We start from the raw sequence: 57671 nt of genomic DNA, 5'->3' as shown, positions 1-57671 counted from the left end.
AGACTGGGATGGCTTGATCGACGATTATGATCGCATCCGTGACAAGATCGAGGTGGTTTTTCCCGATTTCTCGGACTTCAATACGCGGGTTCGCAACCCGGGCGGTTTCCGACTTGACGTTGCCGCCTCGTTCCGTCGCTGGAATACAGCGAACGGCAAAGCAAACTTCCTGACCGCCCCTGGCCTTCGAGAAGATCAGGCGCTCGCCGGAATACAAGCGCTTGTCCTGACGACGATCCGTAGCCACGATCAATACAACACGACGGTCTACGGCCTCGACGACCGCTACCGTGGGGTTTTCGGTCGCCGCGACGTGGTCTTCATGAATGCCGAAGACCTGGCCCGCCGGGGCCTCGCCGATGGTGATCAGATTGAAGTCCAAGGCCTTATTGGCGATCAGCAATCCCACACGATCAGCGGCCTAACAGCCGTGGCATATGACATTCCGATAGGCTCGGTCGCGGGCTATTACCCTGAAATGAACACGGTGATGTCGCTTTCCCATTTCGATCGGCAATCAGGGACACCCTCATACAAGGGGGTGCCAGTGGTGGTGAAACGGACAACGCGGCTTCCTATATCAAGCCCCGAAATCCAATAGGGAAATTCGACTATGACATTGAATGGCAGTCTGCTCATCGCAGGATCGGAAAAACGCGGCACCAATGGCAATTTTCACGGAATTGCGGCTGCCACTGGAGAGCCTCTTCCTGTCTCGTTCGGCGGCGCAACCGCTGAAGACGTCGAGCACGCTGCAAGCCAGGCATGGGCGGCCTTCAGCGTTTATCGGGAGACCGAGCTCGATCGCCGGGCGGAATTTTTGGACACCGTCGCAGAAGAGGTTGAGCGCATTGGTGACGACCTTATCGTGAGAGCGATGGCTGAGACGGGCCTATCGCGCGCAAGGCTGGAAGGTGAACGCGCCCGAACCCTTGGACAACTTCGGCTGTTCGCAACGGAAGTCCGTGACGGGCGCTTCCAGGAACTGCGGTTCGATCGCGCGGACCCGACCCGCAAACCCTTGCCCAAGCCTGACCTCCGGTTGAGAAACGTTCCGCTCGGCCCGGTGGCGGTGTTCGGCGCCTCCAACTTTCCGCTCGCCTTCTCGGTCGCCGGCGGCGATACGGCCTCCGCTCTGGCGGCTGGCTGTCCGGTCGTCGTCAAGGCACATTCGGCACATCCCGGAACCTCGGAACTCGTCGGCCGAGCAGTCCAACGCGCAGTCGCGCGTGCTGGGCTGCATCCGGGAACCTTCTCCTTGCTTTTCGACACAGGGTTTGAGGTCGGTCAGAAATTGGTCGCCGATCCAAGGATTTGCGCGGTCGGCTTCACTGGCTCCCGACGAGGCGGAACGGCGCTGATGGAGATAGCTTCGAGGCGGAAGCAGCCAATCCCCGTCTATGCCGAGATGAGCAGCATCAATCCGGTAATCCTGTTTCCGGGAGCGCTTAAGAACCGTGCAGTCGATATCGCGTCAACCTTCGTGGACGCTCTTGTCCTCGGCGCCGGGCAGTTCTGCACCAATCCCGGTTTATTGCTAGCGATCGACGGTGAAGCATTGGACATTTTCGTCGATACCGCGGCGAAGTTGCTTCCGCAGATCGACGCGCAGGCGATGCTGACCCCGTCCATCGCAAAGGCATACTGCGATGGGGTTGCCAAGCTGAAAGCGCATGCGGAAGTGCGGGCAGTCGCCTCCGGAAAGGCAGGAAGCCGATTCGAAGGAACGGCTGCTCTGTTTGAGACGTCCGCAGATGCATTCCTCGCTCATCATGAACTTCAAGACGAGGTATTCGGAGCTGCGGGTCTTGTTGTCCGCTGCAAGGACTTTGAACAGCTTGAGCGGGTCCTTGATGCCCTGGAAGGGCAACTCACGATCGCGCTTCAGATCAGCGAAGAGGATGAGTCTTTGGCTCGTGGACTGGTGCCGAAGCTGGAGCTGCTTGCGGGGCGACTTCTGGTCAACGGGTTTGGTACGGGGGTCGAGGTTTCACCAGCGATGGTTCACGGAGGTCCGTATCCAGCAACGGCGGACGGAAGGTCAACCTCCGTCGGCACTCTGGCTATCTACCGCTTCCTCAGGCCCGTGTCGTACCAGGACTTCGCCGTGGCGCTTCTGCCTGCCGCTCTTCGCTAACCTGCCTGCACCGCGGCTGGCCGTCTCGATTTGCAGGCAGCCAGCCTAGCACCAGTTCTCGAAAAGCCGCCGCCTGAGTTCGTCCTCGTTACCTAAGCCACTCTGATAAAGGGTTACAAGGTACCGGGCGGCATCCTCGGCGATATCACCTTGTCTGTCGCATCGGCGCAGAGAGCAGTATTCGCGTAGAAGTCCGCGCATAATCGAGATTTCTTCTGTGCCGAGCGGCCGCCCACCTGCTGAAAACCTATCACACATTTGCGCCAACCGACCTGTGCTACGCTGGATCGATCGATCTGCATGTGGTTTCGCACTTCGGGACCGCTGCGTGGCTCGGGGTATGTGCGCCAGCAGAGACCCCGGGAACCCAAACCCGGGCGGCCTTCGTCGGCTCCTTCACGGCCACCAACGCAATGACCAGAGCAGCAATCGCCACCAGGATCACGAAACCGGGGAACAAGGAACCCGAGGGCCTGTAGTCATGCGACATCGTCATCTCCTAACCGTGCGTTGGCCACCGTTGAGGAATGAGTAAGTCCAATGCCGTCTCGTCCGGCATTGCACATAGGTATCGCCGATACCTTCGTATCCCCAACACCTTCGTTCAGTAGCGGCAAGCGGGCGATCCCTCCAATGTCCCAGATAGTGCGTAGACAGCCGCGATCGCACACACCTGCCTTCGCGATATCCTTGGAGAACACAACCATGAGCAACATCGAGATCGCCAACATGACACGCCGCTCCCTTAGCGGCGCGGCTCTAGGTCTTACCGCCGCCGGACTCTTTGGCGCCATCGCTGGAACTGTTCGCGCAGAGCAGGCCAGTGGCGGTCAAAAGAACTCCGTTCCCTTGACCGCAAGCGAAACCATCGAGGCCGGCGATCTCAAGGTCGCCTATTCAGCGATCGGCCCGCAGGACGGATCCCCCGTGATCCTCCTTCACGGGTGGCCGTACGACATCAACAGTTTCGCCGAAGTTGCGCCGATCCTGGCAGCACAGGGGCACCGCGTCATCACCCCGTTTCTTCGCGGATATGGCGGCACCACGTTTCTGTCCGAGAAGACGAAACGCAATGGGCAGCAGTCAGCGCTCGCCATCGACACCATCAAACTAATGGACGCCCTCAAAATCGATCGGGCCACCGTCGCAGGATTCGATTGGGGAGCTCGCACTGCTGACATCGTCGCTGCGCTCTGGCCCGAGCGGTGCAAGGCCCTGGTCTCCGTCAGCGGCTATCTGATCGGAAGCCAGGCAACCGGAAAGAATCCCCTTCCCCCATCCGCTGAACTGCAATGGTGGTACCAGTACTACTTCGCCACTGACAGAGGACGTCAAGGCTACGCGAAATACACGAACGATTTCGCGAAGCTGATCTGGAAGCTTGCCTCCCCGCGGTGGGACTTCGACGATGCCACATTCGATCAAAGCGCGGCCGCCTTCGTCAATCCGGATCACGTCGAGATCGTAACCCATAACTATCGATGGCGGCTGGGCCTGACCGACGGAGAGAAGCGGTTCGACAAGTACGAGACAAAGCTCGCCACGGCTCCGGAAATCCCCGTCCCGACGATCACGATGGAGGGTGACGCCAATGGCGCACCGCATCCGGACCCCAAGGCATATGCGGGGAAGTTCAAGGGAAGATACGAGCACCGCCAGATATCCGGTGGCATCGGTCACAACCTGCCTCAAGAGGCTCCGACAGCATTCGCGCAAGCGGTGCTCGACGCCGACACCTGGGCCTAGCCCGAGCGAAAGAGGACATTCCCGTGATCGATCTAAGCCGCGAGTATCCCCCACGTATCCTTGATAGCTTTTTCATAGGCGGGGCACTGGGTTCGGGCTTCCGGGACACAAGCAAAGAAGATCGTCGGTCCCGGAGACGGCAAGTTATTGACCGAGGTACCCCTCGCAACGACAGGTGAGATCGATCTGACGATTGCCTCTGCGGCAAACGCTTTCGAACGCGGACTTTGGCCCCGGGCCCAGCCGAGCGAGCGCGCAGCGGCGATGACCGCGCTTGCCGGAGCGCTTGAACGTCGGATGTCGCTGTTTGCCAAACTGTGGACCGCGCAGGTGGGTGCGCCCATTGCCCTCACCAATCGACTGTCGCCTTTGGCCATAGCGCGGTTGCTTTACTTCGCAGGACTCGCCCTGACCTACGAGTTCGAAAATGAACGCCAAACGAGGCCGGGAGGGCGGTCCCGAGGGTCTCGAAACGTTTCTTGAGACAAAGGCGGTCATCTTCCCGGATTCGTGACGGGCATTGGGTTGAAGATACAAGACCAGCCGCATGCTGCTTGGCAATAAACGCTGGCTACCCCTGCGCGGACGTGACCCGGAAGATACGCCACGGAACGGCCATGAGGAGCGGCGATCTGCACCACCGCGCCCGCGAGTTACCGGCCAAAGATCAACCGTTGATACTCTCGAAGCATATCCGCGTCCTCAACCGAACCATGATGGTGTAGCTGCCGCCAGGCGTCGTCTTGCCTGATGAACCACCGGGTGGTTCTAAACGCGATTTCCAGCTTGTCATCCGCGGTGATACAGGTCCCACGTTCCCTGCCGACAAAGAGGTGCCACTCGCTCCCTCCCTGGCTGCTGAAGTCATGGAAGGTGACATGGACCTTTGCGGGACCGCTGAAGAGTTTGGAATACCCCTCTGCGATCGTTCCCCAACCGCGACGAATGCCGCCGATGGGGTTGTCCATGCTTGGGGCTTCCCCTTCGACCCAGACGGATTCAAGCCCTTTGAGATCGCCCGCGTTGAAAGCCCGGTAGAACTCGATCAGGGCATCGAGGGGACTACCATCTCCGGCCCTAGGTTCGGTGCCACTTATCTCGACGAGATGTGTCTGCATTTTCGACCTCATGGGGATCAGACCAAAGCGAGCAGCGATTGCACTGCCGCCGTCGATGAAGCAGGATTCTGGCTCGTGATCAGGTGGCTATCAACGATTGTGAAACCCTCCTAGTCTCCTGTCTTCTTATTGTGGCCCCCAAGTGCCCTGAGATCATCTTCGGTCCGGTCCGTGTAACCAAGTTCATCATGCAAGTCAGAACCACCAAGATCTTGCTCATCGTTATCTCCCGTTGAAGACGTTCGGCGTCTTGTCCGGTCATTGGCGAGCAGAAGCGAACTCCATAGGCAGAGGCGGCACGCTCGATCGACCTTTTCAGCATGCTCACGAGATCGCCCGCATGCCATTGTACGATGGTGTCGTGGAGAGAGGGCGGGACCCAATGCCGATACCATCGTACAATGGATTTTCGGCCAGAAACTCTCATGCTCTGCGTCGAGAGGCGGCGGGATATTACCATCGGGCAGTATCGTCCGTAGCTACTCGTGATATAGTCTGCACTCAATGAGCTTTGCGCCCTCTTCAAGGAGGCAGCACATGTACCGGATGATCTCGGCGATGACTCACGCGACTAACTCGCCCTTGAACACCATCGGCGGGCCGACGGTGTTCGTGGTTGACGATGATATTTCAGTTCGAGAATCTTTGGAGCTTTTGATTGGTTCTGCGGGGTGGCGGCCAGTTCTTTTCGACTCTGCACAGGCATTCCTGGCTGGGACCCCGATTGCGGGACCAAGCTGCCTTGTCCTGGACGTGAACATGCCCGACCTCAACGGCTTGGATCTTCAATCCATGATCACTCAGAGTGGTAGCCGCACGCCAATCATATTCGTATCGGGCTTCGGCGACGTCCCCATGACCGTAAAGGCTCTGAAGGGCGGAGCTCTCGATTTTTTGACGAAGCCGATCGACGCCGAGGCGCTTCTCGAGGCTATACAGTCGGCCCTTGCGCGGAGCCAGGTGCTCATTCGCGATGAAGAAGAGTTGATGCGGCTTCAACGCAGCTACGACGCCCTCACCCCGCGAGAGCGCGAGGTCATGTCCCGCGTGGCGAAGGGTCTTTTGAACAAGCAGGTCGCTTTCGAACTCGATATTAGCGAAATCACGGTCAAGGCGCATCGTGGCCAGGTCATGCGCAAAATGAGCGCCCGGTCACTGCCGGATCTTGTGAACATGGCGGCGAAGCTTCGCATTGAGGACGGCAGAGAGGTCCACTAGCGTTCCTGCGACCGATGATGGACCTTGACAGGAAACATCACGATCATGGCCACGAGGATCACGGCTCCCACGACCAGGCTAACGCTTGCGATGCCCAGAGCAAGCGCGAAGGCGCTGTCAGCATTTGACTGGCGGGCAAAGATCATTCCCACGACGGGCGGGCCCATGATCTGCCCGATAGCGAACACAGCCGTCAGTAGCCCCATGTAGCGGGCGTGGTGGTTCGATCGAATTCGCCGTACCTCATTCATAGCGAAGTAGCTGATTGCCGTGAAGGGCACACCGACCAGAATGCTGCTGAGGCCGAGGCCGACTGCATTCTGCCAGATCACTGACACCGCCACGCCTGCGGCCTGAACGAGGTACGAGCCGACAAGATACAGGCGCGCATCCGCACTCGTTCTCGCACGCGATGCCAGAAGAGAGCCGACAACGGCGGCTATTCCGAACAGTGGCCAGAAGGCGGTCAGCAAGGGAGAGTTCGGTATCGCGTTCTTTGCGATCACCGGCAAGTACGTTGCGGTTACAATGTACCCAAAACCGGCAAGCCCGTAGGCCAAGGAAAACATAGGCATCTCGCTTCGCGGAACTCTCCCCGATGGCAATCCTGCATTACCAACATAGAAAGGCTCAACAGCTCTCGACGGCTTTCGAAAGACACGCCAGATGAGTGCGCTGATCGCAGCGGACAAGAAAGCAAATGTCACCCAGCCCCATTGCCCCGTAAAGCTCAATGCGGTCATGGCGCTGGCAGCCAGGCCGGACACAGCAATCCCAGCTCCGGGCCCAGTGAAGATCGCGCTGCCGATCGAGCTTGACGATCCGGAAAGCTTCGCCAAGCACCAGCCTGACGTGAAGACGAAACCGATCGCGGAAGCGACACCCGCCAGAAACCTTAGCGCCATCCATGTCGCAGGGAACGGAAGCGCCATCAGGGCGGTAAGCCCAACGGTTAGCACGAGAGCAGCCCTGATGACCATCGTCTGATGCCACAGCTTTGGCATCAGCATTGCCGCCAGAGCGCCGACCAAGTAGCCGACGTAGTTTGCGGTGGCGAGCCGACCTGCAAGAACGAGATCGACCGTTCCGTCGTGCAGCATCATCGGCAAGATCGGAGTGAAGGCAAAGCGTCCGACCCCCATGGCAATTGCAAGGGAAGCGGATCCTGCGAGAACGACTGTGAGTTGTTCGGTTACTCGCCGAGACATGCCAATTCCTCCGGCGCTAGACGGTTTCAATGATGAGGTGACGTAGTTGGGCCTGTCGGCTTGCTTCCCGAGCGGGCGGCAGGATGTCTGCCGCCCCGAAATAGTTACTCGTTCGCCTGCGTTGAACTGCCGACCTGCGGTGGGCTCTCCACCGCGTAACGCTACAGTCGATGCGCTGTCAAAGCTGCTTCCAGAACTGCCATAGCGTCCTGGAAAAGTTGCCGTGTCAGCTCCCCTGCAGGAAGTTGTTTCGCTAACTTCACCGCCTGGCCTGCCCAAAGGTTCGTGAAGTCGTCGTGGCCCGTTGCTTCCGCCTTCGCGCGAATGGCGGCGACGGCTGCACCCGCCGTCGGAAACGCTGGCGCCACGTCGGAAAGCGGACCAAGCTCTCGCATCAGCCGATTCACCACGCCGCGGGCGGGCCGCCCGGTGAAGACATTGGTGATCGCCGTACTGGCGTCGCCAGCGTCCTTGAGAGCCTTGGAATGCAGTGCGGGTATTTTGGCCTCCGGCGTAAGGAGGTACGCAGTGCCGGCCTGAACCGCGGACGCGCCAAGCATCAGGGCCGCAGCAACTCCCCTGCCGTCCGCGATTCCCCCTGCGGCAATCACTGGAACCTTGACCGCGTCGACGACCTGGGGAACGAGTGCCATAGTTCCGACTTGGGTGCTCATGTCCTGCGTCAGAAAATTTCCGCGATGGCCACCTGCTTCGAAGCCCATCGCGATGACCGCGTCAACGCCATTCATCTCGAGCCAGGTGGCTTCGGCAACTGTGGTTGCCGAGGACAGCACCTTGGCTCCAGTGGCCTTTACGCGATCAACAAGTCGCCGATCCGGTAGGCCGAAATGAAAGCTCACCACCTTGGGGCGGAACTCTTCGACAACCTCGCAGAATTTTTCGTCGAATGGCGCGCGACCAGGGCCACTGACTGGAGCAGCCGGATCGATGCCATATTCTACATAATACGGTGCCAGAACTGATCGCCATCTCATCTGTCCAACGGGGTCGGCATCGGGCGTCACATGGCTGAAGAAGTTCACATTGATCGCCCTCGTCGTTGCTGCGCTGATCCGCTGAAGCTCCTCACGCAACTGTGAAACTGAATACTGTGCACTGGGAAGCGAGCCGAGGCCGCCAGCATTGGAAGCGGCAATCACCATCTCCGCGGTTGTCGCTCCGGCCATTGGAGCCTGGATGATGGGAAGCTCGATGCCAAGGAGATCAAGGATTCTTCGGTCCAGCCAGGCGCTCATATCGGTCTCCATTTCGATGCACTGCATGCCGAGGCTTAGCGCGATAGCTGGCCACGGTCTATTGCACCTTGGTGTGCTTCAAGATCCCCGACCGATCCAAAGGTATCGGAGACACCTTCGTACAATAGCGCGTGCAAGCCCATCAGCGCGAAGGTTGCCGGCGGCCGCCCCCGGGGGCAGCCCGTGAACTTTCAATAGAGCGATACCACAGCGCCTTGCCGCTGGCGGGAGTACCTGGGGTGCAAGCAAATGGAGGCAGCACGAATGAGTGTGCACAAGACGGTGGTGATTACCGGAGCATCGCAAGGCATCGGTGCCGGGCTCGTTAAGACATTCCTCGATAAGGGCTGGAATGTGGTGGGAACGTCGCGGCGGATCAGTGAGGCATCTTCTTTCAACCGCACTGGCAGGCTGGAACTTGTCGATGGAGACGTCGGTGACCCGGAAACGGCTGAGCGTGTCTCACAAGTAGCCGTTGGACAGTTCGGCTCCATTGATGCGCTCGTCAACAATGCTGGCGTCTTCTTCACCAAGTCATTTCTCGACTACACGATCGAAGACTTCCGCCGCCTCTCCGCGACCAATGTCGAAGGATTCATTCACTTTACGAAGCACGCTGTCGGACAGATGCTCCGGCAAAGATCAGGTGGAAGCATCGTAACCATCACGTCGTCGCTGACCGATCACCCGATAGCCGGCGTGAAGGCATCCCTGCCTATGATCACCAAGGGCGGACTGAATGCGATCACCAAGAGCCTCGCACTGGAGTTCGCGAGCGACAACATTCGCGTGAATGCGGTTTCGCCTGGGGTCGTCGACACGCCGCTCCACGCAACTGGTTCCAGAGACCACCTTCGATCCTTGTCGCCGATGGGGACCATCACCGCGGTCCAGGAAATCGTAGACGGGGTCGTCTATCTCACGGAATCGTCCAACATTACCGGGGAGGTGCTGCACGTCGACAACGGCGCACATCTTGGAAAATGGTAGCCCCTAGCGCTGAGGCCCGAGTGCGCGAGACGGCGTTGGTCATCCCTCCACCTCCAACGCCTTTCGGCGCATATGTGGAGGTGGTTCAGGTCGGCTCGATGCTGTTCCTCAGCGGGATGCTCCCGGTCGTCGGGCACGTGCCACAATACTTGGGACGCGTGGGCAATGAACTCTCGGTCGCCGAGGGCTACGACGCCGCGAGAACCGCCTGCCTAAGCGGACTGGCTGCGGCAAGATCGCATCTTGGATCCTTGGACCGCATACGGACGGTAGCCAAGCTTGGCGTCTACATTGCCACACCCGACGATTTTCGCGAGCATCCCAAAGTGGCGGACGGAGCATCCGAGCTTTTGCTCTCCATCTTCGGCGAGAAACGCATCCCACCCCGCATCGTGCTCGGAGTCTCAAGCATACCGCTTGGGATGCCGGTTGAGGTCGAACTCGTACTCGAGATCGAGTCCTAGCTCTGCTTTATCCCAACACCCAATGGAGGCAGTTATGAAAATTAGACCACATAGATCGACAGGCATCGCAATCTCATCGACATTCCTGACTGCGGCGACGTTGCTGATGCTTCCCGCGCTAGCGCTTTCCGGACAGACTATAGTCGCGGAAAAGACCGATCGGGCCGCGGACAACAAGGCGCAGCCGGACAGCGAACGGCCGCAAATCCGGGTCGAGAAGCGAACGCCGGCCTACTGGCGTGTCACTTTCGACAACCCGCCGTTCAACATTTTCGGTCCGGAAACGATTCCGCAGATGGAGAAGGTTGTCGCGGAGATCGAAACCGATCCCGACCTCAAGGTCGTTGTATTCGACAGCGCCGTGCCTGGTTTCTTCCTCACGCACTACAACTTCACGCCTCCGCTCGCCGAATCCACCGGCCTCCCCTCTGGCCGGACTGGCCTGCACCCCCTGCCCGACATGCTGGTTCGCATCAGCAAGGCCCCTGTCGTCTCGATCGCGCTGATCCGCGGCCGGGCGACCGGGGTCGGCAGCGAACTTGCGCTCGCCAGCGACATGCGGTTTGCAAGCAGGGAGAAGGCGATCCTGTCGCAATGGGAAGTTGGCTCCGGGTTCGTTCCGGGCGGCGGACCGATGGCTCGCCTCCCGCGACTGATGGGACGCGGACGCGCGCTTGAAGTCCTCCTGGGGTCCGACGACGTTAACGGCGACCTCGCCGAGGAGTACGGCTACGTCAACCGCTCGTTTGACGACGACAGGCTTGATCCATTCGTTGATGCGCTCGCCACGCGGATTTCCGGCTTCGATCGGCAGGCCATCGCCGACACCAAGCGTCTCGTCGACTTCGCCAGCCTTCCCTCGGATCCTGAAATCGGAGCCGGGTGGGATGCATTCATCTCCTCGGTCCAGCGACCCGTTGCACAGCAGAAAATCGGCCGCCTGATGGAGATGGGGCTGCAGACCAACCCGGATATCGAGACTCGGCTCGGCCACTACACCGGAACCTTGGCCGAAAAATAGGCCGAGGGGCGCCCGCGCATTGTCCCGGCATCCCGGCAGGTTGCGCGGGCGCCACAGCAACTTTCCACGACTCTCCGTGATTTTGACAGGCTTGCCAAGCCGGACCACTATCCGCGTCCGGAGTTGGCTTCGCCCGAATAGAGAAGAGTCGCTTGTTCGACGCGTTCTGCACCACGAAGCCCGATGGCATGAGAATTGGTCTAGTTGTGAGCAGATCGATCATCGAGAAGCACAACGGTCCGCTTTGGGCGAAGTCAAATTACCCTTCTCCAGGAACGACATTCCCGTTCACGGACCGCAGCAAACTATGACACTGCTCGGCCGTCCTCGCTGGAAGGAGCCTGACGACCTCGTCGAACCGACCTGACGCGCAACATTGCGAGCGTGGATTGGGTCGTGGGACCATGCACAGCCCCCCGACTTCTGCTGCCATCGTCGGCTACGCCGCTACGGCCTTAGCTGCCATCGTGGCCTTTGCCCACCAGACCAACTCATCAAGCGCCATTTTTGCCGACGGCAGGAGATTCTCCTCGATCTCCTCGATCGGCTTGTTGCCACCAAGCGGAGAAGTCGCGAAGAAATCGCCCGCGCCGATATGCACTGCGGCGTGCGTCGAGACCATCTGCAGCTCGACGCCGATACCGCGCAAATGCTCGAGGGCGCGTGAGCCGCCCATGCTTCCGTAAGCGATGGCACTGAAAGGCTTGCGGCCCCACTCTACATAAGCCTGATCGAGCGCGTTCTTCAGAACGCCGGTGATCGAGCGATTGTATTCGGAAACCACGAAGATGTAGCCGTCGTAGCGCCCCACTGTTTCCTGCCAGCGGACTGCTTCCGGGCTCTTGCTCGGCGCCCATGCGTTCGATGCCACCTCATCGAAGAACGGCAGCGGGTGATCACGGAGATCGACAACTTCGACGTCGATATCGCCGCGTTGCTCGGCCTGCTTGAGCATCCATTGTGCTGGTTTGTCGGCAAACCGGGTGGCCCGGGTTGAGCCAATGATAAGGGCGATTTTCGGTTTCTGGGACATGCTAACCTCTCTGGCTGTGGGTCCGTTGGCAATTACGGTGTAGTGAAGGCGTCGGCGTACGCGTAGAGACCCGGGGAGCCCCCGGTCATGATGAAGAGAACGCTCGACTGCGGAGCGACTGCTCCGCTTTCAATGTCGGACAGCAAGCCAGCGAAAGCCTTGCCGCCGTAGACTGGATCCAGGAGCAGGCCTTCGGATCTGGCAAGGAGCCCAACCGCGTCGATCATGCTGTGCGTGGGGAGCCCGTATCCGTCTCCCAGTTCGGCCCCGCTTACCCGGAGATCGGTCGATGCTACTCTTGCATCGACCGACAGGAACTGAAGAACCGCGTCGATCTTTTCCGCGGTCGCGGACAGGCACTTCTCTGCTGGCGAGAGCACCGTGTGCGCGGCGATCAGCGAGGGATGTAAACCTGCGATTATCAAGCCGGCGGCTAATCCTGCGTGCATGCCGCCGCTTCCATTGGGAATGGCGATCTGATCGAATCTAACGCCGATCTCGGCGGATTGCCGAGCCAGTTCGAAGGCGCAGTCGACATAGCCGAGGCAGCCGACTGTCGTGGAACCGCCGAGCGGCGCAACGAATGCTCTCCGACCCGTTTTATCGATCTCCTGGACCCGGCGGGTCGCATAGGCGCCGGCATCGTCTCCCGGATTCAGGATATGAACACGCGCGCCGAACAGGCGATCGAGGAGCACATTGCCGTTGGCCTGGTATATCTCGGTGTCGCGGGGAACCATCTGGGCAAGTACTAGCTCACACGCGAGCCCCGTCCGTGCGCAAGCTGCGGCGGCCAAGCGTGCAAAGTTGGACTGTACGCCCCCTGTCACGACGAGAGTGTCGTATCCCTCCTTCTTCGCCTGCCCTATGAGAAACTCGAGCTTGCGGAGCTTGTTGCCTCCGCCGCCGAGCTCCATGAGATCATCCCTCTTCGCCCATATGGACACGCCTCGGCTCCGGTTGCCCAGGATTTCTTCGAGCCGTGCCAAGCGCTGGATGGGAGTTGGGCCATTGATGAGACGCTCGCGAGGAAGGCTGCGCAAAGGATCACGGTCGGTCATTAGGATCACCCTCGAATTAAATGGTCTTGCGGCTGCCGTGCTGTTGGTGAAAGTCAGGCCCACAATACGGCAGCCAACAGTTCGCGACCGCAGCTAGTGCGACACAGCGGGGATGCGATAGCGCGATGCGGGAACGCTCCGGGACAGGTTCGGCATCAGCTTCTGGCGGGCGGCCTCGTAAGCGTTCCAATCGTCCGCATCAGGCACCGAGGGCAGTGTGATCAGTTCACCCATGTCCAGCCCCGCGAGGGCGGCATCAACCGTGTCGTCGGGTTTCATCACGATGTTGCTGGGCAGCCGATCGAGAGATCCGCCCGAGGCGTCCCAGAACGGCGTCTCAACCGCACCTGGGAGCACAGCCTGGATTCTGATATTCTTGTCGCCAAACTCCTTTTGCAGCGAGAAAGTCAAAGCAATTACGAATGCCTTGGTCGCACCATAGACCCCGTTGAGAATTTCGGGCGCGATCCCGAGTGCGGAGGCCATGTTGATGATGGTGCCGGTGTCGCGAGCGACGAAAGATGGAGCGACCGCATACACGAGTCGTGTCAGAGCCGTGACGTTGACCTTGATCATCCGCTCCATTGCTTCGACGTCCGACATCAGAAGAGGTTCAACGGCGCCGACACCTGCGTTGTTGACGAGCATCGTTATAGTAGGATCGCTTCGAAGGATCCCTTCCACCTTCAGCAGATCATTGCGCTGTTCAAGGTCTGCACGGACTGTCGTGACTTTGCGTCCAGTCGAGCTCGAGAGGTTCTTCGCGACCCTATCGAGAGCATCTTGGTTCCGAGCCACGAGCACAAGGTCGTAGCCGCGGCGGGCAAGGCGGTCGGCGTAGATCGCTCCAAGGCCAGACGAAGCACCAGTGATGAGCGCAGTCCCTTTACCGATAGTGGACATTGCGGGTCTCCTTAATGTTGAGAGATAAAACGATCTGGCCTCTGACGGACCCGGGTTGTCCGGGTCCCGCTCCGAGGCGTGTCAGGTCATGTAGCTAGACCGAGCGGAGTGACTTAAACGCGGCCCGCAGTTCAGAGCTGAAAAGGTCCGGCTCTTCCCAAGCCGCGAAGTGCCCGCCCTTGTCGACTTTGTTGTAGTAGATGAGGTTGTGGTACGCCTTCTCGGCCCAACTCCTCGGCGCCTGATAGATCTCGCCCGGAAAGACCGTGATGGCGGCTGGGATCGAGATATCGACGGCGTTGAAGTTGTTGGCGTTGTTCTCCCAGTAGAGCCGCGCACCGGATGTAGCGGTCCCGGTGAACCAGTAGAGAGAGATGTCGTCCAGCATCTCGTCGCGGGTAAGAGACTTCTCGGGATCGCCTCCGCTGTAGGTCCAGTCGGCGAACTTGTCGTAATACCAGGCGGCAAGGCCAACAGGGGAGTCAGTCAAGGCATAACCAAGGGTCTGCGGGCGAGTCACCATCATCAGGGCATATCCTGCACCCTTCGTGTAGAGCGCATTCATCTGTTCGTAGGCGACTTTTTCATCAGCAGACAGCCCGACCGGAGCAGATTCGCCATTAGTGAGTGCCTTGGCAATTTCGGGAGGCACAGTGGCGGGCATGTTGGTGTGAATGCCGAGCAACCCTGTCGGGGCCTGCCGCGCCATCGCATCGGAAATCACAGCGCCCCAGTCACCGCCCTGCGACACGTAGCGGTCGTAGCCGAGCCGTGTCATCAGAACGTGCCATGCCCGTCCGATGCGATCGGGACCCCACCCAGTCTCTGAAGGAACTTCCGAAAAGCCGTATCCGGGCATCGACGGCATGACGACGTGAAATGCGTCCTGCGGAGTACCACCATGAGCGGTCGGATCCGTCAGCGGTGCGATGGTCTTGATCAATTCCAGAACCGAGCCGGGCCAACCGTGCGTCATTATGAGCGGCAGCGCGTTCTCGTGCCTCGACTTCACATGGATGAAATGAATGTCGAGCCCATCGATTTTGGTCATGAACTGTGGAAACGAATTAAGCTTTTTCTCGCCCTTGCGCCAATCGTAATCCGTACCCCAGTATTCGACGAGAGGTTTGAATTTCTTGAGCTGGGCCCCCTGAGAACGATCGGAGACGGTTTCCATTCCGGGCCACCGGGCCGCGCGAACACGACGACGAAGCTCATCGACATCCTCTTGCGGTATCGCTGCTTTGAAGGGTCGGATCGCGTCTTCAGATGCAGCAGCTCGAACGTGCCCCGGCAGCAGGCTGAGTGCGGCGGTCGTTGCTGTTGCGGCAAGAAGCTCCCGCCGCGTCGGCGCGAGGGAAGTGTTGGCTTCAACTGTTTTGGACATGACGTGCTCCGTTGATTTGGCAGTATCAGACTGCGTCTAGGGTTCGTCCGGCCGCTGCTCAGACGCTATTGCACGATGGTATCGGGGATACCTTTGGATTGGTCGGAACGGGCCGGCATCCGACACCATCGAATAAGGGACACCCGATAGCCGCACGCGCATCCTGTGCCCGCCACGACAGGTGGCCGAATCCAACGAGGGAACGCGAATGACCGGTGATGAGCGAGCAACGCCAAAGACCCCCGTCAAGAACGACCTGGACATGAAGCTCGAAGTCGTGGTCATTCCTGTTTCGGACGTCGACCGTGCCACGTCGTTCTACACCGGACTCGGGTGGCGGCTCGACGCTGACGTGCCCGGCAAGGGCGGCTTCCGGGTCGTGCAGGTCACGCCGCCGGGATCGCCCTGCTCCGTAATATTCGGATCCAACATCACCTCCGCGCAGCCTGGCTCGGCTCAGGGATTCCACCTGATCGTGTCCGACATTGAAATGGCCCATGCTGCGCTCGCCTCCTGCGGTGCTGAGATGAGTGGCGTCTTTCACGATGCGGGCGGTGTCTTCCAGATCGGCTACCCGGCCCGCACCCATCGCGCGCAAGCTATGGCTCTTTCGCCTCTTTCAGTGATCCGGACGGGAACGGCTGGATTCTTCAAGAGGTGACAGCAGGGCTTCCGGGCCGCATCGATGCAAAGGGAGTCTCCTATATCTCGACCTCGGATATCGCCCACGCGCTTCGCCGGGCCGCCGCCGCTCACGGGGAACATGAGAAGCGGACGGGCGGAAACCACGACGAGAATTGGCCGGAGTGGTACTCGGAATACCTGGTTGCGGAGCAGTCCGGATCGACGTCGCTAACCTGAGACCTCACTTCACGGGTCGGGTGCGCTCGTGCGCGGATTGCGCAAGCAGCTTTCGATACTCCGCCTTTGGAAGACCGCCCCAGCCCGAGACGGCCGAACCGCTGGGCCGCCTCGGGCTTTGGCGGTCCGCTCCGGACTGGAGATGTCGCCGGCCACGACATGCACACTGTCGTCAGATCCCTGTTTGATCGAACGCGAGGTCGTGACGGCGCGGTAGGCGTGCTCGCGATAGGCGCTGACCAGACTTTCGCCGACACCCTGCTCTGCGCCCGTGATAATGGTGACCTTCTGCCGATTGCTCATGATTTGAATCCTTCAAGTTGCAGTGGTCCTTGCGGGCGGCTGCCAGCCGCCCTCGGCGTCGGTGCATTTGATTTAGGTGGAATCATGATTCACGAGAATTGCCGACAGCAAGGCGACAGATAACCGATTTTCGGCACAATCTACGGGAGTCCTCGAGCTTCAACAGCTATCCGCGCAAGCGTCGATCTTAGTTTCGGAACCGCAAAATCGACGAATGCACGCACCTTTGGAACTGATGTTCTGCCTTGTGGTGCCAAAAGATGGACCGGAAGCGCAGGTGGCTCGAATTCAGTTATAATGGCCCGCAGAGCTCCGTCACGGACCCGGTCAGCCACATGATATGAATAGAGCCGCGTCACGCCCATTCCTTCCTCAGCGGACGCTGCGGCAGCACGTACGCTGTTGACAACGTACCTCGGGGAGAAATGCACCGTCCTGGGGATATTCCCACTACCGGAGGAACGGAAGCTCCAGGATTCAATCCCAAAGTTTGAGAATGCAATAATGTCGTGCCGTTGCAGATCAGCAGGTTCATGGATTGGCGGATGATTTTCGAGGTATCCGGGCGATGCCACCACAACTCGGCGAACCTCGCCCCCGATCCGTGTCGAAATGTGCGTAGAGTCTGTCAGGTTGCCAATGCGCAGCGCAATATCGACTCCCTCGTCAACCAGGTTTACGAAGCGGTCGAGCATCAGCAATCGGACAGACACGCTCGGCTGCTGCTGCAAGAACTGGTCGATAACCGGCCGGAGCACCTCTTCCCCCAGGATGGGCGGCGCCGAGATAGTCAATACTCCACGGGGCGACGAGCGCTCGCCGCCGGCGATGATGTCGGCTTCCTCCAGATCCACGAGAATCCTCCGGCAGGCCTCCACGTAACGATGTCCGGCCTCGCTGAGCTTGAGGCTTCTAGTGGTGCGGTGCAGGAGTTCGACACCCACATGCTCCTCAAGCAGACCGAGCGCACGGCTGATCGCAGTTGGCGAGCGTTTCAGCTTCCGGGCGGCGGCCGCCAGGCTCCCCTCCTCCACGGCGGTGACGAAGACTTTCATCGCGTCGATGCGATCCATGGTTATGCTCCAGCGTACCTTTTCGCGCTCTTCATGCTTGCAACAGATGCCGATGCAAAGCCAGCACGCGCCGTCACTCATCACCCGATACCATTAGACAATAGACACCGGCATGCCGATGATGCAGCTTTGACGAATGAGGGTGAAATGGCGAGCAAATGGATCAGGGTTGCTGCCAGATAATATTGGCACTTCCGATAGAGAGCGGCGGCTTGTGACAGAGGCGCACCCCAAAACCATCCGCTTTGCGGGCGCGAGGCTCAGCCGTCATCGGCACGTTTGTGCCTTCTTCAACGGCGACGAAGGCGTGTTCGAAGTTCTCGGCCCGTTCATCCGTGATGGATTTCAGTGTGACCATAGAGCCGTCCATCTGGTCGGCGCGGACAAGCGCGACGCGCATATCGCTCGTTTGCGCTGCGAAGGAATTGACACGGAGGCGTCGCAGCTTTCGGGACAACTCGAAATCCGCAGTACGGCCGACGAATACCTCCAGGGTGGACGATTTGATCGCGAACGGATGGTGGAGGCCTTCACGGCGCTGGCGAGTGGCAACAGGGACGGAAAGTATCCGTTAAGTCGCATCGTCTGCGACATGGATTGGGCAGCCGAGGCGCCTGATCATCTTCAAGATCTCATCGAGTTCGAATCACAGGTCAACGACCTCTGGAGCAAGCACGACGATGTCGTCATCTGCGTGTACGACCTCGCCAAATTCGGCGGCGACATGATCGTTGACATCTTGCGGACTCACCCGCTTGCCGTGATCGGCGGCATCCTAAGGGAGAACCCGTTCTATATCCCGCCAGCGCAGTTTCTCGCAGAATCGCGCGAAAGGCGTTCCGGAAAAGAGGAGCAGTCGGCCGCTGCTGAATGACATGCCAGACATGGTTGCGGCGGCGACGGAGAATGAAAGACTCCGGCGCTGCGTGAATGATATTCTCAGCATCACCGCGCTTCCGGCAGTCTGGACGGGCGGGACCGTCGATGAGATCGGCACCGCCTTGCTCGAAGGACTGAGGGCGATCCTCGACGTCGATTTCTTGATGCTTAGGGTCGCTGGGAATGGGGATCACCCCGAAATGCTGATGGAGCGGTCTACCAACAACGCGGTCAGCGGTCGCCCGACCCTCGTCGAAGATCTGATAGCGACTTTCGGGACGAACGTGGGCGAGTGGCCCCAGCGGGCTGAGCTCGTCCGGGACCAAGTCCGCTTCAGGCTGATCAGCGAAAAGCTTGGTATTGACGGGAAGATTGGTCTTCTCATTGCGGGATCGATCGCGTCTTCGTTTCCAAGCGAGCAGGACAGGATTGTCCTGCATGTTGCAGCCAGCCAGGCTGCGATCGCTATCGCCGAGGCAATCCGCTTCCGTGACGACGCCCGCGCCGTTGCTGCCCGGGAACTCAAAAAGGTCGTAGACGCTATCCCGGTCATGGCCTGGTCGACACTTCCAGACGGTCAGGCGGATTTCTTCAACGCCCACTTCCTGACATATCTCGGGATAACCGCGGAACAGGCAACCGGCTGGGGCTGGACCGAGGCGTTACATCCCGAAGACTCCGGACCGCTCCAACGCGTATGGATGCAACTCCTCGCTTCCGGCACGCCTGGAGAAACCGAGGCGAGGCTTCGGCGATGGGATGGCCAATATCGATGGTTCCTGTTCCGCGCGAACCCCGTACATGGCGAAGATGGAACAGTCATTCGATGGTACGGCACCAACACGGATATCGACGATCGAAAGCGTTTTGAGGAGGAAGCGCGCCGGAGCGCGGCCTTGATGACGCAGGCCCAGCGCCTGACGGTGACGGGAAGCGTGTGGTGGAGACCTGCAACGGAGGAGATCTTCTGGTCAGAGGAGACATACCGGGTGGCGGGCCACGAGTTGGGGATCACGCCGACCTCGGAAATGATGCTGGATCGCTGCCACCCGGAAGATTTGCCGACAGTCCGGGGACTAATTTCCGACGCGATGCACCGCGGCCAGAATGTGGACTTTGAACATCGGCTGCTCATGCCGGACGGCGCCATTAAGTATGTCCACGTTGTTCTCCAGAACATAGGCACGGATCCGGCAGATCCGGAATTTATCGGCGCCGTCGCGGACATCACAGAAAGGAAGACCGCCGAGGAAAATCTGCGACGGAGCGAAGTTCTGCTTAGCGAGGGGCAAAGAATTAGCCGCACAGGAACGTTCTCGTGGCAAGTCGAGACTGACGAAATCACCTTCTCAGAGGAACTGAACCGGATCTTCGGCTTCGAGAGCGGACGCGTGGTTGATTTCGATGGCATTGGCCAAAGGGTTCATGAAGAGGATCTGCCGCTTCTCGCAACGAAAATGGCTGATGTCAGGGCGGGGGGTGACAACCCGGACTACGAGATACGATTGTTCGTCGATGGGCAGGTGAAGCATGTCCGGGTAGTCGGGCGGATAATCAAGCACCTCGATGGCACGATGGAATGCATCGGCGCCGTCCAGGATGTTTCGGCTCAACGAGTGGCCGAATTGGCGCGCGACAAGCTGCGCACCGAACTCGCACAACTAGCCAGGGTGATGAGCCTCAGCACGATGGCGGCGTCCATTGCACATGAGGTCAACCAGCCATTGTCGGGTATAATCATGAACGCCAGCGCCTCTCTTCGAATGTTGTCCGCAAGCCCACCGAACATCGAACGGGCAGTCGAGGCAGCGAAAAGAACAATACGTGACGGCAATCGGGCATCTGACGTGATCATGCGGCTCAGAAGGCTCTTCAGGAGAGGCGTGGCGGCGGTCGAGCTGCTTGATCTGAATGACGCTATCCGCGAGGTGCTGGGACTGCTGGCCAACGACTTGCAAAGGGAAAGGATCACGCTGATCGAGGAACTTTCGGATCGACCGCACCTTATCGTGGGAGACCGAGTCCAACTGCAGCAAGTGATAATGAACCTTGTTCGTAACGCTCTCGAGGCTATGACTGACATTGCGCCCGCGCAGAGGAAACTCGTGATTAGTACGGTTTTTGTGAATCACGAAGCTAGAGTTACCGTCGAGGACCATGGGATGGGCCTCGAAGCCGCTGATGCCGAGAGGCTATTCGATGCATTTCACACGACAAAGAGCAACGGCATGGGAATCGGCCTGTCAGTGAGCCGCTCGATAATCGAGGCCCATAGGGGAAGAATATGGGCGGAACCCAATCCTTCCGGGGGCGCGATTTTCGGTTTCGCACTGCCGATCGATGAGGCCACTGGTGGGGGGCCGCCTTCGGAATCAAATCCATGACCACGATGCAAGGGCCACTCGTTTCAGTCGTCGATGATGACGAGTCGGTGCGAGAAGCACTCCCCGATCTGATCCGGATATTCGGCTTCGACGTGCGCGCGTTCTCGTCGGCCGCCGAGTTTCTCGATTCTGAATGGGTGAAAAAGACCGACTGCCTCGTATTGGACGTCGCAATGTCAGGAATGTCGGGCCCTGAGCTTCAGGAGGAACTGGCCCGTAGAGGCGAAGAGATTCCGATCATTTTCATCACGGCGCACAAGGACGAGAACGAGAAAGCTCCGCTTCTTCAGAGCGGCGCGATAGACTGCCTGTTCAAGCCCTTCAGCGACGTCGCCCTCCAGGAAGCGTTAGATCGGGCACTGCGCTGAAATCCCCGGGGAGGAAGCAGCCTGCGCTAACTATCCAACACCTTAGGATAATATACGGCACGTTGCCGAAACCATACCCTACCGGGGCAAGCCGAGCTCGAAAGGAAAGTTATGGAAGCGGGGCTCGTTCGAGTTCTCGACATTTTGCCGGGTATGGTGTTTAGCATCCTTCCCGGCGGGGCGATCGACTTTGTGAACAAGGCCCTGGCGGAGTACACCGGCATCCCCCTTTCTGGAACTGAGGGCTGGGACTGGCCTATAGATCCTGGACAGTCGAGTGCCTCGACATTCTTCGACAGATACCGATCAATGCTGTCTCAGCACGAACCTTTCGAGATGGAGGTTCCCGTCAGACGGTCCGACGGCGCTGGCCGATCGCTCCTCATCCGTTGCAATCGTTTGGACGGTCCGGGTGACATCCGTAGGTGGTATGGCATTGCTACTGAACATGGCGCGGGCAGCCGCAATCGCGACGACAACGACTTTCAGCGCATCGTCGATAGCATTCCGGTCCCGGTAGCCGTAACTACGCCGACAGGAGACGTTGAGGCGCTCAACAATCCCGCTCTTGAATACTTTGGCATGAGTCTGGAAGAGCTGAAGAGCTGGAAAGCCACTGAAGTGGTTCATCCCGACGACCTCAAGCGGACGATCGAGGATCAGGTTGAAGCACACCGGACAGGCACCTTCTACAACGTCGAGAGCCGCCATCTGCGCTGGGACGGCATCTATCGGTGGCACAACGTCCTCGGGCTACCCCTGAGAGATGTCGATGGTACGATACTCCGATGGTTTCACTTGCTGGTAGACGTGGACGATCGCAAGCGCGCCGAACTCGAATTGGCGGCGCGCGAGCGTGAAGCACGTACAGTCCTCGAAAGCATTCCTGCTGGGATCGGCGTTATTGGAATCAATGGCGAAGTAGAGGCGATCAACGGACCGCTGTTGCGGTACTATGGGCGGACGCTGGAGGAACTCCGCGATTGGGGTGACACCGATGTCGTACATCCCGATGACATGCAGAGAATGATCGATGCAGTCGATCGTGCTGTTAAAATAGGCGAACCCTATGACCTCGAGGTTCGGCTCCGAGGAGCTGATGGTGCTCATCGCTGGTTCCAGGTAACAGGCTCACCGCTATTGGACGACGATGGTCAAATCGTGCGTTGGTACGCCCTTCACGTTGACATAGACGACCGAAAACGAGCCGAGGAAGCACTTGCGGACCGCGAGCGCGAATCCCGCTTTATAGTAGATGGCATCGCGGGAATGATTGCGATCTTCTCCCCGGACGCGAAATTGATCGGCGGGAACCAGCAGATCATCGATTATTTTCAGCGTCCCATCGCCGAACTCGATAATTGGGCGACGAACGGGATCACCCATCCTGACGACCTGCAGGTATGCATCGACAGCTTTATGGGCGCTATCGCTACCGGGGAGCCTTATGACTACGAGACGCGCTTTCTCAGGCACGATGGGGTCTGGCGTTGGTTTCAGCTCAGGGGCTTGCCTCTTCGAGACGCGGAGGGACGGATTGTTCGATGGTACGGGCTGTTGACAGACATCGACGATCGGAAGCGCGCTGAGGAACAGCTTCGAAGAAGCGAGGCCTTCCTGGCTGACGCGCAGCGGCTGAGCAAGACCGGTAGCTTCTCACTGCATTTGGGTAGCAGCGAGATAGTCTGGTCTGCAGAAACATACCGAATATTCGACGTCGACCCAAACGGTCCCGTGACACTGCAGACTGTGCTATCTCGACTTGATCCGGACAGCGTCCTCAAGGTGCACAACGTGATCGAAAGAGCGCGGGATGGGAACGGGGATTTTGGCTATGACGTCAAGCTCATCATGCCTGATCAGTCGGTCAAATATGTCCGCGTCTTGGCGCACAGCGAAAAAAACAAGGACGGCGAGCAAGAGCTCACCGGGGTCGTACAGGACTTCACCGAGGTCCGCATGGCTGAAGAGGCTCTCAACAAAGTTCGCTCGGAGCTGGCGTACGTGACCCGCGTGACAAGCCTTGGTGTCCTGACTGCATCCATCGCGCACGAGGTGAATCAGCCGTTGGCGGGAATTGTAACCAATGCGAGCACCTGTCTTCGTGTCCTTGCGGCCGAACCTCCAAACCTGGACATCGCCAGGGACACCGCGCGACGTATGATCCGCGATGCGAACCGCGCAGCAGATGTCATAGTCCGGCTGCGAGCACTCTTCAGTCGAATGCCACCTGCGATCGAGCCGATCGACTTCAACGAGGTCGCCAGCGAAGTGATCGCCCTTGCTTACAGCGACATCCAGAGAGCGCGCGTCTCTGTCATCTCCGATTTCGGCGTCGGTCTTCCCCGCGTTGCCGGCGCCCGCGTGCAACTGCAGCAGGTTATCATGAACCTGCTTCGAAACGCCATTGAAGCGACTTCGACGGTCAAGGACCGTCCAGGTCGTATTGTTCTTAAGACTGAAGCGAGCGGTGCAGAAGTCCAACTTCTCGTCGAAGACACCGGCGTCGGTTTCGGCGCAGATGGTACAGAGCGAATATTTGACGCGTTCTACACGACGAAGCCTGATGGCATGGGCATCGGGTTGTCTGTGAGCCGCTCGATAATCGAAAATCATAACGGGCGCCTCTGGGCGGAGAGCAATGCGCTGCATGGAGCCACAGTCGGCTTTTCTGTTCCCGCGCACCACTGGTGCGGACCGGCCGGAGAATCTCACCCTGACGGGCCACTACCCACAACAGAGGCGATTCCAGGAAGGGCGGAATGACGACAAAGCCGAGACATATCTCAGTGGTCGATGACGATGTGTCGGTCCGCGAGTCGCTGCCGGATCTCCTGCGCTCGTTCGGTTTCAGTGTGGATGCCTTCAGTTCTGCGGAGGAATTCTTAAACGCGGGTGCGTTCGCAAGAAGCGATGGCATGATACTCGACATCGCCATGCCCGGCATGACCGGACCGGAGCTCTACAAAGAACTATCGAGGAGAGGCCAACCGGTCCCGACGATCTTCATTACGGCTCTCAAAGATGAGGTCTTGCGTACGCGCCTGATGAATGACGGAGCGCTCGAATGCCTCTTCAAGCCGTTTGGTGACGATGAACTCGAGGAAGCAATTCGCGCCATACTCTAATCGCTGGTCCCTCCGGAGATAGGAGAGGTCAGACAGCGCGAGCATAGTCTTCACCGTCGACACAAAGGCCAGGCGCAGCCATCCGCTTTTCCGTGCCAGCATATTTAGCTGCGGGAGAGACGCCGTCAGTCTTCGCGTGACGGCGCCGAAGGCCCCTCCCCCAAGACCGATACCAAGGTGTCATCGATACTTTCGTGCAATGGTGGCGCGGCCGCATCGATGTGACTCTCCTGCTCGGAAAAGCAACACCTAGGAGAATGCCATGTCCAAGATACAGCCGACAGTCAAGCGTCGAACCCTGCTCGCAACCGCCGCGACAGCGAGCGCGATGGGGATGATCCCACACGCATTTGCTGCCACCAACGCAGTTCCCGGGATCAAGCCGTTCAAGTTTGTGGCAACTGACGAGCAGCTCGGTGATCTCCACCGCCGTGTCGCGTCCACCCGTTGGCCGGACGAGGAAAACGTTGCGGACGATAGCCAGGGCGTCCGGCTCGGAACGATGAAGAAGCTTGCCAAGCATTGGAAAGGCCACGACTGGCGCAAGGTCGAAGCTCGCCTCAATGCGTTTCCGCAGTTCACAACGGAGATCGACGGTCTCGACATTCACTTTATCCATGTGAAGTCGAAGCACGAAAACGCGCTGCCGATCATCATCACCCATGGCTGGCCCGGTTCTGTGATCGAGCAGTTGAAGATTATCAAGCCGCTGACCGATCCAACCGCCTTTGGGGGCACTGAGGCCGAAGCCTTCCACGTCGTCATTCCCTCGCTGCCGGGTTATGGCTTCTCGGCCAAGCCGAAGCAAACGGGCTGGAACCCGCCGCGCATCGCCAAGGCCTGGGCCGTGCTGATGCAGCGCCTCGGCTACACGAAGTACGTGGCCCAGGGCGGCGACTGGGGCAATGCGGTGACCGAATTGATGGCGGTGCAGGAGCCTGCCGGGCTCATCGGGATCCACACCAACATGGCCGCCACGGTGCCCGCCGATATCGCCAAGCTGCTGTCGGCAGGCGCCCCGGCTCCATCCGATCTCTCGGCCGATGAAAAGCGTGCTTACGAGCAGCTCGACGATTTCTACAAGAACGGCCTCGGCTATGCGATCGAGATGAACAACCGCCCGCAGACGCTCTATGGCATCGTCGATTCGCCTGTCGGCCTCGCCTCCTGGATGCTCGACCACGACATCCGCAGCTACCGGATGATCGAGCGGTCGATCGACGGTGAGAAGGAGGGCTTGACGCCCGATGACGTGCTCGACAATGTCACGCTCTACTGGCTGACAAATACCGCGATCTCGTCGGCACGGCTCTATTGGGACAACGCACATCACCCGAGCGGCGGCTTCTTCGATCCGCGCGGAATCAAGATCCCGGTCGCGGTCAGTGCATTCCCCGATGAGATCTACCAGGCACCGCAGAGCTGGGCGGAGAAGGCCTATCCCAACCTCATTCATTACAACCGGTTGCCGAAGGGCGGCCACTTCGCAGCCTGGGAGCAGCCCGAGCTTTTCACCACCGAGCTTCGCGCTTCATTCAAATCGCTTCGCGATCAGATCTGAGCAACGCGGCGCGGAAAGCCTGCGCCACCCCTGCCCCACCCCTATCAAGGAGATGACAATGCGTGACAACCAGATCGTAGACTCCAGCTTCACCGCAATCATCAACGCGCCGATCGAAAAGATCGATATCCCGGCATGGTGCTTCTCGCTGCCGGAGAAGGAATACCAGGGCTGCTCGCCTGCCCATATCGCCGCCGGCTTCACCACCGCTCCCGACGGAACCCGCATGTCGATCAACGTCGAAACGATCGGCGGCAGCCTGATGGTCCAGCATTATCTCGAAACACTCGGCGAGAAGACCCATCTGATCCTCGACTCCGACTCCGACGTGTTCACACCGACCGGACGGGTCGTCATCCATGTGACATGGGAACTCAGTGTCAAGGCGCTCGACAAGGACCGCTGCGAGTTCACCAACCGCGTCCAATCCTTCGCCACCGACGAGATGATGGCAGGCCTGGATCGCCAGGGGATCCCGTTCGAAGTGTTCCGCACGCAGCGCCAGCCAATGTCGATCGCCCACAACAAGGGCGAAACGCCCCTCTTTGCGGCGAGCATCGAGCGCTTTGCGCTTCGTAACCAGCAGTCGTCAATAGCTGCCTGAAAATCAGGAGACCTGACATGACGCATCTGTCCTACGATCCTTCAATTACCGGTCTCCTGGTGGTCGACCCGTACAACGACTTCATCTCCGAGGGCGGGAAAATTTGGCCTAGGATTCAGGCTGTCGCGGAAGCAAACAACTGCGTCCCGCACATGGAGCAGATCCTGCAGGCGGCACGCGCCGCCAAGTTCCGCGTCTTCTTCGCCATGCATCACCGCCTTCGCGAAGGCGACTACGAAAACTGGAAGTACATCGCCCCCATCCAGAAGATGGCATGGAAGCGCAGGAGCTTCGAGTACGGCACATGGGGCGGCGAGTTCCGGGCGGAGTTCGTACCCGCCGCCGGCGAAACAGTCGCACAGGAACACTGGTGCTCGAGCGGCTTTGCCAACACCGATCTCGACAATCAGCTCAAGAGGCAGGGCGTCCATCGACTGATTGTCATCGGTCTTATCGCCCACACCTGCATCGAGGCGACAGTCAGGTACGCTGCCGAACTCGGCTACGATGTCACCGTCGTGAAGGACGCGGTCGCGGATTACTCGGATGAGATGATGCACGCCGCGCTGGAGATCAACATGCCGAGCTACGCCAGTGCAATCGTGTCGACTGAGGAAATTCTCGAAGCGATAGCGTCGGCACGAAGCACGGCTGTCGCAGCGGAATAGGTTACGAGACGCCTGGTCGCAGGAACGGCCGGACAGCTCCAACAACAGATGAAGGAGAGTCTTATGGATCAGCAGTGGAAAGTTATCTACACGGCGAAAACACACGTCAGCGGTGGGCGCGAGCACGGCGTCGGGCGCAGCTCGGACGGGCAGCTCGACGTGAAGTTCGGACTCCCCGGTACCACCAAGGAAGGCACGAACCCCGAGCAGCTCTTTGCCGCAGGTTGGTCTGCCTGCTTCGAGAGCGCGATAGGTATCCTTGTGCAGCAGAAGCGAATTAAGCTCTCGGGCGATGTGACGATCGACGCGGAAGTCGATCTCAATCTGTCCCCGACGAGCGGATACTCCTTGACGGCCCGACTTGCAGTCGGAATTCCGGGGGTGGACCGCCAAGTCGCCCATGCGCTTGTCGAGGAAGCCCACCAGATTTGCCCATATTCGAAAGCGACACGGGGGAACATCGACGTCGCGATCACGCTTGTCTGATCTGAGCCTTCTTCCGTCAGTCCGCAGTCGCGAGGGACTCAGCAATGAAGACCACCTGCTCGCCGGCGAGAGCGCCAAGGCCACGGTAGGAGAGGCACTCCAGTATGTCCTCCTCCTTGTCACCCTCGACGAAGACGACCCTTTCGGATCTCGGCTGTTGGCTTCGGCGCCTCCCTGACCGATGGACAGAAGGTCAGCTACGACGTGGGCCAAGATCGGAAGACCGGCAAGTCCAAGGCTGAGAACGTAAAAGTCCTCTGAGATCAAACCCCTGATCTCGTCGAAGCGATGAGATCAGGGCTGATAAACTGCCTCTTCGGTCTTGAGGGGAATCGAACCGGCGACCCTGTTGCAAACAGGAGTCCTTCATTTCGAATGCGCCTCTAGCTCACCCCCAGCCGAGGAGGAACCACCGATTTGGGGCCAGAAGCGGACCGACGGCTTTCCGACGCACGATTAGCGAAAGCGTCTACTCACGTGCCAACCGTCGCGTCATAAAATCGACGCGCTCAAGACGATCAGGTCGTCCGTTTATATCGATCTGACGATTTGGAGGACCGTTCTCATTAGCACTGTATCGCGGTCGAATGCTGCGGGCTAAACCTGAGCGTGCGGCGCTGATCGCTGTCGGGCGTGGGTTGGGCAGGACTGCGGAGTTGTTAGTTGGTAATATACTTCCATAATGGACGTATCGTATAAGTTGCATTCTACTTGATACCTGAGCTAACTTTCCAAATGGGGAGGGCTTGGCGATGGCTGACAAAACAAATCGGCTCAACATCTATTTGTTCAAGGATGATCCGGAGATCGCCCGATACGTTCAAGAAGGTTGGGAAGCCATCGAGCTTTCGGACGGAAGCCAATTTTACGGCAAGGATTCCTTTGTCGGAGTGCCGGATTGGGTGTCTGATTTCTTTGGCAATGAACTCGATGGGAAATTCAATTTCAAAAAGACGAGCTCGCGTGGCCTTTTGGTGAAGCAAGCGACTTGGGGCGAACATACTCGTACGTTCGCCGTTGCGTTCGGCGGTGGGCGCTTCTTCCTCGAAGAGGGAGTGCTCGAAGAGCGATTTGGCATGAAGGTTGTCCTGAACAGCGTCGCGCGGGACAGTTTGCGTAGCATTGACAGAACAGTCCTTGGATCATCTCCGAAACAAAGCCGCGAACAGGTCAGCCGCGAGAGCGAAGCCGCGAGCTTTGGGATCGATATCGAGCAGGATTTGCTTAATGGCGTGACTGGCCGTTCCAAGGACGCGCGCTTGGGAAAAACGGTTTCTGGCCGCGATGCCCTGTCGTTGTCCATCAAGGTCGATTTTCCTTCGCTCGACGCCCTACTGGAGGTTTGCCTCGAAAAATATATGAGCGAAGCTTACGAGACGGACTTCAAGTGGATCGATCAAATCCGTGACGTTCGAAATCCGAACCGCATTCTGGAGTTGAACAAATGGTTGGTGGATCGACTTGCCGCCAACGAACTCGATTATATCTGGATGGCACCCCCCGTTGTTATCGACTGGGTTAAACTCAAGGGCTTCAAGTACGGCGCGCCGAAGCGCGGTGATCTGCACGCCGATCTGGAGGTCGCTGAATTCCTAGCGTCGCTTGGCGACAAGCCCGTGACTTTGGAAGTTCTGAAGGGTCGGTTGGTCCACGCCATCGCGGTTGAGGACGACGAGCCGTTCGATCACTGGTCCGCCTATCGATGCATTTACGCCGAAGCTCCCCTCGACGGGAAAGTGTGCATCCTCAACAACGGAAAGTGGTATGAAATCGCGGTGGACTTCACGGAGGAGGTGCAGGCTGATTTTATAGCAATGCCGGAATCCACCTTGGATTTACCCGATTACCACCACGAGAGCGAAGGAGCATACAACGCCGCAGCCGCAGCAGGGCTCCCAGGGTCCGTTTGCTTGGACGCGGATAATATCGTACATGGCGGAGGTCATAGCAGGATTGAGTTCTGCGACATCTTCACAGCCGACAATCAATTCGCTCACATTAAGAGGTACAGCGGATCGGCTCAATTGAGCCACCTGTTTAACCAAGGTGTGGTCGCAGGCGAACTGTTCGCCTCGGATGCCGCTTTCCGAGCCAAGGTGAACGCCAAGCTACCCGATGCCCGAAAATTCGAGGATACCGACGCTCGGCCGCCGATTCAGAACTACGAGGTAACCTTTGGGATCATCATGCCGCCCGGACGGGAATTCGACATTCCCTTCTTTAGCAAGGTGGGACTGCGCAATGCTCATCGTCGGCTGCGGGGGTACGGCTACACCGTGACGAAAAAGGGCATCCGATCGACGGCGGAAGCACCCGAAGATGCAGCGAAAGAGGCCTGAGGCTGCGTACGGGTCCTGAACCTCGTCGGCTGCCTTCTCATGCTCAGCTTTGTTCTCGACGCCTTTTTTGAACGACCTCCGCTAAAGCTGGTCGATTAGCCACCAGATCTGGAATTCAGAACAATGATAGGTTTTGGCGATCCTGGTCCGCGGTAAGGCGACGCTTGGAAACCGCATGGTTCTTCCGGAATGACTGGGATGGGCCGCAGAGCTGCCGAAGCTCGCAGTTGATTGGAGTCGGACTGTCGACCCCGCCATTGTGGGTCTTGTCTGTCCTCGCGAAAGCTGATGGCCCGACCTGGGCCAGGTGAAATTCAAGTTGGCAAGCTGAGGCGCTATCAGCGATACGACGGCAATCAAAGCGCACTCACGTCCTGGAGCCGAACTTTTCCTTTCTTGCTTGCCGCGCGCAGATTTGCGTGATCGTCGTGGAACTCAATCCGAATTCCCGTGCCAAACTTTTATATGTTTCTCCAGCAAGGCGTCGCTCGTAGATCTGACAATCGGTCGTCTTTATCCGCAGCGACGTCCTGATCTTGATCGAACTTCGCACGTTCTTCTTCTGTCCACACCTTGTAGCTCTCTTTTCCAGTCGCGCGATTACGAATCCGAACGACGAAGCGGCCATCTACAATCGCGCGAACGTCATATGAGCCATTCTTAAAGTTGATGACCTGCCCCAATGCCATTGCACATATCCCCGGTTCCCCTTGCAGATTTACAGATCTCACTGCTTGAAGCAGTTCTCTCGGTGCCACTGCAGAAAATGCGGATGTGGCCTCTCGAACGGTCGCGGTGGCACAATGGCCCTGCCGGTCTTGTTGACTAGACCTCGAATGCTGTCCGGATCGTTGGCCTGCCTTGAGATCATGATGTCGAGGTCATCCGATAAGCTGATCAGTCCGCGGTCGAACATCCAATGCGCGGTTCCCGACAGGGCAATGCCGTTGGTCAGGATATCAGGTCCATTCGCCTCCACAGGCCGGATATGCGCGGCATCCACTTCCGCTCGGCCGCCACCGTTGATGAGCTTCAAGCCCGTGACCGCACAGCGCTTGCCGTAGGCCTGCAAGACCAAGCGGCGAAAAAGCCGATTGCGGACGATCCGGGAAGTGAACTGAGCGACGCGATCACGCTCCTGTTCGAAGGCAAACGGTGCCTGCCCTCCTTCGGCAAAGCCAGACGCTGCAGCAACGGTCCCTGGCTCATCCACCCGTGGCAGTTCAGGCTCATGCTCGTCCAAGCCCAATGCGACGATGTGGTTGAAGTCAGCTGGAGAAATCGGCCGCACGGCTGATTGTGCTCGTCCGGAGATGCGTCCTTCTTCGTTGAGCACCCCACGTTCGATGACCCCCTCGGCATTGCTGAATGGAACCGGATCGACGAAGTCGAGATAAGTCCCCGGTTCAATGAGCGCGAGGTACATGCCGGGCGCTTTGGGGTCCGGAATGACCTGGCCGACCTTTGCGATCGCAAAATAACCGCGTGTCTCGGCAACTTTTCTCGGTTCGTAGTAGATGATCCAGTCGCCAATGCAAGCCTGGACCCGGCCCAAGTACTGGCTCGGGAACTGATATTGTTCAGCCGGGCTATCGTCGTAGATCGAATCTGTGCGGTGAATGAAAACCCCGAATCCCATGATGCCCATATAACACGTTCTCGAACCTGCTCGACAGGGTTGTAGATGCGCCGAGCTGGCACGAGCCGTCGAAAACGTTGACCCGGGACACAGTCGACTCCGATCCAGATTCACCTTTCATTAACCGCATCGCCTTAGCAGGCCACGCCCGGCATGTAAGCCGGTCCATGTCGTGTGAACTGCATAGGCCAATGAAAAACCAATCTGCTTCTTCTCTTCATTTTCAGCGCAAGATTTCCGAGTTCTGCCAGGTGCGCATTGCTCCGGTCGCCTCAAAGCGAGGTCTCGAGAACATCAAGCCGTATCTCATCAGCCTGATCATCTATCGGAAGTTGCCGCCCACGCGGACCGGTCGCATCGATTGGCAGGCAGTCGCGGAGGCGTGCAGCATCGAAGCTGAACTGACGCCGGAACTGAAGAAGAACCTCTTGCCGGGATTGGAGGCAATCACTCGATGGGTAAACAAGGAACAGTCGGAGGAGGATGATCGGCCAACCGCTGAGCGCCCAAAGCGAAAGCCTGGGGCCGGTCCGGCCTGGACAACGGTCGCTCGTCAGAGTCCTACAGTGCGATCTATCAACGTGGAGCACGCAAGAGCGAAGCCGGGAGTCCAACCGAAGCCCATCGAGGCGTTCCCCAACCCTCTATTCGACTGGACCGATGAGCCTGAAGGCTTTCAAGAGGCGCTGATCTACCATATGCGCCGACACGGCGACAGCTACTGGCATCTGCATCGCGCCGTCGTCGGGGACGATGATGCCTTCGACCACAAGAGCCTGCTGAGCTGGACCAAGGGCATCAAGGTACCGCGGTCGCTCGACAGTTTCGAAATTCTCTCTCGCATCGAGCGTCGATACAGGCTGCCCGAAGGCTACTTCAAAGCCAAGCTGCCGCATCAGTCGCGCTCGGCATCCGGCCATGACGTCGGAAGTGACATTGGTCCCGCGGAGCGGCGGCGGTTGGCCTGGCATCTGCCGGACAACTTCAGCAGTCTACCCTTCAGCAAACGCGAAGAAATTCTGGAATGGGTGCGTCGCGTGATCATTTCAGGTTCGACCGACTACCGCCGTTTCCAGGCCATGGCGACGAAGCAACGCTACGCCATCCGCTTCCCCGCGATTTCTTACGGCGGCTCTCTGTCACCACGAGCATCAGCGGATGCGCTGCATTCGGAGCATGGCGACGATCATGTGGCGATTGAAGACCCTGACCTTCTTTCGGGTGTCGTCGACGCCCCACCCCGGCTAGCCATGGAAATGGCCAATCTCATCCGCTTCAAGACGGCGACGCTGACGGCCCTCGGTTTTCAGCGTAACGGAGTCTGGGGAGAAGAAACGGCATCGCAAAAGATCGAGCATCTCGGATTGATGTTCGGGGCATTGGCAGCATCGCCCAATGGCGCCGTCAAGGGCTACGGCCTTCCCCTCAGCCACCTGACCTTCGGTCTCCTGGTCTTTCCTGGCGTTTGGGACTGGTATCTGCAATGGCGCGAACGCCGGCGCGGCTTCTACACCCAGTGGGAAGAGGACATGCTGAACGTTCTTCTCAATCTGGTGCGCGCCGAAACAGGCTGGCTCTGGCAGCATCCGGAGCTCGTCCGGAACGTGAAAGCCATCCCCGGACTGATCTCCGCGGCTGAGATCGCCGCAGCCGAGCGGGATTGGCGTGCGGTCTGCGAAGCTTGTTTCAAGCACGCGTCACATCGCTCGAAGGAGATCCAGCGGGTGATGCGGGTTCATAGGGCCGTTCGAGCCGATCATGTGCGTGCTCGAGGCGGACAGCCCGCTCGCCGAATACCGCAAGATCACCGACGAAATTCTGAAACGCATGCCGGACGAGGATCGCTATCCCCGAGCCGCCGCCGAGGCGGTCCGATCATTCCTGATGCTGCGGCTCGGCTTGCATCTCGGGCTTCGTCAGAAGAACCTTCGGCAATTGCTTGTCTGCCCACGCGGGCATTTCCCGACATCGGAGCGCCGGCTTGAAGATATGAAGCGCGGCGAAATCCGTTGGAGCGATCGCGACCGCGGCTGGGAGGTCTTGATCCCGTCCAACGCTTTCAAGAATGCCAACTCCTCGTTCTTCGGTTCCAAACCCTTCCGGCTGATCCTGCCGGATCTTCTGGACCTCTACAAATACCTCAACGCCTACATCGACCGCCATCGCGGGGTGCTCCTCGCCGGAGCCGACGATCCCGGCACGCTGTTTGTGAAGACGGTGAAAACCAGCAGCAAGGATGCTGCCTATAACCAGACGACCTTCTATGAAGCCTGGCGTCTGACGATCCAGCGCTATGGCATTTACAATCCCTATACTGGCCGCGGCGCGATCAAGGGTCTGCTGCCGCACGGACCGCATAATGTCCGCGACGTGCTCGCCACCCATATCCTGAAACAAACGGGCTCCTACGAGCAGGCGAGCTATGCGATTCAGGACACCCCGGAAATGGTAGCCAACCACTATGGGCGTTTCCTGCCGCAGGATAAGGCAGCACTCGCGGCCCGCATTCTCAATCAGGTCTGGGAGGCAGCGTAGCAGCCTCGGCGCTGCGGATAGCCAACCTGTTCGGAAATCGAAACTAGCGTCTTGGCCGGCCACGTGCTTGCATGACCTCACGTCAGTCATTCGTAACGCTCCGCATGCACGTTGGCTGTCGCGTTTTGTCGTGCTGATGATCACGGTCCTTCCGGACCCACGCATTTGCTTCGGCAAGCGTGGTGCGTGCGACCATTTCCGTTGAGGAATACGAGCGCCAGGGACTTTGAAATCGTTATGTTTTGTGCGCTCAAGACGGACTTTTGTCCGGAATCTCAAAGACATCTATGGAAATGACTTTGAGTTTAGGCTATCTTGTCAACCATGAACGGACAAAAAGAAGAAAAATTAAAGTTCCTGCTCGCACAGATACCACCAGGGTTTCTGGTCGACTCGGCGTGGATGACAAAGCATGGCATCAGCCGGAGCTCTACCCATGACTATCTTCGCCGGCATTGGCTCGAGCCTCTCAGTCGTGGCGTGTACCGACGACCGCTCTCCCTCACAGGGCACCCGGACACCGCCCGTGACTGGACGATACCTGTTTTGTCCGCACAGCAAATAATGGGCTATGATCTGCACGTCGGAGGGTTGACCGCCTTGGCTCTCGGCGGCCATGTTCACTACTTGCCCTTGGGCAGCAGGGAAACCGTCTACCTCTATTCGGAAAGACCGCCAAGCTGGCTGACCAAATTGCCGCTAACGGCACGGCTCTCCATACGCAACACACGGCTCTTCGACGATGCTAGTCTGGGTGTCGATAATGCCGACGTCAACCTCAGCGCGGACAGCAATCTGGCGCTCAGCCCTTGGCAATGGCCTTTGAAAGCCTCCAGCGCTGAACGCGCGATCCTCGAAGCGCTTGATGAATTGCCCGACAATGAGAGTTTTCATACCCTCGATACGATATTCGAGAGCCTTGCGAATCTGAGACCGCGGCGCCTGACGGCTTTGCTAAAAAGCTGCCGGAAGGTCCAGGTCAAAAGGCTCTTCTTTGTCTTCGCGGACAAGCACGCTCACGCCTGGCGAAAGCACATCCACCCATCGGAGGTCGACCTTGGCTCTGGCGACCGAGCCTTCTACAAAGGGGGAAAATTGCACCCGAGATATCGCATAACGGTGCCACCTGAATTCTTGCCCCAACTACCTGAGGCTGCCGATGGCCCGTGAACAATACGTCTCCCAAGTTCAGCTTCTGGTGCGTTCGCTGCCCTATATCGGAGAGGAAAAAGCCTTTGCACTAAAGGGCGGAACCGCCATCAACCTCTTCTACCGGGACCTGCCACGCCTGTCGGTGGATATCGATCTGACATATCTGCCCGTGAAGCCGCGGGAGGAAAGCCTGAGGGACATCGACGAGACGCTTGATCGGATCGGCAGCAACATCTCGCAACACCTGCGCGGCGCAAAAATGAGACGAATTGCCGGCGGCGGAGGCAACGAAACCCGTCTCGAAGTCAGCCAAGGCGCTACCGTCATCAAAGTCGAGACCTCTCCGGTCGCAAGAGGATCCGTGCATCCGGTTGATATCCGGACAGTCAGCGAAAAGGTCGAAGACGAGTTCGGCTTCGCCGAAATGCAGGTTCTGTCGTTCGAGGACCTCTTTGGAGGTAAGCTACATGCGGCAGTTGACCGACAGCATCCGCGCGATTTGTTCGATGTGAAGCTCTTGTATGCAAATGAAGGCTTCACGGACGCTCTGTTCAGAACGTTCTTGATCTACGTCGCGAGCTCGGGCCGGCCGCCGCACGAACTGCTAGCCCCGAGCATCACTGATATCGAAGCCACCTTCCGCCAAGAATTTGAAGGGATGACCGTCGAGCCTGTAAAATTGGAAGATTTGCTGGAAGTTCGAAGGCGGCTACTCGCCGACATTCGTGACAAGCTGGATGTTCACGCGAGAACGTTTCTCCTGTCGCTACACGACTGTGAACCCGATTTCGATGTTGTCGGACTTCCGCAAGCCGCGAACCTTCCTGCGGTGAGATGGAAGCTGCTCAATCTACAAAAACTGAAGGATCACAATCCGAGGAAGCACGAACAACAGCGAGACGAGATCGAAGGCCTTTTCGAGTGATGGAGCTAAGCCCGCCTTAAAAGCACTCTGGCCCGGCGCGTCAGTTGTTGGTACATCCATCACCGGGGCAATTGATTGCAGGGTGCGCATATTACCACCTTGCACGACCAGACCAATCAGACTGCTGAATCTCGCCCGGCTACCGCCCGTCCCTGGCTTCTTCTCTCACGCCGGACGTCGGGAAAAACTGACGCTCGCCTTTCTACACGAGTTCAGCGACATCATTATCGAACCTGTCGACAGAAATGATCGGATTAACATCGACTATATCCCTACCCAAGTCTTCACCGAGTTCCTTAGGGATTTCCGTTTCGAGGGCGGCAGGATTGACGGGCTGATGTATCGAAGCGCCACCGGTGAGCGCGGGGTCAATTATGTCCTGTTCGCAAGCCCCGAGGAAATCGAAGGAGCTTCATCGGCCCGTCCGTTCGTAGCGAAAAATCCGTGGTTACGCCTTGTGCAGGTCTGGCACCGTCGATAACCGCATACGCGCGCGACCAAAGATCACGACAAGCGAAAATTCGCTGGACGATCTTCGTCCACCAACAATTACCCGTGGTACTCAGTATTGTCCGGGCTAGTGAGCGGTGCGCCGCCTATCACCTCGTCATCTGTCAACGCCTCGTCCCGCATCTGGGTGCCGACAAAACGCCTTAGCAGTCCCGCATCCTCGAGCGCCTCGATATCCGGTAGGTCGCGCAAGGTCTCCATACCGAATGCGGAGAGGAAGTGCCTGGTCGTCACATAGGTGTAGGGCGCGCCGGGTGTCGGGTTGCGCGGCCCGGAGGCGATGAAGCCTGCCGCGCGCAGCGAACCAATCGTGTCGCGGCTGACCTCCTTGCCGAAGATTTTCGACAGCTCCCCACGGGTCACCGGCTGGAAATATCCCACCGCCATCAGCACCATAGCCTCGAACTCCGACAGCGCCGCCGCCCCTCCCCGCGTCGGCGCCGACGAAACGCGGATCGTCTCGGCAAAGCGAGTCCGAGTGCGATGCTGCCAGCCGCCGGTGACCGGCACCAGTTCGTAGGGCCGGTCGCGCAGTTCCTCCTGGAGATCGTCGATCAGCAGATCGATGCTGCAATCCTTACCGACCACTCGCGCTAGCGTCTGGCGGTCGACCGGCTCGGCGGACGCAAAAATCACCGCCTCGGCCCGCAGCATCCATTCGCGCCAGCGCAGCTCCGGCGGCAGATCCTCGAGTTCGCGGTCATAGAGGATTTCATCCTCCGACCTCGATTTGCTTCCACGAGATGTCCTGGTTGCGCTCGGTCCGGACATCGTCACAATCCAAAAATCCGGAACGAGGTCCGGCCCGAGAGTTCGCGCACGGCGCCAAAACTTTCGAGCCGCTCGAACAGCCGCGTTGCGGCCCAGCGGGAGAGATGGCTGCCAGGCGCGGCGGCCGGCACGGCGTCTTCCTCAAGCAGTTTTTGGATGACGGCGCCGGCGCCCTTGGTGCGCACCTTCGGCGCGGCAGCCAGAAGGGCATCTGCACGGCGGGCGATCTCACTCGCCGCGCGCAGGGCGCCGCTCGTCCCCTCGACCAGGGCCAGGCAGACGGCGCGCGGAAAAGCTGGCTCGCCAGGGCGCACGCGCCCCCTGCCCCCGAGCGTACGGAACGCCGAACCATAGCGCTCCGCCATCAGCAGCGGCACGGGACGCTCCCACTTCAGCATCGCGGCGATCAGGCTATCGGCGAGCGCCCAGGCCAACGATTCGACGTCCGGGCGGACGGCGACAATCGCCGTCACCAGCTCCGCCGCTGCAAACGGTGCCGGGCGGCCCGATTGCAGCGCATCGTCGGCAAGGTCGACGGCCGTGGCGAGCCGATCGTCCCAGGCCAGACCCAATAGATCGGCAAGTTCGGCGACCGCTTTCGCGGAAAAGGCGGGTTTTCGGGTGGAAAGCCTTTTGGTGGCCAAAAACACTTTTCCCGCGGGACCGGGATCGTCGCCAGCCGCGGTTAGCAGCAAGGCGTCGCGTAGCGCCGTTTCGTCCTCGTTGCGGCCCATCAACCGCACGGCAACCGCGGCACATTTTAAACCTTGGCGCACGCGCCAGCAGCCAGCCCAGACGGGCTGCTTTTGAACGAGATTATCGAGCGATTTCAGTGCGATACCGGCGGCGAAGGCGGCCTCAAGCTCACTCGGTTCACGGCCGCGCGGTAGGGCCCATCCGGGCAGAGCGGCGGGGAGCTCGAGGGAGAAAACAAGCGAGGCGACGGGCGAATCCATGTCGGCAAGGCTACTTCAATCGTGCGCTTTATGCCATTGATTTCAAGCTGAACCGCACGGCTTGTCATCAGTTTATAATGACTGATAAGATTGCCTTATCAGTCATATTTGACAAAGCTCGAGAAACAGGGTAGAAAATGCGAAAAAGGTAGAATACTGGAGTCTTGGATGTCTCTCAACATCAAAAACCCGGCAACCGTCGCGCTTGCCGACGAACTGGCGCGCCGCCAGGGGATCAGCAAGACCGCGGCCATTCATCAGGCATTGAGCGAACGTCTGCATCGCCTGGGTTACGGCGATGTGGCCCAGGAGCGTCTGCTCGGAGAATTGCATGCGATCCGGGAGCGGGTGGGCCGGCTGCCCGAACTGGACAACCGCAGCGATGAAGAGATCATCGGCTACGACGAGCATGGAATTCCCAACTGATGGTGATCGATACCTCCGCCATCGTGGCGATCCTGCGCAATGAGCCCGAGGCGGTGCGGCTGGAATTAGCCCTCGTCGCTGACCGGATCCGCCTGGTTCCCGCGACCTGCGTGCTCGAGGCGCGCATGGTGCTGGTCAGCCGCCGCGGCGAACATGCGCTGGCCGAGATCGATCTGTGGCTCAGCAAGATCGAGGCGGACACCATTCCGATCGATGCCGATCTCGTGGATCTGGCGACGCAAGCTTGGCTTGTCTACGGCAAGAGCCGCCATCCGGCGGCGTTGAATTTTGCCGATTGCCTCTCCTACGCACTGGCAAAACGTGCGGACGAACCGCTGCTGTTTATCGGCAACGACTTTTCCCAAACCGATATCGAGGCGGCGTATTGATGACCGGCGACTCTGACGCCGACGACGATCTCCCTAATATCGTCCCCTCCCCTGCCCCGCCGGCCCATCTGCAGGACCTGACCGACCGCGCCCGCGGTTATGTCGAGGCCGCCAGCTCCGCAAACACGCGTCGTGCGTATGCTAGCGATTGGAAACATTTTGCCGCCTGGTGCCGGCGCTCCAACCTGTCTCCCCTCCCCCCGGCCCCGCACGTCGTCGGGCTCTACATCACTGCCTGCGCGTCAGGGGCCGCCGATGGCGGCATGAAGCCGAACTCCGTCTCGACCATCGAGCGGCGTCTTGCCGCCATCGGCTGGAACTGCGCGCAACGCGGCATGCCGCTCGACCGCAAAGACCGCGCCATCGCCACTGTCATGGCCGGCATCCGCAACAGGCACGCCGCACCACCCCGGCAGAAGGAGGCGATCCTGCCGGAAGACCTGATCGCCATGCTCGAAACGCTCAATCGCAGTTCGCTGCGCGGCCTGCGCGACCGGGCGATGCTGCTGATCGGTTTCGCCGGCGGCCTGCGCCGCTCCGAAATCACGGGGCTTGATCTTGGCCGCGATCAGACGGAGGGCGGCCGCGGCTGGATCGAGACTTTTGACAAGGGACTGCTGGTGACCCTGCGCGGCAAGACCGGCTGGCGCGAGGTCGAGATATGCCGCGGTTCGTCGGACGCCACCTGCCCGGTGGCCGCCGTCGAGACCTGGATCAAGTTTGCGCGGATTGCGAAAGGCCCCCTCTTCCGCCGCGTTACGAGCCAGGGTAAAGATGTCGGATCCGACCGGCTCAACGACCAGGAAGTGGCGCGGCTGGTCAAGAAAACGGCTTTGGCTGCAGGTATCCGTAGCGATCTTCCGGAGATCGAGCGGGGGCTGAAGTTTGCCGGCCATTCGTTGCGTGCTGGCCTTGCCTCGTCAGCCGAGATCGACGAACGCTACGTCCAGAAGCAACTCGGCCATGCGTCTGCAGAAATGACCCGTCGATATCAGCGCCGACGCGATCGCTTCCGGGTGAACCTCACCAAGGCGTCCGGGCTATGATAGTCCCCTCCCCTCTTCGGCGCGAAATCGGGTACCTCAGCGAGGGACAGCGCTTTCATCATGCCCGTATCTAAAGAATGCTTTCACCTACCTATACTGCAAGCATCGCAATCATCTTAGAGGCTTCAAAGCAATGCCCTCGATCACAATTCGAAACGTTCCGGAGGACGTCCATCGAGCACTTCGCGCCCGGGCTGTCATGCATGGTCGCAGCGCCGAAGCTGAAATCCGCAGCATTTTGGAGCAAGCGGCCAAACCCGAAGGGCGTTTGAAGCTCGGCACGTTGCTGACGTCTATCGCCCGCGAAGCCGGCGAACTCACCGACGCAGAAGTAGAGCGTTTCAATGATCTTGAATGATCGTTCTCGATACCAATGTGATTTCCGAACTTTGGAAAAAAGAACCGGACCCCAACGTTTTGGCCTGGATTGATGCGCAGATCGTTGAAACCCTCTGCCTGTCCACGATCACTGTCGCCGAATTACGCTACGGCGTGGCAACAATGCCGAGGGCAAACGGCGTTCGATCTATGACGAGCGCCTGGAACGAGAGGTCTTGCCTGCTTTCTCCGGTCGGATCCTGTCCTTCGACCTCGACACTTCGCGGGCTTACGCCCAATTGATGGCGGCGGCGAGGGCAACGGGAAGAGCTGTCGGTCAGGCAGACGGCTACGTCGCCGCCACGGCGTCCGCGCGCGGTTTGATGGTCGCCACACGGGATACCAGTCCATTCGAAGCCGCAGGGCTGCAGGTCATCGATCCCTGGAATATGCCGCAATGATCCTCTCCGGTGGCAGAAAGGCCGACTTTGCCGCAGATCGCGCGAAGATGCTCTCTTGCAGCGTCGGAGTCCATGAACGAGCAGAAGAGGTGAGTGCGCGGCGCAAGTCCGCCTCCCCTTCGACCCAAAGATTGACTGTCGACGCCGTTTGCCGGCAAAGCATGTGTCGAGCCCGGACCTGACACAGCGCATACTTCCACCCCAACCCGGCAGTAGCATGAACGTAACCGCGCACTGGCTTGAGGTGGGCGCTGTCTTCCTCGAAAAGCCTTCCAGGGCAAGAACGTCGGGCCTGACCGGCTCAACGACCAGTAAGTAGCCCGCCTCGTAAAGAAGACGGCACTGGCGGCCGGAATACGCGGCGAGCTTCCCGAAGGTGGACGAAGCCTTCGCTTTTCTCGCCACTCGCTAAGCGCCGGCCTTACTTCGTCCGCCGAGGTTGATGAACGCTATGTGCAGAAGCAACTGGGCCATGCCAGCGTCGAGATGACTCGCCGGTACCAGCGCCGACGGGACCGGTTCCAAATCAATCTGACCAAAGCATCGGGCCTCTGACCTGTCCCCTCGCCTGTCGGTCAGACGTCACCAGTCTCTGGAGCATGCCAGGCACAACATTGCTTTTCAAAGGAACAGTGTGATCTGCAGCTTTGCCGCTCGTCGTGAAACGCGGTTTTGAAGAGCTTGCCTGGCGTTCACGAAACCTGCTGGAGGAGGGTAGCTGGTTTGCCCCCAAAGCCTTCAGGTTTGGCAATTGAAGCTCGTGGAACCGCATTTCAAATCTGCCGTTCCGTCTCTGTGGCCTCGCCTCCAGGGTTTCCGCGTACATTTTCTTGAACGTTCGCTTTCCCAACGGGACATTGGCCTAAAGCCCCGCAACTTGCGTAAGACGGGTAGTCCATGCGACGGCTTAAGCGGCCGACTTAGAGCCCCGGTGCGTCACCTTGATCAAAGACGTTTCCATCCGCGCTCCGTCCAGTTCTATTGCTCTGCAACGTTAGCCGACCGGGTATCAACCACCAGATCGTTAGGCTTTTTGGCGGCGATGAGGGTACATCTCCGCAGAGCCGTCGCCGATACGTCATAGGCGGCACCCTAGCGCGCCGGACCTATTCACCGAGCTGCAACAGCATCGGCGCCTTGACCTGCGTTGGCACCGCGGAGTGCAGTGGCTCGGCCTTCGTTCTGCGCGTTCACTTCGGTAATGCAGGGTTATTGACTTGGACCAGCGCCTTCGGATCGTCGCCGTCAGCGGCCCGGCTGAGCGTAGATGTACTGATCGCAGCATGTCCGGACCGCTGTTAAGCCGCCTTCCGCTTGGGCAGGGGCCGCTCAACATCGGTTACTGAGCCCGATGTCTGGGACTCGGACCGCAAACGGCGAAGTGGCAGCGCATTGGCTGTGCGCGTTACCCGCCCTCCTGGCCAGGAAGCCATATTTTCTGCCACACGAATCAACCAGACTCGAGTTGGGCACTGGCGGGTAGGGCGGCATCATCCAATGACTATGAGGTCGGGCCATGGCCCGCCCGTATTCGCGTATGGCAGGGATACAGCTTCTCAAAGTGGTCAGCTGACCACCGCGATAACTATCTGACGTAAAAGGCTTTTTTTTAGCCTTTCCAATGGACGTGCTGACGTTGAGTGCATGCGCGGCAATGATGAAGTCCTGGGTTTGCACCTTAGGGTCACATAAGTGGGGCCACCGGTTCCCATGATTGCCATTTTTTCAACCGACACTTCTGCGCCTCAAGGCCGCACGAAACAACAATACTCGAGTTAGGGCATTGGCGGGTAGAGAGGCAATCAGCATGAATGTGAGACCGAGCCTTGGACCCTCCCGGAGTCCGGCACGGCAGGGATACAGCTTCTCAGCGTGGTCAGCTGACCACGGAGATAACTATCTGATCTAAAAGGCGTTTTGACGTTCAATGCATGCGCGGCAACAACGAAGTCGTTGGCTTGTACCTTAGAGTGGCGCCAGCAGGAGCCGCCATTATTTCAACCTAGACTTCTTCGAAAGCGAAGGCACTTTCGCCCAATGTGATGCGCCATTGTAGCTTGGAGCCTCGGCCCCGCTCCCGCGCATCCGCGATATCGCGGCTGGAGAGGGGAGGGGATGCATTTCTTCGGCAATCTCGGAGGGGCAGTCGCCGGTCATCCGCTCGCCAGGAGAAGTACGCCAAATAGGCAACAGTGTTCGGGCGAACGCTGAATGACGACGCAACGATACACTTCCCCGAAAGGTAGCAAGCCTGCGTCAATGTTCATTCGTCCGTCCCCACGATCCGGGAACCGAACGAGTTCGCCATCTACACGAAGAACGATGTCCCATAGCGACTGGCGGATTGGGAAGCTACTTTCAACCGAGTCTTTTTTGGCCAGCAACGTTCTGATCACCTCAAGCGTGTTGGCGCGATGCACGTCCGGAATTGCGGCCGCCACCCCCGTTGTAAGAACCTCCTCTGATGGAGCAGCCCACATTGGAGGCTAACCGGAGGGTGCTCGCTTTCCGCGGACGTAGGAAGCGAAGTGGCGGGTCGAGCCACTTATGCTTCCGCTCGACGGGCAAGTTTGCGGTGCTTGAGATCACGACCGCGGCAAGCGCGTTCGCGGCGACTTGTTCGTACTGCTCATCTGACAGCCCATGCGTTCTTGTTATGTTCTCTTTGACCCTTTGAAGGGTCAATGTCTTCTGCACGAATTCTGGAATGAAGGATCACGTAGCGAGTAACTGCGGCCTCAACCGATCACCGCTTGAGCCCTCTGCTTGTACGATTGGCGCCCCGTAATGCGCGTAGTCCGACCGATTGCGCCTCGTGACTCACTGACAGTTGCTTCCACTAAAAATTCCCGCACTCAGCTATCTCAGGCACGCCGAACGCCGCTGAGACCCGTGACCTGGCTCCCGGTCCGCTGCCAATGCTCGCCGGACAGCCCCGACATTCTCGAAGACATCTGGACGTTGCCGGGAGCGGAGTCGTTCCATCATCGCCGAATCGGCGTCCTGCCCAAGCGCAAAGGCATGACCATTTACCACGAGAATATGCTCTATCGGGAGGAGGACGACGCGGGCGGAAGCAGGCCCGCGGGAACGCCTTCATAGAGTCATTCAACCGCAACCCACACGAACGAGGCCTTTGACACTCCGGACGACGCTCGCCGCAAGCTCGCGCTCTTGCGTTACGACTACAATGACATCAGGCCACATTCATCGGTAAGGAACCCAACGCTCCGGCCAAGCGAGCAGGGCGCCCGATATATTTGTCGGCTCCGCACCAGGCGCGCTTACCCAAAGTAAACTCCACCAATTATCAATCTCAAGCCCGCAGTCGCTCGTTTGGTCGAGGGAGCAATGGGGCAAGTCATCCACCGTCCATTTTATCGCCGTCGATTTCCTTTTGAAGGTAGTCGCTGCCGAACTTGTGCGGTGAAAGGGAGGGGAGGGGAGGGGAGGGGAGGGGAGGAGAAGCGTGCCACGGCGAGGCGACTGAGACACTGGCAATGCCGTCGACCTGAACATTGGCAGCCTAATCCGGTCATATCGTCAGTCATGCGCGAATAGTGCGGGCGACGCAGTCGCCTCGGCTCACCGGCTCCCAGTAGTGCACGTCACCCTAAGGTCACTCTAAGCGTCACCCTCTAGCGACCGCCACCGGCATCGTGAAGTTCCCCGCCTGCCGGGCGAGCGAGGGTATCGGCCACCGTCATTCATATGCAAAATCTCGAGCTTCCTGGTTGTTTTTGCGTATGATCTACCGATGCCGTCTTTGGACGATTTACAGAAATGGCTTGCAAGCGTACTCGACCTTCACACACGAAAGGGCTTTGACCGAGCTGCCGCTCAACACCGTCGGCTACACCCAAGCATTGATGCGGCAAATTTCCAAAAAGAAGTTAGCCAATCCTAGCCACGGACTTTAAAACATCCTGCGGCCCGAGGGCAGGATCGCTGGCGCTCACAGCACCTGGATCGACCTGTTGATGAAATATCTGGACGCTAATACTGGATAGCCGTCTTACGAGCGGCGACCGTGCACAATTGGTCGCACAAGGCTGCGATGCTGTTTCAGATCGTCCAGCAGCAGTTTCGTTCAATCGTAGCCGGCCGCGCCACCTCATCCCGTTCATCTACTTGGCACCTGGCAACTTTTAGCACAACCGAAAGCAATCGCCGACATCACTGACGCGCCGATGAACAGCAGAAATTGAAGAAGACCAATGTGTGTTCAGGCCATGAAATCCGGAGTACCGTCAGCGGGTCAGCGCAGCCCAAGGCCAATACAACGGTGGGTCAGATCGTGACCTCGGGATCTGAACCCCTCGGTCTGAACCGGCGAGGCGCTTCGAAAGAAGCTGCCTGCTGGGCGAGTTGGGTTTCAAATTCTGCTGGCGATCGATAGCGAAGGGCTGAGTGCACCCGCGTGGCATTGTAGTCTTCCTCGATGAACCGCGGCAATCGCTCGGCGACGTCTGCGAAGGTCTCGTAGCCGGTGGTATAGGCGTCCTCGACTGTCAAGGTCTTCATAAAGCGCTCCACCCACGCATTGTGATAAGGGTTGCCGACGGCACTCATCGAGCCTCTCAGCCCCGCTGCATCAAGCCACGGCGATAGGTCTCGCTTGCATATTGTCATCGCGGTCGGTGTGGTGAAGCAGCCGATAGGAGACTATCGGTTCTCGAACGCGGGTCGCAAAGCTGCCAATTCCAGCGGCGTGTCCAGGCGTTTTGACAGTCCATGGCCAACGACTTCCGACTGCTGGCGCCGAGAATGACGGCCAGATAGCAGAGGCCGACTGTGATGCGGACGTGCGTGAAGTCGGCCACCCAGACCATAGTGGGCCGCGCCGGGATCAAATTGCGATAAGGGTTCGGGTAGACCGGGGAATGGTGGCTGCTGTCCGTCGTGCGAACATACCCCTCGCGAGGCTTGATTCCGAGGCCACTGGCTCGATGACGCGAGCGACACGCTTGTGGTTGACCGGGTGGCCTCTCCGCTGAAGCTCTTGCGGTACGCGTCGGTATGCGTAGCAGGGCTGTTCGCCTGGATGTCCTCAATGTTTTCAACGAGTTCGCCTACCGAACTTTAAGGCTCTCGCGGTGCTTTTTAACCAGGGCCAGCTCCATCGTGAGCTGGCCGACTTTGCGTTCGAGCGCCGTCCTGACAAAGCTGCAATGTGAACGGCGTCGAATGGCGTCGAGATGGACCTCGGGACTTCATGAGCCTGCTCCGATTGAGGCCCGCAGACCGTATCAGTTTGTCCGTGTCCCGTGGTCCAGCCCGAGGGGTAAACTCCAGGAACAGAACTGATGGACAGAAAGGTGACCACGCTATTTGAGCCCGACCGGCTGAGACTCTCGGGTACATGGTGGCGCCCACTAGACTGGCCAAAGCGCCTCGATTAGTTTGCGATGAGGTGCGAAGTCGGTCCGTATAGCTCCAGGGCAATTTATGGTCCCGAAGCAAACCATTGCGTGATAAGGCTCTCGTTGCAGCGCGAGGAACTCAAGGCAAACTCCGGTGAAGACGAAGTGGTCGCGGTGACCGCAGAACGCTTCAGCTTGTCAAAGCCCTCGAACGCCGCATCCGTCACACAACCCCTACGTATTCCGCGTCGGTGGAAGGTGATTCAAAACGTGCGGGAGAAGTTCTCTTGCCGCGAGGGCGAGAAGATGACGCGGCCGAGCTCGACGGACTGGCGCAACCTGTGTGGGAGCGAACACAAAATCTGTGATGCCGATTGTGCAGACGATGATGCCGAGGGAATCTCCGACACATCATGAGCGCAACACCAGAAGAAGAGCGGGTGGAGTAACGCCCGACGGCTCTCGTCTCGGCTTCCGCCACTTTCAGCTCTATGGCTCACCCCGTTTTCGTGTTCGTCTGACCACTCGCCCTCAACAACGCCATTATCACCGGGCCGAGAGAGAACTCCCCACGCTCAGTTCGCCGTGTCAGATCTCGAAGGTAGCCCCCTGGTGAATTGATAAAGTTGGCACGCTCCAAAATGCAGGCGATTGTTGCCGCAGCATTTTCAGGACCCATCGCCTCGCAGGCGTCCTGGTACGCCGATGGACTTATTCCCAGCATAGACCTAACAACCACCGCGGCCGACCTCAAATCCCGCCAGCTTGCAATGCCGCCGCCCGGCCCATAGTCGCAAATCGAAGGACAAGCCTTCAGGACGATTCCAAGGGGAAAGGCCTTTATGGTCTCACCGTTGAGCCTGTTGGTTGTCGCCGCCCGCGCCCCTGGCTCCCTTTCGGAGCGAGGTTCAAGTTCAATGCTAGAGTCGGGGTTTGAATTCTGTATGTGACGCTCAATTTGAGCATCATTGCCGCTCATTTCCTCCGCATTTTCCTGCGTTTCCAGGCAATTGACGACGTCGGCGCGAAGCGCCTGCATCTCCCCCAGGATTGATGTGGCCACGTCGGTGGTCAAAACTCGCGGAATTCGACGCACAAGCGCGAGGTAGGTCGCCTCGGCTGTTTGCCAATCGCCCGGAGCTCCCTCCTCTATCGCCGCGGTGATCAATTTGCGGATGTCGCGACGGCAGATCGTCAAGGCCTCTTTTGCCGCTCTGAGTGCTGATCGGTCCTCTGCCACTTTCTGGGCCAGCATCGCCAACTCTTCCGACCTTGCGAGGAGGGGCGACAGATCAAATCCGAAGGCGTTCTCAATTTGCCCGGTGCCGTCCTTACGCGCGTACCGCTTGCCGTTCGCACTGTCTTTCCGAACGATTAACCCGGTTTCTACGAGGATTGCGAGGTGTCGCCGCAACGTCGCGCCAGACATTCCGTGTGCTCGAAGTGCGAGCTGGATATTGGACGGAAACACAATCAGCGGCGCATCCTGACGCAGCTCATTGTTGGGATAGAAGCTCAGCAGAGCGTTGAGAACCGCGAGACTATTCGACTGGATACCGAGCAAATCCATCGCTGCGCAGGCATCCCTGAACACCTGCCACTTGTCGGCGGTCTTGCCTTCCCGTATTTCCGCGAGTTCCTTTTGGCGCCGCACGAGCGCAAGCGAAATCGACCGCCGCCCAAAGGGCGTCGTCACCGTTCCCGTCACCATCCGTCTTCACCCTTCAGCGGGCAAAGCAAAATCACTCACCCAAACGGTGCCAAAGACTCTTGACGAGGATTCGAGGAAATGCGATTCTGTCCTTGCTAGAGAGACAAAAGGGCTTCCGCGACGGCGACGTTGTGGGGGCTCTTTTCCTTTGCGTTACTCTCCCTGTTTGCCTTGCAGCTTGTCCCGGTGCGCTTGATACAGCGCCGGCAATTGTTCGAGCACGAAGGCCGCAAAATCAGGCGTTGCCCTCTTGTCGATGATAATCTCGAGCTTTGCCTTGCTTTGTGCCACCTGGGCAATTCTCTTGCCGTCTGGAGTAGACATTACACCTGGAAGCCCGCGGGCCACACGGTTGGGCTTCAACGCCAACATGAGAGACTTGAACCTTTCGGCAGATGGCAAGGCCTGAACTTCATCGGATAAAACATGGCTCAGCGCGTCGGTTGAGGTTGACGCCTTCTCGAGCAGTTCCACCAGTTGTTGCCAACTCGGCCGTCCGACACCCGGAGCGGGACCGATCGCATCAATGAGTTCCGATGGCAGGGCATCCACAAGCAGAAGCATCTTCGACAGGTTGCTCTTGTCGAGCGACATTGCTGCGATGACGATCTCACGAGGAAACTGCTTGTTCAGATGATGAGCGAAGCGCGCTTTCTCGATGAAAGTCAGGTCTTCGCGTTCGTTGTTCTCCTGCCCCTGTGCGACAACGAGCTGCTCATCCGTCAAATCGCGAACGACCGCCTTTACCGGACGCCCCAGTTCCGAGAGCGCCCGTAACCGCCGGTGCCCGAATGCGACCTGATAGCGGGCGGACTTTTCCGGATGAGGCCGCACAAGAATCGGAACTTGCTGGCCCTGCTCTCGAATTGACGCCAGCAAACCGTCAATATCTCCTGGCATTCGGTCACGCACGAAAGAGGGCTCAATCGTGGCTGGCTCAAGCTCAACGACCGACTGACCCTCGGCAAGACGGCGCTCAATCTCCTCGGCGCGGCTGAGGCGATCGTTCTGCTCGCGAAGAGCATTGCCAATGTTCGCTGTCAGTTTGGTCGCCGGATCGCGTTCTTTCCTCGTCACGCCAAGCAGCGGCATGGAGCGGCTCTTCGGGAGACGGCCGTCTCCCGAAGTTGGTTCATGGATGTCCGGCGACAGGCCAAGGATGTGCTTCCGACTCACGAGCGTCTACCCCATGCTTTTTTAATCAGGCCTTCGATTTCGTCGTTGACCGCATTCATCGCCTCGAGGGCTCGATCGTAGGTCGAGCGCGTAAACTGGCTGCGTTCGACCTCAAAGAGCGTCTGGTTGGTCAGACCGGCATCGGAAACGGCGGTCGTTTTCAGCATGGGAAAATTGAGGACATTTTCCCCGAAGATCGATCTCAGATAGCCGACCATCTGGTTTTGTGGCCCGTCGCTCGGCTCAAAACGGGTGATCAGGTAGCGCATCCAATTAAAGTTGAACTGAGCGCCCGCGTTCTCAATCTCCCGCAGCAGGTTCGACGTCATCGCCAGGAACTGGTTCATTGACATCACATCCAGCATCTGCGGATGGACGGTCACCAGGATCGACGTTGCAGCGGTGAGGGCGGAAAGCGTCAGGTAGCCGAGTTGAGGCGGGCAGTCGATCACAACGACATCGTAGTTATCCGCAATGTCTTCAATGACTTTGCTGATCCGACCATAAAACAGCGTATCACCCTCCTTGCGCTGCATCAGTGCGCGCGGCGTGTCGTGCTCGAATTCCATCAATTCGAGGTTACCCGGGATCAGGTGAAGGTCGGGAATGTACGTCCCGCGAACAACCTGCTCGACCGGTACCTGTTCGTCATCGTAGCGGATGGCGCCGTAGAGGGTCTCATTCGGACCGACATCCGTCTCGGGCTGACTGCCGAAGAGCGCTGAAAGGCTTGCCTGCGGATCGAGATCGATTGCTAGCACGCGGTATCCGCGCATTGCGAGGTATTGAGCCAAGTGCGCAGCAGTCGTCGTCTTTCCCGATCCGCCTTTAAAGTTCATCACCGAGATGCATTGGAGTTGTTCATCGCCCCGGCGGTGGGGGAGGTAGCGACGAGTGCCCCTGCCAACCTGGTCCAGATGCCTGCGAATGGCGTGGATATCGTCTATCGAAAAGGTCCGCCGGCCGCCGGGGCTGATGCTGACGTTCAGCTCTGGCATTTCGGATGCCGTTTGCCGCAGATAGGACTCGCCAATCCCCAGAAGCTTCGAAGCCTCCGAGGGAGCGAACGTCCGAATCCCCTTCTCCGCAGTCGGAGGGAACACCTTGACATGATGTGCCTGAAGTTGAGTAGAAAGTGCATCGGCATGACGCTCCATCAAGGCGGTCAGGCCTTCGCTTTGAGGTGCATGTTTTACGGCGGCCTTCGCCATCTCAAAACCCATTTCTCGTCAGTGGCGATATTTTGCGCGAAAGCAGTAAACTTTCGCCACTGACGATAGTGCTGATTCTGAGATTCGGGCAAGAGCTTTTAAGTTAACGAAACCTTAACGCATCAAATTCGGGGGAGAGCATTCAAAAGACTTGATCTTTGTAATCAGGCACTTGCGCGGCAATATGCGATAACGGCGGTTGCTGTCATCCGTGCAGGTGCCACAGCCCTGAGGGAACCGACTGGAATAGGACAGCACCCGCTCCATGGCCACACCGGCACGTGACTTCTGCTCCACCCCCAAGGGCACTCACCTGCCGGACCCATACTCCACCTTAAGCTGCAGAACAAGTTTTGCAACCCGATGCAGGTTCTCGTCGAAAATCTCAATCCAGATCGGCTGGTCCTCGGCCGTCGGTATCCCGTCGAGCGCCATTTCCGCCAGAACTTTCCTTGCCTCGTCAAGTGCCGCTTCCAAGTCGGCAAATTGGAACATGCGGTCAGATGGAGTGGCGCCGTCCTCGTCTTTTGTCACAAACGCAAAGTCTGGCATCGTCGCCTCCATCTCTGCAAAAGACCGCAGCCCTGCAGAATTGACGCCCTCGATGGTCTGCCGTCTCCTACCTCTCGTGTGAGGCGATCTTCCGGGAAATTTTCGGGGCGCCCAAAGGTTCCGAACATTTTGTGTGTGTGCACCGCAGAGTAGAACTGAGCACACCGCACCTGGGTGCGCGTTAGACCGGCCACAATGGACACGCCCTGCTTGCGAACGTGGGACGATGTGGCGGAGCAATCCGGGCCGGCCGACGCGTGAGCAAAGAAAAGGGAACTTCTAAGCTATAAAGGGATTAATTGAGACAGCGGAAAACGTTACGCGGTTTCCATAATCCCGGCAAGCAATGGGATTTGGCCTTGCTCGGGAGCAGCGGGATAAATGCTTGGACATCCTTCGAGACCACCTTCAGGTCCGTCCACATCTCGTCCCACTGACATCGTTGATGAGACGCGGAGTGGAAGTGACCGATGCGGTTCTTGAGAGACAATGGATTGACGATCGTGCTTCTCGCGTTCACCCTTTGTGCGATTGCAGCTATGGTTTTGACCGGCTGGCTCGTATTGAATGAAGAGCTGGCCCAGCACGGCAGTCGACCGCTCCCCCTGTTCCGTTACGCGGCATCTGGCCATTTCCTTTCGGCTCTGTTCGAAAACTGGGAAAGCGAGTTTCTCCAGATGTCGGCCTACGTCATGCTGACGGCGTTCTTGTTCCAGCGGGGATCGGCAGAATCAAATGATCCAGACGAGACCTCTCGCCAGAACGAGGCGAAGCCAAATGACTGTGATAATTCTGACGCTCCCTTGCCAGTCAAAATTGGCGGGCTCGCCCGGGTCTTGTATAGCTATTCCTTGGGCATTGCTCTGGCACTGCTTTTTGTGGCCAGTTTTGTTTTGCACCTGACATACAGCACGCAAGCCGCCAACGCCGAAGCCTCGCTGCACAGCGAGGCCGCAGTGTCCATGTTTGCCCATCTTGGAAGCGCAGAGTTCTGGTTTGAGTCTTTTCAGAACTGGCAGTCCGAGTTTCTGTCCACCGCGGTCATCGTCGTTTTGTCGATTTTCCTTCGGTTCAAGGGATCTCCGGAATCGAAACCTGTCGCCGCACCACACGCCCAGACGGGGTCGTAGTTGTACATGCGAGACGCGTGAGCGGCGTGACCGGGTCCAGACTTCCCCTCCAATTAAACCCGCTTACCGTCACTGCCGAAAAAATGGAGCTTTTCTTGGCGGGCGTACGTCCGCAACTGATCCCCGGGCTTGATCTCGACGCGCCCGGGTACTCGTACGACCATGCGCTCGCCGCCGACACGGCAGTAGACGAAGCTTTCCGCTCCCACCGGCTCAACGCCTTCGACTTCGGCCAACAGGCGCAGCGCGCCGTCGGCCACAGCGTCGGCGCCATCGTTTCGGATCTCGCAGTCTTCGGGACGGAAACCGAGTGTCGCTGCCGATGCTGGGACGGGCGGAAGCGTCACCGCACCCTCGAGGTGGCCGCTGCGGAGCGGCAGCAGGTTCATCGGGGGTGCACCGATAAACGAGGCCACGAATGTCGAGGCCGGTTTCTCGTAGATGTCGAGGGGCGACCCTGACTGCTCGACCAGACCGGCATTCATCACCACAAGAATGTCAGCCAGGGTCATTGCTTCCAGCTGATCGTGGGTGACATAAACGGAGGTGACGCCAAGACTACGCTGCAGATTCTTGATCTCGACCCGCATCTGCCCGCGTAGCTTGGCGTCGAGATTCGACAATGGCTCGTCAAAAAGGAAAACTTTGGGGTTGCGGACAATGGCTCGGCCCATGGCGACGCGCTGACGTTGGCCGCCGGAAAGTTCGCGCGGACGGCGCTCGAGCAGATGCTCGAGTTCAAGGGTTTTCGCCGTGGAACGCACCCGCGCGTCGATCTCGTCCTTCGGTGTGCCCCGGTTGCGCAGACCATAGGCCATGTTGTCGTAGACCTTCATGTGTGGATAGAGCGCATAGTTCTGGAACACCATAGCGATGTCCCTTTCTGTGGGGCCGATTGTGTTGACGACCTTCCCGTCGATGGCGCAACTGCCGGCCGAAATGGTTTCCAGACCTGCGATCATGCGCAGAAGCGTTGACTTGCCGCAGCCCGACGGGCCAACCAGAACGCACAATGCCTTGTCGGGAATGGCAATGGAGACACCTTTGACGGCTTCGACTCCACCTGCATACACTTTGCAGACATCCTTGAGATCCACAGTTGCCATTACTTCTCCGTTTCAATGAGTCCGCGGACGAACCAACGCTGCATCAGCACCACCACAAGGATGGGAGGAAGGATCGCAAGCATGGAGGTGACCATCACAAGATGCCATTCAGTATCGGCATCGGCAAACGAGATCATCTTTTTCAGTGCAATGACGATGGTATTCATGTCATTGCGGTTGGTGACGAGCAACGGCCAGAGATATTGCGTCCAGCCATAGATGAAGAGGATTACAAAGAGCGCGGCAATGTTGGTCCGCGACAAGGGTAGCAGGATGTCTTTGAAGAAGCGCCAGGGACCGGCGCCATCCACGCGGGCCGCCTCGACAAGTTCTCCCGGTATCGTAAGAAAGAACTGACGAAAAAGCAGTGTCGCGGTGGCTGATGCAATCAGCGGCACGATAAGACCTGCGTACGTGTCGATGAGGCCGAGATCGACCATGACCTTGTAGGTTGGCAAGATGCGCACTTCGACAGGCAGCATCAGCGTAATGAAGATCAGCCAGAAGAAGAACATTCGCCCGGGAAAGCGAAAGAACACAATGGCATAGGCCGACAGGATCGAGATTATAATCTTTCCTATTGCAATACCAAGTGCCACGATGGTCGTGTTGACGAGCAGTGTCGCCACGCTGACCCCGCCGATGCGACCAACCCCGCCAAACAACGCCTCAGAATAATTTTCGAAGAAGCGTTCACCGGGCAGTAGCGGCAAGGGCGGGCGCAGTATCGTTTGCAGCGAATGGGTCGAGGCGACAAAGGTGTAGTAGATCGGGAACGCCACGATCAGGACACCAAGGGTCAAAACCACATGCGCCAGATAGATACCGGCAGACGACTGGCCGATCATGAGCTTGTCATGTCCACTTGCGGGTGGAAGCTTTTCCGGCTCAGCCATAGTGCACCTTCCTTTCCACATAACGGAACTGGATCGCAGTAAGCGCAATGACGATAACCATCAGAATCACGGATTGGGCCGCCGAATCGCCGAGGATGAGATTAACGAACCCATCGTTGTAAACTTTGTACACCAGGGTCTCGGTGGCCTTGCCCGGGCCACCGCCGGTAACAGCGTGGATGATGCCGAACGTGTCGAAAAAAGCGTAAACCGTATTGATCACCAGCAGGAAGAACGTCGTAGGGGCAAGCAATGGAAATACGATTGTCCAGAAGCGCTTGGTCTCGCCGGCGCCGTCAATTGCCGCAGCTTCGATCAGGGACTTGGGAATGGCCTGCAGACCGGCCACGAAGAAGAGGAAATTGTAGCTGATCTGCTTCCAGGCTGCCGCTGCCACGACCAGAACCATCGCCTGCCCCCCGTCGAGCAGGGGATCCCAGTTTATGCCAAGCCAGCGCATGCCGTAGGCGAGCGAGCCGATTGAAGGGTTGAACAGGAACAGCCACAACATGCCGGCAATCGCCGGTGCCACGGCGTAGGGCCAGATCATCAGCGTTCGATAGATGGCCCGACTGCGCACAACCTTGTCAGCCATGACTGCAAGCAGAAGCGCTGTGCTCAGGGCTACCGCGGCAGTGGCAGTGGAAAAGACCATAGTTACCTCAATCGAATTGAGATAGTTGGGGTCCGACAGCACTTTCCTGAAATTCGCGAACCAGACGAACCTCGAGGAAAGGCCGAAGGGGTCCTCCCTGAGCATGGACTGGTAGAGCGCCTGACTGGCCGGCCAGTAGAAGAAAACCAGCGTAATTGCCAGCTGCGGGGCGACCAGTAGATAGGGCAGGAACGTGTTCGGAAAAACGACGCGTGGGGACAAATGAGAGCCTCTTCGGCGGCTAGAATGGTGGCGATGTTCGAGCGGCGCTCGCACGCACTGGCCCCGGCCCGATGATCGATGACCGATGACAGAGCCGTGTCAACGCTACGGCACCTCGATCCGCGGGACTTAAGCGGCAAGCGCGGCGCCCGAAATGCGGACGTCGCGCGGATGCTCTGCCACTGTCAGTTATTCAGCGCGTTCCGGATCGCCTCATTGCCACGCTGGACGGTGTTGTCGAGAGCCTGCTGCGCAGTTTGCTGCCCGGCGAGCATCTTTTCGAGCTCCTCGTTCTCGATGTCACGAACTTGTGGCAGGTTGACAAGACGGACGCCTTTCGAGTTTTCGGTTGGCGCTTTGCCCATCATCTGCTTGATCGGGATTTCGCGGCCAGGATTTTTCTCGTAGAAACCTGACTTCTTCGTTTCCTCATAGGCGGCTACCGTGACCGGGAGATAGCCCGACACCTGGTGCAGGCGCGCCTGAATCGGCGTCTGCGAAAGGAAGTTGAAGAAGGCAGCCACGCCCTTGTACTGCTCGTCAGACAGACCAGCAAACACCCACAGCGACGCTCCGCCGGGGATCGTGTTCTGCGGGGCGCCCGCGGCGCCAGCCTCATAGGGCAGTTGGCCAGTGCCATAGTTCATGCCCGACTTGACGATATCGCCGAGCCCGCCGGAGGATTCTGTGAACATGCCACATTCACCGGCGAGGAAGATCTGCTTTGCTTCCGACGTGCGGCCGCCATATTTGAACGTTCCGTCCTTGGCGAGATCGGCGAGTTCCTGGAAGTGCTTGACGAAGATCGGCGTGTTGATCTTCAGTTCGACGTCCGTGCCCGCGATGCCATTCTCATTGGTCCCATAGGACAGGTTGTTCCAGGCGGCAAAATTCTCGGTATGGATCCAGGTCAGCCACGTGGAGGTAAATCCGCAAGGGGCAGCGCCACTGGTCTTGATTGTCTTAGCCGCGTCCCACACCTCACTCCAGGTCTTGGGCGGATTGTCGACGTCGAGACCGGCCTTCTGGAAAATATCCTTGTTGTAGTAGAGGATGGGCGAGGAAGAGTTGTATGGGAATGACAGCATGGTGCCGTCAGGCTTGGAATAGTAGGCGACGATGCCCGGCAGATACTGGCTCTTGTCAAAGGCCTGGCCGCTCAACGGAAGGATCTCGGCAACCGGCTTTATGGCACCCTCCGCTGCCATCATCGTACCCGTACCCGCGTCGAAGACTTGCATGATCGCTGGCGGCTGCTTGGCGCGGAATGCGGCTATACCGGCATTCAGCGTTTCAGGATAAGTGCCCTTGAATACCGGCACGACCTTGTACTCGGCCTGGCTCTCGTTGAACTCCTTGGAAAGCTCCTCGACCACCTCATTGTTGGCGCCCGTCATCGCGTGCCACCACGAAATTTCGGTGACCGCATATGCGGACGTGCTGGACAGCAATGCACATGTGGCGGCAATGCCAACCACGAATCCTAAGCTCTTCATGTCTCGCTCCCGTTCTAATTGGCGAAATGTCGGGTTTCGCGTCGAGCAGTATTGTCGGATTATGGCGGCCACACAACAGCATTGTGTGAACAGCAGGAGCCTCCCGCTCATGGCTTCACCCGAGTTGCCGCTGCCGCTGCGGCATTTGCGGCCCGGACACTTGAAATCCGTCGCCGGGCTTTTGGCCTGTCGGCACCAAACGAACGGCGATCCAATTCCGTGGCCCGCATCCAGGAAGGCAGTCACGATGGTAAGGTCAGTCTATGTCGCTGCTCGTTGAGAACTGAACGCCAATTGTTTCGACGAGTTATAGAGCCGCTGCTCGTTCAGCGGTGTCGAACGCTTCGAAGAGGCCAGTCTGACGGTATCTGGGTGGGGACCTTGGCGTTGCATGCCTTTCGCGGCGACGACCGGATGCTCGACCCCCCCTGACGAAGCTGCGACCGTAAGGAGATAGATTGCCGTGGTACCACTGCCAGGCTATGCCGATCGCGGGGAATGCGGCCGCGACGCACCTTGCATGCATCAAGTCTCCGCTTAAGGCCAAACGGTGGCGATGATCGCATAGGCCAAAGCGATCTCGCCCTCGCACTTTTTCACTACCGCCGGCTCGCAGAACAGTGCCTGCGGATTGACTGGACATCTGCGAGACGGGCTCGGAACCTCGCCTTCGTCCGCTCCGACGGCCTCCGACCTACGGCAAGAAAGATTTTGACAGATTAGGCGGAGAACCGAAGGGGTTCGACCCCATACTCCTCGGAGCCCTTCGATTTCCCTTACCGTTCCCGCACTCATCATGGCGAGAGCGGTACGGGGCCCGAAACCCCAC

At 58.7% G+C, this 57671-nt stretch carries 46 protein-coding genes and 9 pseudogenes (1 of these 55 cut by a window edge); 32 read left to right on the top strand and 23 right to left on the bottom strand.

The features are described from left to right. From P0086_RS01935 to P0086_RS01925, 3 genes are all read left to right on the top strand, one after another. Nucleotides 1–601: the final stretch of an FdhF/YdeP family oxidoreductase gene (locus P0086_RS01935; RefSeq protein ID WP_275782219.1), read on the top strand. It extends 1718 nt beyond the left edge of the window; 601 of the gene's 2319 nt are visible here — the last part of the coding sequence; its start codon lies beyond the left edge, outside the window; it ends in the stop codon at nucleotides 599–601. Between the two features lie 12 nt (nucleotides 602–613). Next, nucleotides 614–2137: an aldehyde dehydrogenase (NADP(+)) gene (locus P0086_RS01930; RefSeq protein ID WP_275782218.1), complete on the top strand. Its 1524-nt coding sequence runs from the start codon at nucleotides 614–616 to the stop codon at nucleotides 2135–2137. A gap of 705 nt (nucleotides 2138–2842) precedes the next feature. After that, nucleotides 2843–3883, top strand: a complete 1041-nt coding sequence (locus tag P0086_RS01925; RefSeq protein WP_275782217.1) for an alpha/beta hydrolase — start codon at nucleotides 2843–2845, stop codon at nucleotides 3881–3883. Between the two features lie 653 nt (nucleotides 3884–4536). Here P0086_RS01925 and P0086_RS01920 read toward each other — a convergent pair. Beyond that, a complete protein-coding gene (locus P0086_RS01920) occupies nucleotides 4537–5001 on the bottom strand; it encodes a nuclear transport factor 2 family protein (protein WP_275782216.1) in 465 nt (154 codons plus the stop codon). Nucleotides 5002–5538: 537 nt separating this feature from the next. Between P0086_RS01920 and P0086_RS01915 the strand changes: the two genes are divergently transcribed. Then, entirely contained in the window at nucleotides 5539–6219 is a 681-nt protein-coding gene (locus tag P0086_RS01915) for a response regulator (protein ID WP_275782215.1), read from the top strand. Here P0086_RS01915 and P0086_RS01910 read toward each other — a convergent pair. Next, the gene (locus P0086_RS01910; protein WP_275782214.1) at nucleotides 6216–7427 is read right to left on the bottom strand and encodes a YbfB/YjiJ family MFS transporter; all 1212 of its coding nucleotides are present in this window, start codon (nucleotides 7425–7427) and stop codon (nucleotides 6216–6218) included. The two genes, P0086_RS01915 and P0086_RS01910, sit on opposite strands and share 4 nt — an antisense overlap. A 161-nt stretch (nucleotides 7428–7588) precedes the next feature. Then, nucleotides 7589–8683, bottom strand: coding sequence for a nitronate monooxygenase family protein (locus tag P0086_RS01905; RefSeq protein WP_275782773.1), 1095 nt, complete (start codon nucleotides 8681–8683; stop codon nucleotides 7589–7591). 264 nt (nucleotides 8684–8947) lie between these two features. Between P0086_RS01905 and P0086_RS01900 the strand changes: the two genes are divergently transcribed. The 4 genes and pseudogenes from P0086_RS01900 to P0086_RS25270 form a co-directional block, all read left to right on the top strand. Beyond that, on the top strand, nucleotides 8948–9673 hold the full coding sequence (locus P0086_RS01900; protein WP_275782213.1) for an SDR family oxidoreductase: 726 nt from the start codon (nucleotides 8948–8950) through the stop codon (nucleotides 9671–9673). Further along, the gene (locus P0086_RS01895) at nucleotides 9667–10137 is read left to right on the top strand and encodes a RidA family protein (protein WP_275782212.1); all 471 of its coding nucleotides are present in this window, start codon (nucleotides 9667–9669) and stop codon (nucleotides 10135–10137) included. Before P0086_RS01900 ends, P0086_RS01895 begins: the two co-directional genes overlap by 7 nt. Nucleotides 10138–10171: 34 nt before the next feature. Next, entirely contained in the window at nucleotides 10172–11158 is a 987-nt protein-coding gene (locus tag P0086_RS01890; protein ID WP_275782211.1) for an enoyl-CoA hydratase/isomerase family protein, read from the top strand. A gap of 128 nt (nucleotides 11159–11286) precedes the next feature. Beyond that, nucleotides 11287–11469, top strand: a pseudogene (locus tag P0086_RS25270) (hypothetical protein); the annotation flags it as partial. A gap of 128 nt (nucleotides 11470–11597) precedes the next feature. On the opposite strand, the gene P0086_RS01885 reads toward P0086_RS25270, so the two are convergent. The 4 genes from P0086_RS01885 to P0086_RS01870 all read right to left on the bottom strand — a co-directional run bounded on the left by P0086_RS01885 (nucleotide 11598) and on the right by P0086_RS01870 (nucleotide 15542). After that, complete coding sequence (locus P0086_RS01885; RefSeq protein ID WP_275782210.1) at nucleotides 11598–12191, bottom strand: NADPH-dependent FMN reductase; 594 nt, start codon at nucleotides 12189–12191, stop codon at nucleotides 11598–11600. Nucleotides 12192–12223: 32 nt separating this feature from the next. Next, nucleotides 12224–13252: a D-cysteine desulfhydrase family protein gene (locus P0086_RS01880; RefSeq protein ID WP_275782209.1), complete on the bottom strand. Its 1029-nt coding sequence runs from the start codon at nucleotides 13250–13252 to the stop codon at nucleotides 12224–12226. A 93-nt stretch (nucleotides 13253–13345) separates the two neighbouring features. Further along, nucleotides 13346–14155, bottom strand: coding sequence for an SDR family oxidoreductase (locus tag P0086_RS01875; protein WP_275782208.1), 810 nt, complete (start codon nucleotides 14153–14155; stop codon nucleotides 13346–13348). A 94-nt stretch (nucleotides 14156–14249) separates the two neighbouring features. Continuing rightward, on the bottom strand, nucleotides 14250–15542 hold the full coding sequence (locus tag P0086_RS01870; protein ID WP_275782207.1) for an epoxide hydrolase: 1293 nt from the start codon (nucleotides 15540–15542) through the stop codon (nucleotides 14250–14252). Between the two features lie 208 nt (nucleotides 15543–15750). Between P0086_RS01870 and P0086_RS01865 the strand changes: the two are divergent. After that, a pseudogene (locus P0086_RS01865) lies at nucleotides 15751–16403 on the top strand (VOC family protein). A 129-nt stretch (nucleotides 16404–16532) separates the two neighbouring features. Here the strand turns inward: P0086_RS01865 and P0086_RS01860 are convergent. Further along, a pseudogene (locus P0086_RS01860) lies at nucleotides 16533–16706 on the bottom strand (3-oxoacyl-ACP reductase); the annotation flags it as partial. 140 nt (nucleotides 16707–16846) lie between these two features. Continuing rightward, nucleotides 16847–17779 (bottom strand): LysR family transcriptional regulator, encoded by a 933-nt coding sequence (locus P0086_RS01855; protein ID WP_275782206.1) that lies wholly within the window; start codon nucleotides 17777–17779, stop codon nucleotides 16847–16849. A gap of 169 nt (nucleotides 17780–17948) precedes the next feature. On the opposite strand from P0086_RS01855, the gene P0086_RS01850 reads away from it, so the two are divergent. From P0086_RS01850 to P0086_RS01810, 9 genes are all read left to right on the top strand, one after another. Next, complete coding sequence (locus P0086_RS01850) at nucleotides 17949–18653, top strand: MEDS domain-containing protein (protein ID WP_275782205.1); 705 nt, start codon at nucleotides 17949–17951, stop codon at nucleotides 18651–18653. A 1-nt stretch (nucleotide 18654) separates the two neighbouring features. Next, nucleotides 18655–21042, top strand: a complete 2388-nt coding sequence (locus tag P0086_RS01845; RefSeq protein ID WP_275782204.1) for a PAS domain-containing protein — start codon at nucleotides 18655–18657, stop codon at nucleotides 21040–21042. Continuing rightward, complete coding sequence (locus P0086_RS01840) at nucleotides 21039–21410, top strand: response regulator (protein ID WP_275782203.1); 372 nt, start codon at nucleotides 21039–21041, stop codon at nucleotides 21408–21410. The genes P0086_RS01845 and P0086_RS01840 overlap by 4 nt, the downstream gene beginning before the upstream one ends. A gap of 111 nt (nucleotides 21411–21521) precedes the next feature. Next, complete coding sequence (locus P0086_RS01835; RefSeq protein ID WP_275782202.1) at nucleotides 21522–24176, top strand: PAS domain-containing protein; 2655 nt, start codon at nucleotides 21522–21524, stop codon at nucleotides 24174–24176. Beyond that, a complete protein-coding gene (locus tag P0086_RS01830) occupies nucleotides 24173–24538 on the top strand; it encodes a response regulator (RefSeq protein WP_275782201.1) in 366 nt (121 codons plus the stop codon). Before P0086_RS01835 ends, P0086_RS01830 begins: the two co-directional genes overlap by 4 nt. A gap of 262 nt (nucleotides 24539–24800) precedes the next feature. Continuing rightward, on the top strand, nucleotides 24801–26099 hold the full coding sequence (locus tag P0086_RS01825) for an epoxide hydrolase family protein (RefSeq protein WP_275782200.1): 1299 nt from the start codon (nucleotides 24801–24803) through the stop codon (nucleotides 26097–26099). Nucleotides 26100–26151: 52 nt separating this feature from the next. Then, entirely contained in the window at nucleotides 26152–26703 is a 552-nt protein-coding gene (locus tag P0086_RS01820; RefSeq protein ID WP_275782199.1) for a hypothetical protein, read from the top strand. 17 nt (nucleotides 26704–26720) lie between these two features. Continuing rightward, entirely contained in the window at nucleotides 26721–27371 is a 651-nt protein-coding gene (locus P0086_RS01815; RefSeq protein WP_275782198.1) for an isochorismatase family cysteine hydrolase, read from the top strand. Between the two features lie 63 nt (nucleotides 27372–27434). Next, nucleotides 27435–27857, top strand: a complete 423-nt coding sequence (locus P0086_RS01810) for an organic hydroperoxide resistance protein (protein WP_275782197.1) — start codon at nucleotides 27435–27437, stop codon at nucleotides 27855–27857. Between the two features lie 58 nt (nucleotides 27858–27915). Here P0086_RS01810 and P0086_RS01805 read toward each other — a convergent pair. Further along, nucleotides 27916–28002 (bottom strand): annotated as a pseudogene (locus P0086_RS01805) (damage-inducible mutagenesis protein); the annotation flags it as partial. Nucleotides 28003–28004: 2 nt separating this feature from the next. On the opposite strand from P0086_RS01805, the pseudogene P0086_RS01800 reads away from it, so the two are divergent. Both P0086_RS01800 and P0086_RS01795 read left to right on the top strand, forming a co-directional pair. Continuing rightward, a pseudogene (locus P0086_RS01800) lies at nucleotides 28005–28118 on the top strand (cold-shock protein); the annotation flags it as partial. Between the two features lie 491 nt (nucleotides 28119–28609). Further along, complete coding sequence (locus P0086_RS01795; RefSeq protein ID WP_275782196.1) at nucleotides 28610–30196, top strand: TIGR04141 family sporadically distributed protein; 1587 nt, start codon at nucleotides 28610–28612, stop codon at nucleotides 30194–30196. Nucleotides 30197–30657: 461 nt separating this feature from the next. Here the strand turns inward: P0086_RS01795 and P0086_RS01790 are convergent, their stop codons facing one another. Further along, complete coding sequence (locus tag P0086_RS01790; protein ID WP_275782195.1) at nucleotides 30658–30885, bottom strand: hypothetical protein; 228 nt, start codon at nucleotides 30883–30885, stop codon at nucleotides 30658–30660. A 38-nt stretch (nucleotides 30886–30923) separates the two neighbouring features. After that, nucleotides 30924–31835: an HNH endonuclease gene (locus tag P0086_RS01785; RefSeq protein WP_275782770.1), complete on the bottom strand. Its 912-nt coding sequence runs from the start codon at nucleotides 31833–31835 to the stop codon at nucleotides 30924–30926. A 191-nt stretch (nucleotides 31836–32026) separates the two neighbouring features. On the opposite strand from P0086_RS01785, the pseudogene P0086_RS01780 reads away from it, so the two are divergent. The 3 genes and pseudogenes from P0086_RS01780 (at nucleotide 32027) to P0086_RS01770 (ending at nucleotide 36447) form a co-directional block, all read left to right on the top strand. After that, a pseudogene (locus P0086_RS01780) lies at nucleotides 32027–34370 on the top strand (hypothetical protein). Nucleotides 34371–34694: 324 nt separating this feature from the next. Continuing rightward, the gene (locus tag P0086_RS01775; RefSeq protein ID WP_275782194.1) at nucleotides 34695–35540 is read left to right on the top strand and encodes a type IV toxin-antitoxin system AbiEi family antitoxin domain-containing protein; all 846 of its coding nucleotides are present in this window, start codon (nucleotides 34695–34697) and stop codon (nucleotides 35538–35540) included. After that, nucleotides 35530–36447, top strand: coding sequence for a nucleotidyl transferase AbiEii/AbiGii toxin family protein (locus P0086_RS01770; protein ID WP_275782193.1), 918 nt, complete (start codon nucleotides 35530–35532; stop codon nucleotides 36445–36447). The genes P0086_RS01775 and P0086_RS01770 overlap by 11 nt, the downstream gene beginning before the upstream one ends. A gap of 549 nt (nucleotides 36448–36996) precedes the next feature. Here P0086_RS01770 and P0086_RS01765 read toward each other — a convergent pair. Both P0086_RS01765 and P0086_RS01760 read right to left on the bottom strand, forming a co-directional pair. Beyond that, nucleotides 36997–37728 (bottom strand): SMC-Scp complex subunit ScpB, encoded by a 732-nt coding sequence (locus P0086_RS01765; protein WP_275782192.1) that lies wholly within the window; start codon nucleotides 37726–37728, stop codon nucleotides 36997–36999. A 2-nt stretch (nucleotides 37729–37730) separates the two neighbouring features. After that, nucleotides 37731–38684 (bottom strand): DUF1403 family protein, encoded by a 954-nt coding sequence (locus P0086_RS01760; RefSeq protein ID WP_275782191.1) that lies wholly within the window; start codon nucleotides 38682–38684, stop codon nucleotides 37731–37733. Nucleotides 38685–38852: 168 nt separating this feature from the next. On the opposite strand from P0086_RS01760, the gene P0086_RS01755 reads away from it, so the two are divergent. The 7 genes and pseudogenes from P0086_RS01755 to P0086_RS01725 all read left to right on the top strand — a co-directional run. Beyond that, the gene (locus tag P0086_RS01755) at nucleotides 38853–39110 is read left to right on the top strand and encodes a type II toxin-antitoxin system VapB family antitoxin (RefSeq protein ID WP_112594073.1); all 258 of its coding nucleotides are present in this window, start codon (nucleotides 38853–38855) and stop codon (nucleotides 39108–39110) included. Further along, nucleotides 39110–39499, top strand: a complete 390-nt coding sequence (locus tag P0086_RS01750; protein ID WP_112594072.1) for a type II toxin-antitoxin system VapC family toxin — start codon at nucleotides 39110–39112, stop codon at nucleotides 39497–39499. The genes P0086_RS01755 and P0086_RS01750 overlap by 1 nt, the downstream gene beginning before the upstream one ends. Then, nucleotides 39499–40545, top strand: a complete 1047-nt coding sequence (locus tag P0086_RS01745) for a tyrosine-type recombinase/integrase (protein ID WP_112594071.1) — start codon at nucleotides 39499–39501, stop codon at nucleotides 40543–40545. Before P0086_RS01750 ends, P0086_RS01745 begins: the two co-directional genes overlap by 1 nt. Before the next feature lie 133 nt (nucleotides 40546–40678). Continuing rightward, nucleotides 40679–40903: an Arc family DNA-binding protein gene (locus P0086_RS01740; RefSeq protein WP_112594070.1), complete on the top strand. Its 225-nt coding sequence runs from the start codon at nucleotides 40679–40681 to the stop codon at nucleotides 40901–40903. Further along, nucleotides 40900–41324: pseudogene (locus P0086_RS01735) on the top strand (type II toxin-antitoxin system VapC family toxin). The gene P0086_RS01740 and the pseudogene P0086_RS01735 overlap by 4 nt, the downstream one beginning before the upstream one ends. Before the next feature lie 273 nt (nucleotides 41325–41597). After that, nucleotides 41598–41879 (top strand): annotated as a pseudogene (locus P0086_RS01730) (tyrosine-type recombinase/integrase); the annotation flags it as partial. A 2522-nt stretch (nucleotides 41880–44401) separates the two neighbouring features. Then, a pseudogene (locus P0086_RS01725) lies at nucleotides 44402–44610 on the top strand (integrase core domain-containing protein); the annotation flags it as partial. Nucleotides 44611–45614: 1004 nt separating this feature from the next. Here P0086_RS01725 and P0086_RS01720 read toward each other — a convergent pair. Next, nucleotides 45615–45896: an integrase core domain-containing protein gene (locus P0086_RS01720; RefSeq protein WP_275782190.1), complete on the bottom strand. Its 282-nt coding sequence runs from the start codon at nucleotides 45894–45896 to the stop codon at nucleotides 45615–45617. A gap of 914 nt (nucleotides 45897–46810) precedes the next feature. Between P0086_RS01720 and P0086_RS01715 the strand changes: the two genes are divergently transcribed. After that, entirely contained in the window at nucleotides 46811–47104 is a 294-nt protein-coding gene (locus P0086_RS01715; protein WP_275782189.1) for a hypothetical protein, read from the top strand. Nucleotides 47105–47183: 79 nt separating this feature from the next. On the opposite strand, the gene repC is transcribed toward P0086_RS01715, so the two are convergent. From repC to P0086_RS01695, 4 genes are all read right to left on the bottom strand, one after another. Next, the gene (repC, locus tag P0086_RS01710) at nucleotides 47184–48398 is read right to left on the bottom strand and encodes a plasmid replication protein RepC (RefSeq protein WP_112599733.1); all 1215 of its coding nucleotides are present in this window, start codon (nucleotides 48396–48398) and stop codon (nucleotides 47184–47186) included. 153 nt (nucleotides 48399–48551) lie between these two features. Continuing rightward, nucleotides 48552–49574, bottom strand: a complete 1023-nt coding sequence (repB, locus tag P0086_RS01705) for a plasmid partitioning protein RepB (RefSeq protein WP_112599734.1) — start codon at nucleotides 49572–49574, stop codon at nucleotides 48552–48554. Beyond that, on the bottom strand, nucleotides 49571–50785 hold the full coding sequence (repA, locus tag P0086_RS01700; protein ID WP_112599795.1) for a plasmid partitioning protein RepA: 1215 nt from the start codon (nucleotides 50783–50785) through the stop codon (nucleotides 49571–49573). The genes repB and repA overlap by 4 nt, the downstream gene beginning before the upstream one ends. 309 nt (nucleotides 50786–51094) lie before the next feature. Further along, nucleotides 51095–51337, bottom strand: coding sequence for a hypothetical protein (locus P0086_RS01695; protein ID WP_112599735.1), 243 nt, complete (start codon nucleotides 51335–51337; stop codon nucleotides 51095–51097). Between the two features lie 470 nt (nucleotides 51338–51807). Between P0086_RS01695 and P0086_RS01690 the strand changes: the two genes are divergently transcribed. Beyond that, nucleotides 51808–52467 carry a DUF6766 family protein gene (locus P0086_RS01690; protein WP_112599736.1) on the top strand — a complete coding sequence of 220 codons (660 nt, stop codon included), beginning with the start codon at nucleotides 51808–51810 and terminating at the stop codon, nucleotides 52465–52467. 53 nt (nucleotides 52468–52520) lie between these two features. Here the strand turns inward: P0086_RS01690 and ugpC are convergent, their stop codons facing one another. The 4 genes from ugpC to ugpB all read right to left on the bottom strand — a co-directional run bounded on the left by ugpC (nucleotide 52521) and on the right by ugpB (nucleotide 56842). Continuing rightward, nucleotides 52521–53573, bottom strand: a complete 1053-nt coding sequence (gene ugpC, locus P0086_RS01685) for a sn-glycerol-3-phosphate ABC transporter ATP-binding protein UgpC (RefSeq protein WP_112599737.1) — start codon at nucleotides 53571–53573, stop codon at nucleotides 52521–52523. Continuing rightward, entirely contained in the window at nucleotides 53573–54421 is an 849-nt protein-coding gene (gene ugpE / locus P0086_RS01680; RefSeq protein WP_112599796.1) for a sn-glycerol-3-phosphate ABC transporter permease UgpE, read from the bottom strand. Before ugpE ends, ugpC begins: the two co-directional genes overlap by 1 nt. Before the next feature lie 40 nt (nucleotides 54422–54461). Beyond that, the gene (ugpA, locus tag P0086_RS01675; protein ID WP_112599738.1) at nucleotides 54462–55346 is read right to left on the bottom strand and encodes a sn-glycerol-3-phosphate ABC transporter permease UgpA; all 885 of its coding nucleotides are present in this window, start codon (nucleotides 55344–55346) and stop codon (nucleotides 54462–54464) included. A gap of 185 nt (nucleotides 55347–55531) precedes the next feature. Then, the gene (ugpB, locus tag P0086_RS01670; RefSeq protein WP_112608072.1) at nucleotides 55532–56842 is read right to left on the bottom strand and encodes a sn-glycerol-3-phosphate ABC transporter substrate-binding protein UgpB; all 1311 of its coding nucleotides are present in this window, start codon (nucleotides 56840–56842) and stop codon (nucleotides 55532–55534) included. Nucleotides 56843–57671 lie beyond the last annotated feature (829 nt).

Origin of the sequence: Mycoplana sp. MJR14 (assembly GCF_029210525.1) — a bacterium.
Taxonomy (GTDB): Bacteria; Pseudomonadota; Alphaproteobacteria; order Rhizobiales; family Rhizobiaceae; genus Mycoplana.
Note: the sequence above shows the minus strand (reverse complement) of the source record. Positions and strands in the feature narration are given on the sequence as shown.

Coding starts and splice junctions, on each gene's coding strand:
- P0086_RS01930 (WP_275782218.1), top strand. CDS start 614: ATGACATTGAATGGCAGTCTGCTCATCGCAGGATCGGAAAAACGCGGC.
- P0086_RS01925 (WP_275782217.1), top strand. CDS start 2,843: ATGAGCAACATCGAGATCGCCAACATGACACGCCGCTCCCTTAGCGGC.
- P0086_RS01920 (WP_275782216.1), bottom strand. CDS start 5,001: ATGCAGACACATCTCGTCGAGATAAGTGGCACCGAACCTAGGGCCGGA.
- P0086_RS01915 (WP_275782215.1), top strand. CDS start 5,539: ATGTACCGGATGATCTCGGCGATGACTCACGCGACTAACTCGCCCTTG.
- P0086_RS01910 (WP_275782214.1), bottom strand. CDS start 7,427: ATGTCTCGGCGAGTAACCGAACAACTCACAGTCGTTCTCGCAGGATCC.
- P0086_RS01905 (WP_275782773.1), bottom strand. CDS start 8,683: ATGAGCGCCTGGCTGGACCGAAGAATCCTTGATCTCCTTGGCATCGAG.
- P0086_RS01900 (WP_275782213.1), top strand. CDS start 8,948: ATGAGTGTGCACAAGACGGTGGTGATTACCGGAGCATCGCAAGGCATC.
- P0086_RS01895 (WP_275782212.1), top strand. CDS start 9,667: ATGGTAGCCCCTAGCGCTGAGGCCCGAGTGCGCGAGACGGCGTTGGTC.
- P0086_RS01890 (WP_275782211.1), top strand. CDS start 10,172: ATGAAAATTAGACCACATAGATCGACAGGCATCGCAATCTCATCGACA.
- P0086_RS01885 (WP_275782210.1), bottom strand. CDS start 12,191: ATGTCCCAGAAACCGAAAATCGCCCTTATCATTGGCTCAACCCGGGCC.
- P0086_RS01880 (WP_275782209.1), bottom strand. CDS start 13,252: ATGACCGACCGTGATCCTTTGCGCAGCCTTCCTCGCGAGCGTCTCATC.
- P0086_RS01875 (WP_275782208.1), bottom strand. CDS start 14,155: ATGTCCACTATCGGTAAAGGGACTGCGCTCATCACTGGTGCTTCGTCT.
- P0086_RS01870 (WP_275782207.1), bottom strand. CDS start 15,542: ATGTCCAAAACAGTTGAAGCCAACACTTCCCTCGCGCCGACGCGGCGG.
- P0086_RS01855 (WP_275782206.1), bottom strand. CDS start 17,779: ATGGATCGCATCGACGCGATGAAAGTCTTCGTCACCGCCGTGGAGGAG.
- P0086_RS01845 (WP_275782204.1), top strand. CDS start 18,655: ATGCCAGACATGGTTGCGGCGGCGACGGAGAATGAAAGACTCCGGCGC.
- P0086_RS01840 (WP_275782203.1), top strand. CDS start 21,039: ATGACCACGATGCAAGGGCCACTCGTTTCAGTCGTCGATGATGACGAG.
- P0086_RS01835 (WP_275782202.1), top strand. CDS start 21,522: ATGGAAGCGGGGCTCGTTCGAGTTCTCGACATTTTGCCGGGTATGGTG.
- P0086_RS01830 (WP_275782201.1), top strand. CDS start 24,173: ATGACGACAAAGCCGAGACATATCTCAGTGGTCGATGACGATGTGTCG.
- P0086_RS01825 (WP_275782200.1), top strand. CDS start 24,801: ATGTCCAAGATACAGCCGACAGTCAAGCGTCGAACCCTGCTCGCAACC.
- P0086_RS01820 (WP_275782199.1), top strand. CDS start 26,152: ATGACAATGCGTGACAACCAGATCGTAGACTCCAGCTTCACCGCAATC.
- P0086_RS01815 (WP_275782198.1), top strand. CDS start 26,721: ATGACGCATCTGTCCTACGATCCTTCAATTACCGGTCTCCTGGTGGTC.
- P0086_RS01810 (WP_275782197.1), top strand. CDS start 27,435: ATGGATCAGCAGTGGAAAGTTATCTACACGGCGAAAACACACGTCAGC.
- P0086_RS01795 (WP_275782196.1), top strand. CDS start 28,610: ATGGCTGACAAAACAAATCGGCTCAACATCTATTTGTTCAAGGATGAT.
- P0086_RS01790 (WP_275782195.1), bottom strand. CDS start 30,885: ATGGCATTGGGGCAGGTCATCAACTTTAAGAATGGCTCATATGACGTT.
- P0086_RS01785 (WP_275782770.1), bottom strand. CDS start 31,835: ATGGGATTCGGGGTTTTCATTCACCGCACAGATTCGATCTACGACGAT.
- P0086_RS01775 (WP_275782194.1), top strand. CDS start 34,695: ATGAACGGACAAAAAGAAGAAAAATTAAAGTTCCTGCTCGCACAGATA.
- P0086_RS01770 (WP_275782193.1), top strand. CDS start 35,530: ATGGCCCGTGAACAATACGTCTCCCAAGTTCAGCTTCTGGTGCGTTCG.
- P0086_RS01765 (WP_275782192.1), bottom strand. CDS start 37,728: ATGTCCGGACCGAGCGCAACCAGGACATCTCGTGGAAGCAAATCGAGG.
- P0086_RS01760 (WP_275782191.1), bottom strand. CDS start 38,684: ATGGATTCGCCCGTCGCCTCGCTTGTTTTCTCCCTCGAGCTCCCCGCC.
- P0086_RS01755 (WP_112594073.1), top strand. CDS start 38,853: ATGTCTCTCAACATCAAAAACCCGGCAACCGTCGCGCTTGCCGACGAA.
- P0086_RS01750 (WP_112594072.1), top strand. CDS start 39,110: ATGGTGATCGATACCTCCGCCATCGTGGCGATCCTGCGCAATGAGCCC.
- P0086_RS01745 (WP_112594071.1), top strand. CDS start 39,499: ATGACCGGCGACTCTGACGCCGACGACGATCTCCCTAATATCGTCCCC.
- P0086_RS01740 (WP_112594070.1), top strand. CDS start 40,679: ATGCCCTCGATCACAATTCGAAACGTTCCGGAGGACGTCCATCGAGCA.
- P0086_RS01720 (WP_275782190.1), bottom strand. CDS start 45,896: ATGAGTGCCGTCGGCAACCCTTATCACAATGCGTGGGTGGAGCGCTTT.
- repC (WP_112599733.1), bottom strand. CDS start 48,398: ATGGTGACGGGAACGGTGACGACGCCCTTTGGGCGGCGGTCGATTTCG.
- repA (WP_112599795.1), bottom strand. CDS start 50,785: ATGGCGAAGGCCGCCGTAAAACATGCACCTCAAAGCGAAGGCCTGACC.
- P0086_RS01695 (WP_112599735.1), bottom strand. CDS start 51,337: ATGCCAGACTTTGCGTTTGTGACAAAAGACGAGGACGGCGCCACTCCA.
- P0086_RS01690 (WP_112599736.1), top strand. CDS start 51,808: ATGCGGTTCTTGAGAGACAATGGATTGACGATCGTGCTTCTCGCGTTC.
- ugpC (WP_112599737.1), bottom strand. CDS start 53,573: ATGGCAACTGTGGATCTCAAGGATGTCTGCAAAGTGTATGCAGGTGGA.
- ugpE (WP_112599796.1), bottom strand. CDS start 54,421: ATGATCGGCCAGTCGTCTGCCGGTATCTATCTGGCGCATGTGGTTTTG.
- ugpB (WP_112608072.1), bottom strand. CDS start 56,842: ATGAAGAGCTTAGGATTCGTGGTTGGCATTGCCGCCACATGTGCATTG.